The 57,671-nt window shown below is 43.5% G+C and carries 50 protein-coding genes and 1 other RNA gene (2 of these 51 cut by a window edge); 27 read left to right on the forward strand and 24 right to left on the reverse strand.

Annotation, left to right across the window (positions count from 1 at the left end):
• Both E7Z59_RS09960 and E7Z59_RS09965 read left to right on the forward strand, forming a co-directional pair.
• Window positions 1–222, forward strand: the final stretch of a protein-coding gene (locus E7Z59_RS09960) for an amidohydrolase (RefSeq protein WP_136336168.1). Its footprint begins 1,074 nt before the window's first position; 222 of the gene's 1,296 nt are visible here — the last part of the coding sequence; its start codon lies off the left edge, out of view; its stop codon occupies window positions 220–222.
• Window positions 223–372: 150 nt separating this feature from the next.
• On the forward strand, window positions 373–888 hold the full coding sequence (locus E7Z59_RS09965) for a DUF7935 family protein (RefSeq protein ID WP_136336169.1): 516 nt from the start codon (window positions 373–375) through the stop codon (window positions 886–888).
• Between the two features lie 5 nt (window positions 889–893).
• Here E7Z59_RS09965 and E7Z59_RS09970 read toward each other — a convergent pair whose 3' ends face one another.
• Genes E7Z59_RS09970 through E7Z59_RS09980 form a run of 3 tightly spaced genes read right to left on the reverse strand, consistent with a single transcriptional unit; the run spans window position 894 to window position 4,863 of the window.
• The gene (locus E7Z59_RS09970; RefSeq protein ID WP_136336170.1) at window positions 894–1,817 is read right to left on the reverse strand and encodes a patatin-like phospholipase family protein; all 924 of its coding nucleotides are present in this window, start codon (window positions 1,815–1,817) and stop codon (window positions 894–896) included.
• The gene (locus E7Z59_RS09975; RefSeq protein WP_136336171.1) at window positions 1,814–2,719 is read right to left on the reverse strand and encodes a patatin-like phospholipase family protein; all 906 of its coding nucleotides are present in this window, start codon (window positions 2,717–2,719) and stop codon (window positions 1,814–1,816) included. The genes E7Z59_RS09970 and E7Z59_RS09975 overlap by 4 nt, the downstream gene beginning before the upstream one ends.
• A gap of 11 nt (window positions 2,720–2,730) precedes the next feature.
• Window positions 2,731–4,863 carry a M1 family metallopeptidase gene (locus E7Z59_RS09980; RefSeq protein ID WP_136336172.1) on the reverse strand — a complete coding sequence of 711 codons (2,133 nt, stop codon included), beginning with the start codon at window positions 4,861–4,863 and terminating at the stop codon, window positions 2,731–2,733.
• A 115-nt stretch (window positions 4,864–4,978) separates the two neighbouring features.
• Between E7Z59_RS09980 and recG the strand changes: the two genes are divergently transcribed.
• The 4 genes from recG to E7Z59_RS10000 all read left to right on the forward strand — a co-directional run bounded on the left by recG (window position 4,979) and on the right by E7Z59_RS10000 (window position 10,848).
• The gene (gene recG, locus E7Z59_RS09985; protein ID WP_394346653.1) at window positions 4,979–7,084 is read left to right on the forward strand and encodes an ATP-dependent DNA helicase RecG; all 2,106 of its coding nucleotides are present in this window, start codon (window positions 4,979–4,981) and stop codon (window positions 7,082–7,084) included.
• A gap of 156 nt (window positions 7,085–7,240) precedes the next feature.
• A complete protein-coding gene (pheT, locus tag E7Z59_RS09990; protein ID WP_136336173.1) occupies window positions 7,241–9,667 on the forward strand; it encodes a phenylalanine--tRNA ligase subunit beta in 2,427 nt (808 codons plus the stop codon).
• A gap of 169 nt (window positions 9,668–9,836) precedes the next feature.
• Window positions 9,837–10,553: a hypothetical protein gene (locus E7Z59_RS09995; protein ID WP_136336174.1), complete on the forward strand. Its 717-nt coding sequence runs from the start codon at window positions 9,837–9,839 to the stop codon at window positions 10,551–10,553.
• Between the two features lie 46 nt (window positions 10,554–10,599).
• On the forward strand, window positions 10,600–10,848 hold the full coding sequence (locus tag E7Z59_RS10000) for a DUF2007 domain-containing protein (protein ID WP_136336175.1): 249 nt from the start codon (window positions 10,600–10,602) through the stop codon (window positions 10,846–10,848).
• An 84-nt stretch (window positions 10,849–10,932) separates the two neighbouring features.
• Here the strand turns inward: E7Z59_RS10000 and E7Z59_RS10005 are convergent, their stop codons facing one another.
• Window positions 10,933–12,558 (reverse strand): ABC-F family ATP-binding cassette domain-containing protein, encoded by a 1,626-nt coding sequence (locus E7Z59_RS10005; RefSeq protein ID WP_136336176.1) that lies wholly within the window; start codon window positions 12,556–12,558, stop codon window positions 10,933–10,935.
• 188 nt (window positions 12,559–12,746) lie between these two features.
• Between E7Z59_RS10005 and E7Z59_RS10010 the strand changes: the two genes are divergently transcribed.
• On the forward strand, window positions 12,747–14,165 hold the full coding sequence (locus E7Z59_RS10010) for a TlpA family protein disulfide reductase (protein ID WP_136336177.1): 1,419 nt from the start codon (window positions 12,747–12,749) through the stop codon (window positions 14,163–14,165).
• Window positions 14,166–14,250: 85 nt separating this feature from the next.
• On the opposite strand, the gene fsa is transcribed toward E7Z59_RS10010, so the two are convergent.
• The 3 genes from fsa to ffs form a co-directional block, all read right to left on the reverse strand.
• Window positions 14,251–14,904, reverse strand: coding sequence for a fructose-6-phosphate aldolase (gene fsa, locus E7Z59_RS10015; RefSeq protein ID WP_136336178.1), 654 nt, complete (start codon window positions 14,902–14,904; stop codon window positions 14,251–14,253).
• 81 nt (window positions 14,905–14,985) lie between these two features.
• Window positions 14,986–15,795, reverse strand: a complete 810-nt coding sequence (locus tag E7Z59_RS10020) for an SDR family oxidoreductase (RefSeq protein ID WP_136336179.1) — start codon at window positions 15,793–15,795, stop codon at window positions 14,986–14,988.
• A 48-nt stretch (window positions 15,796–15,843) separates the two neighbouring features.
• An RNA gene (gene ffs / locus E7Z59_RS10025) (signal recognition particle sRNA small type) lies at window positions 15,844–15,942 on the reverse strand.
• A gap of 90 nt (window positions 15,943–16,032) precedes the next feature.
• On the opposite strand from ffs, the gene E7Z59_RS10030 reads away from it, so the two are divergent.
• Genes E7Z59_RS10030 through E7Z59_RS10040 form a run of 3 tightly spaced genes read left to right on the forward strand, consistent with a single transcriptional unit; the run spans window position 16,033 to window position 19,055 of the window.
• The gene (locus E7Z59_RS10030) at window positions 16,033–17,079 is read left to right on the forward strand and encodes a glutaminyl-peptide cyclotransferase (protein WP_136336180.1); all 1,047 of its coding nucleotides are present in this window, start codon (window positions 16,033–16,035) and stop codon (window positions 17,077–17,079) included.
• A complete protein-coding gene (locus E7Z59_RS10035; protein ID WP_136336181.1) occupies window positions 17,079–17,468 on the forward strand; it encodes an acyl-CoA thioesterase in 390 nt (129 codons plus the stop codon). Before E7Z59_RS10030 ends, E7Z59_RS10035 begins: the two co-directional genes overlap by 1 nt.
• A gap of 48 nt (window positions 17,469–17,516) precedes the next feature.
• Window positions 17,517–19,055: a hypothetical protein gene (locus E7Z59_RS10040; protein WP_136336182.1), complete on the forward strand. Its 1,539-nt coding sequence runs from the start codon at window positions 17,517–17,519 to the stop codon at window positions 19,053–19,055.
• Here E7Z59_RS10040 and E7Z59_RS10045 read toward each other — a convergent pair.
• Both E7Z59_RS10045 and glyA read right to left on the reverse strand, forming a co-directional pair.
• Window positions 19,052–20,287, reverse strand: coding sequence for a glycosyltransferase (locus E7Z59_RS10045; protein WP_136336183.1), 1,236 nt, complete (start codon window positions 20,285–20,287; stop codon window positions 19,052–19,054). The two genes, E7Z59_RS10040 and E7Z59_RS10045, sit on opposite strands and share 4 nt — an antisense overlap.
• Window positions 20,288–20,357: 70 nt before the next feature.
• Window positions 20,358–21,632, reverse strand: coding sequence for a serine hydroxymethyltransferase (gene glyA, locus E7Z59_RS10050; RefSeq protein ID WP_136336184.1), 1,275 nt, complete (start codon window positions 21,630–21,632; stop codon window positions 20,358–20,360).
• Between the two features lie 111 nt (window positions 21,633–21,743).
• Between glyA and fahA the strand changes: the two genes are divergently transcribed.
• The 4 genes from fahA (at window position 21,744) to E7Z59_RS10070 (ending at window position 26,463) form a co-directional block, all read left to right on the forward strand.
• Window positions 21,744–23,036 (forward strand): fumarylacetoacetase, encoded by a 1,293-nt coding sequence (gene fahA / locus E7Z59_RS10055; RefSeq protein WP_136336185.1) that lies wholly within the window; start codon window positions 21,744–21,746, stop codon window positions 23,034–23,036.
• Between the two features lie 98 nt (window positions 23,037–23,134).
• Window positions 23,135–24,331 carry a hypothetical protein gene (locus E7Z59_RS10060; protein WP_136336186.1) on the forward strand — a complete coding sequence of 399 codons (1,197 nt, stop codon included), beginning with the start codon at window positions 23,135–23,137 and terminating at the stop codon, window positions 24,329–24,331.
• Window positions 24,332–24,422: 91 nt separating this feature from the next.
• Window positions 24,423–24,977, forward strand: a complete 555-nt coding sequence (locus E7Z59_RS10065) for a RidA family protein (RefSeq protein WP_136336187.1) — start codon at window positions 24,423–24,425, stop codon at window positions 24,975–24,977.
• A 187-nt stretch (window positions 24,978–25,164) separates the two neighbouring features.
• Window positions 25,165–26,463: an adenylate/guanylate cyclase domain-containing protein gene (locus tag E7Z59_RS10070; protein ID WP_168731283.1), complete on the forward strand. Its 1,299-nt coding sequence runs from the start codon at window positions 25,165–25,167 to the stop codon at window positions 26,461–26,463.
• 41 nt (window positions 26,464–26,504) lie between these two features.
• Here E7Z59_RS10070 and E7Z59_RS10075 read toward each other — a convergent pair whose 3' ends face one another.
• Window positions 26,505–27,014, reverse strand: coding sequence for a cupin domain-containing protein (locus E7Z59_RS10075; RefSeq protein WP_136336189.1), 510 nt, complete (start codon window positions 27,012–27,014; stop codon window positions 26,505–26,507).
• Between the two features lie 232 nt (window positions 27,015–27,246).
• Here E7Z59_RS10075 and E7Z59_RS10080 point away from each other — a divergent pair, with 232 nt between their 5' ends.
• The 4 genes from E7Z59_RS10080 (at window position 27,247) to E7Z59_RS10095 (ending at window position 30,533) form a co-directional block, all read left to right on the forward strand.
• Window positions 27,247–28,152 (forward strand): alpha/beta hydrolase, encoded by a 906-nt coding sequence (locus E7Z59_RS10080; protein WP_242015685.1) that lies wholly within the window; start codon window positions 27,247–27,249, stop codon window positions 28,150–28,152.
• Between the two features lie 202 nt (window positions 28,153–28,354).
• The gene (locus E7Z59_RS10085; protein ID WP_136336191.1) at window positions 28,355–28,627 is read left to right on the forward strand and encodes a hypothetical protein; all 273 of its coding nucleotides are present in this window, start codon (window positions 28,355–28,357) and stop codon (window positions 28,625–28,627) included.
• A 174-nt stretch (window positions 28,628–28,801) separates the two neighbouring features.
• Window positions 28,802–29,833 carry a hypothetical protein gene (locus E7Z59_RS10090; protein WP_136336192.1) on the forward strand — a complete coding sequence of 344 codons (1,032 nt, stop codon included), beginning with the start codon at window positions 28,802–28,804 and terminating at the stop codon, window positions 29,831–29,833.
• Window positions 29,834–29,891: 58 nt separating this feature from the next.
• Window positions 29,892–30,533: a class I SAM-dependent methyltransferase gene (locus E7Z59_RS10095; protein ID WP_136336193.1), complete on the forward strand. Its 642-nt coding sequence runs from the start codon at window positions 29,892–29,894 to the stop codon at window positions 30,531–30,533.
• On the opposite strand, the gene ytxJ is transcribed toward E7Z59_RS10095, so the two are convergent.
• Window positions 30,511–30,903 (reverse strand): bacillithiol system redox-active protein YtxJ, encoded by a 393-nt coding sequence (gene ytxJ, locus E7Z59_RS10100; protein ID WP_136336194.1) that lies wholly within the window; start codon window positions 30,901–30,903, stop codon window positions 30,511–30,513. The genes E7Z59_RS10095 and ytxJ overlap by 23 nt on opposite strands.
• A gap of 162 nt (window positions 30,904–31,065) precedes the next feature.
• On the opposite strand from ytxJ, the gene clpB reads away from it, so the two are divergent.
• The 3 genes from clpB (at window position 31,066) to deoC (ending at window position 35,148) form a co-directional block, all read left to right on the forward strand.
• On the forward strand, window positions 31,066–33,681 hold the full coding sequence (gene clpB, locus E7Z59_RS10105) for an ATP-dependent chaperone ClpB (protein ID WP_136336195.1): 2,616 nt from the start codon (window positions 31,066–31,068) through the stop codon (window positions 33,679–33,681).
• Between the two features lie 210 nt (window positions 33,682–33,891).
• Window positions 33,892–34,488: a TetR/AcrR family transcriptional regulator gene (locus E7Z59_RS15485; protein WP_136336196.1), complete on the forward strand. Its 597-nt coding sequence runs from the start codon at window positions 33,892–33,894 to the stop codon at window positions 34,486–34,488.
• A 3-nt stretch (window positions 34,489–34,491) separates the two neighbouring features.
• Window positions 34,492–35,148 (forward strand): deoxyribose-phosphate aldolase, encoded by a 657-nt coding sequence (deoC, locus tag E7Z59_RS10115; RefSeq protein ID WP_136336197.1) that lies wholly within the window; start codon window positions 34,492–34,494, stop codon window positions 35,146–35,148.
• Between the two features lies 1 nt (window position 35,149).
• Here the strand turns inward: deoC and E7Z59_RS10120 are convergent, their stop codons facing one another.
• From E7Z59_RS10120 to E7Z59_RS10145, 6 genes are all read right to left on the reverse strand, one after another.
• Window positions 35,150–36,460: an MFS transporter gene (locus E7Z59_RS10120; RefSeq protein WP_136336198.1), complete on the reverse strand. Its 1,311-nt coding sequence runs from the start codon at window positions 36,458–36,460 to the stop codon at window positions 35,150–35,152.
• 70 nt (window positions 36,461–36,530) lie between these two features.
• Window positions 36,531–37,343 (reverse strand): M48 family metallopeptidase, encoded by an 813-nt coding sequence (locus E7Z59_RS10125; RefSeq protein ID WP_136336199.1) that lies wholly within the window; start codon window positions 37,341–37,343, stop codon window positions 36,531–36,533.
• A 22-nt stretch (window positions 37,344–37,365) separates the two neighbouring features.
• Window positions 37,366–39,771: a glycoside hydrolase family 31 protein gene (locus E7Z59_RS10130; protein ID WP_136336200.1), complete on the reverse strand. Its 2,406-nt coding sequence runs from the start codon at window positions 39,769–39,771 to the stop codon at window positions 37,366–37,368.
• A gap of 56 nt (window positions 39,772–39,827) precedes the next feature.
• Entirely contained in the window at window positions 39,828–41,741 is a 1,914-nt protein-coding gene (gene glgB, locus E7Z59_RS10135; protein ID WP_136336201.1) for a 1,4-alpha-glucan branching protein GlgB, read from the reverse strand.
• A 23-nt stretch (window positions 41,742–41,764) separates the two neighbouring features.
• Window positions 41,765–43,399, reverse strand: coding sequence for a trehalose synthase (locus E7Z59_RS10140; RefSeq protein ID WP_136336202.1), 1,635 nt, complete (start codon window positions 43,397–43,399; stop codon window positions 41,765–41,767).
• 7 nt (window positions 43,400–43,406) lie between these two features.
• The gene (locus tag E7Z59_RS10145; RefSeq protein WP_136336203.1) at window positions 43,407–45,347 is read right to left on the reverse strand and encodes an alpha-1,4-glucan--maltose-1-phosphate maltosyltransferase; all 1,941 of its coding nucleotides are present in this window, start codon (window positions 45,345–45,347) and stop codon (window positions 43,407–43,409) included.
• A gap of 73 nt (window positions 45,348–45,420) precedes the next feature.
• On the opposite strand from E7Z59_RS10145, the gene E7Z59_RS10150 reads away from it, so the two are divergent.
• The 5 genes from E7Z59_RS10150 (at window position 45,421) to msrB (E7Z59_RS10170) (ending at window position 49,331) form a co-directional block, all read left to right on the forward strand.
• Complete coding sequence (locus E7Z59_RS10150) at window positions 45,421–46,293, forward strand: alpha/beta fold hydrolase (RefSeq protein WP_136336204.1); 873 nt, start codon at window positions 45,421–45,423, stop codon at window positions 46,291–46,293.
• Window positions 46,294–46,451: 158 nt separating this feature from the next.
• Entirely contained in the window at window positions 46,452–47,225 is a 774-nt protein-coding gene (locus E7Z59_RS10155; protein WP_136336205.1) for a hypothetical protein, read from the forward strand.
• 102 nt (window positions 47,226–47,327) lie between these two features.
• On the forward strand, window positions 47,328–47,855 hold the full coding sequence (locus E7Z59_RS10160; protein ID WP_136336206.1) for a hypothetical protein: 528 nt from the start codon (window positions 47,328–47,330) through the stop codon (window positions 47,853–47,855).
• 553 nt (window positions 47,856–48,408) lie between these two features.
• Entirely contained in the window at window positions 48,409–48,930 is a 522-nt protein-coding gene (msrB, locus tag E7Z59_RS10165; protein WP_136336207.1) for a peptide-methionine (R)-S-oxide reductase MsrB, read from the forward strand.
• Complete coding sequence (gene msrB / locus E7Z59_RS10170) at window positions 48,927–49,331, forward strand: peptide-methionine (R)-S-oxide reductase MsrB (RefSeq protein WP_136336208.1); 405 nt, start codon at window positions 48,927–48,929, stop codon at window positions 49,329–49,331. Before msrB (E7Z59_RS10165) ends, msrB (E7Z59_RS10170) begins: the two co-directional genes overlap by 4 nt.
• Window positions 49,332–49,753: 422 nt before the next feature.
• On the opposite strand, the gene dnaK is transcribed toward msrB (E7Z59_RS10170), so the two are convergent.
• Window positions 49,754–51,760 (reverse strand): molecular chaperone DnaK, encoded by a 2,007-nt coding sequence (dnaK, locus tag E7Z59_RS10175; protein WP_262708822.1) that lies wholly within the window; start codon window positions 51,758–51,760, stop codon window positions 49,754–49,756.
• A 333-nt stretch (window positions 51,761–52,093) separates the two neighbouring features.
• Complete coding sequence (locus E7Z59_RS10180; protein ID WP_136336210.1) at window positions 52,094–52,558, reverse strand: Lrp/AsnC family transcriptional regulator; 465 nt, start codon at window positions 52,556–52,558, stop codon at window positions 52,094–52,096.
• A gap of 160 nt (window positions 52,559–52,718) precedes the next feature.
• Here E7Z59_RS10180 and E7Z59_RS10185 point away from each other — a divergent pair, with 160 nt between their 5' ends.
• Window positions 52,719–53,936, forward strand: coding sequence for an aminotransferase class I/II-fold pyridoxal phosphate-dependent enzyme (locus E7Z59_RS10185; RefSeq protein WP_136336211.1), 1,218 nt, complete (start codon window positions 52,719–52,721; stop codon window positions 53,934–53,936).
• A 195-nt stretch (window positions 53,937–54,131) separates the two neighbouring features.
• Here E7Z59_RS10185 and E7Z59_RS10190 read toward each other — a convergent pair whose 3' ends face one another.
• From E7Z59_RS10190 to E7Z59_RS10210, 5 genes are all read right to left on the reverse strand, one after another.
• The gene (locus tag E7Z59_RS10190) at window positions 54,132–54,869 is read right to left on the reverse strand and encodes a Dph6-related ATP pyrophosphatase (RefSeq protein WP_136336212.1); all 738 of its coding nucleotides are present in this window, start codon (window positions 54,867–54,869) and stop codon (window positions 54,132–54,134) included.
• On the reverse strand, window positions 54,866–55,282 hold the full coding sequence (locus E7Z59_RS10195) for a type II 3-dehydroquinate dehydratase (protein WP_136336213.1): 417 nt from the start codon (window positions 55,280–55,282) through the stop codon (window positions 54,866–54,868). The genes E7Z59_RS10190 and E7Z59_RS10195 overlap by 4 nt, the downstream gene beginning before the upstream one ends.
• 66 nt (window positions 55,283–55,348) lie before the next feature.
• Window positions 55,349–55,981, reverse strand: a complete 633-nt coding sequence (locus tag E7Z59_RS10200) for an HD domain-containing protein (RefSeq protein WP_136336214.1) — start codon at window positions 55,979–55,981, stop codon at window positions 55,349–55,351.
• Window positions 55,951–56,535, reverse strand: a complete 585-nt coding sequence (locus E7Z59_RS10205) for a Pycsar system effector family protein (protein ID WP_242015673.1) — start codon at window positions 56,533–56,535, stop codon at window positions 55,951–55,953. Before E7Z59_RS10205 ends, E7Z59_RS10200 begins: the two co-directional genes overlap by 31 nt.
• A 32-nt stretch (window positions 56,536–56,567) precedes the next feature.
• Window positions 56,568–57,671, reverse strand: partial view of an adenylate/guanylate cyclase domain-containing protein gene (locus E7Z59_RS10210; protein WP_168731284.1) — the 3' portion only. 831 nt of this gene lie beyond the right edge of the window; only the last 1,104 of its 1,935 coding nucleotides appear in the window; its start codon lies beyond the right edge, outside the window — the gene reads right to left on this strand; it ends in the stop codon at window positions 56,568–56,570.

Here is a 57,671-nt window from a genome sequence, read left to right on the forward strand (position 1 = left end):
CTGGAGAAAGCCACCACAGGGGCCGAGGACTTTTCGTTTTTCGCAAAGGAAATACCCGGTTTTTACTTTGTTATCGGCGGAAAACCTTCCGGTACAGCTCCCGATGCCCATTTTCCGCATCATACACCTGATTTCTATGTGGATGACAGCGGGATGATCACAGGAGTCAAAGCATTTATCAGTATTGTACAAGACTATCTGGGAGCTGCCGGTCAAAGCTAAGGATGCTGTTATCTCCGATTATCTCAGCAAAAGAGGAATGACCAGGCTCTCTTTGATCAGGTCAGAAAATGGTTATTCCTCTTCTCAATGAAGTAAATCAGGGCATCCTAATCCCGAAATTTTTTATAAGTTTAAACGCTAAAAACAACCATGGACGAATCAAAGATCATTGAACTTTTATTTTACCTGTTACCTGCCATTATAACAGGATTAATAGCCTACTATTTTTTCAACCTCCACACCAAAAATGAAGATGGAAGAAGGCGTTTTTTACTGCACAGGGAAAACCAAAAAAATGCCCTCCCCTTACGATTGCAGGCCTATGAGCGAATGGCTTTGTTTTTAGAGCGCATCAACCCTTCTAAACTCTTGATACGAATTCCGCCCAAAACGGCAGATAAAGACAGTTATTTAGCAGCCCTTATCACGACCATAGAAAATGAGTTCGACCACAATATATCTCAACAGATCTATATCTCAGATGAATGTTGGAATGTGATCAAGGCCTCTAAGAATGCTACCATTCAAATGATCAGAAAAGTGGCTGTTGAATCTGATACCGCCAATTCATTACGGGAAAACGTTTTGAACGAGCTACTGGAAAAACAGGCTCCTTCAAACGCAGGGCTGTCGTTCATCAAAAAAGAGGTTGGCGAAATGTGGTAACATGTCTACCCCGCGAGATTGATCTTTTTGGCGTGGCTTCTTTCTAATAACCTGGAGCGCTCTGCGGCGTAATTTATACCCTGAGTCCACCAGTTCGACATTAGTTTTTTATTAAAATACAGGGAGTTTTCTGTAAGCCTGGTTGGGGTGAAATAGGTATTTAGCTTAACGTCTTTATTCATGGCTGCAAGCCTTCCTTCAACAATGTCATGCGATTCCAGCTGATCAAGCACAAAAGAATAGAGGTTTACCATTAATGAAAAAGGATTTTTACCCAGTACCTGAGATCGCTCGTTATCCTCAGTCTCCAGGATAATGGCATCAACCTCGGTAGCTCCCCTTCTGATAGCCTCCCTGATGGGAATTACACACCCCAGTCCGCCATCGGCATATTCATAACCGTTTTTCTTGGCCAACGACATAAAGGGCACATAATTACAACTCATCCAGATCCAGTCGCAAAAATCATCATAACCAAAGTCCATGATCGACTTGTATTCCACCCTGTTCATTGAGAGGTTAGACACGGTTACCACCACATCTTTACCGGAGGTTTTGATCTGCTCAAATTCACTTTCGGGAAGATAACGACGGATATTTTTCCGAAGATTTTTACTTTCACCGAACGTACGCTTCCCCTTGATCAATTGCCAGATCACGTTCAGGTGATTTATGGCTACATATTCCTGGTCTCCGCGCTTTTTAGTAACAAAGGGATTGTTACTGAATATAGACCGCTGGTTGACCGAGGTATACATTCTGTAGACCTTCTCCAGGTGATTCAGGGCGAGGTGGGGTATTAATAAACTTCCTGTAGAGGTCCCCAGGTACAGGTCGTATTTGCGTTGTTTTTCCTCGATGAGGTATTGAGCAACGCCTCCGGCAAAGGCTCCTTTACTGCCTCCACCGCTAATTACTAAGGCTTTCATATAATATCCAGTTGACTGGTTTGCTGGCCACGAAGACGGGCATATTCATAGCCACGCTCCCACCAGGATGCCATACGTTCTTGGTTAAAGATAAGAGAATTCGTAGTCAATACCGTTGGGGTATAATAGAAATTTATGATATCATTATGATGTCCTGCCACATATTTACCGATTCTTACATTTTGATTTTCAATGCGATCAAGCATAAAGGAAAACATATGCGTGAGCAGTTCAAACGGATTTCTGGAGGGCAGACGGTTTAATTGGGTAACCTCGGTTCGCAGAATAATAGCATCGATCTCAGTTGCGCCGCGTTTCACAGCCTCCTCTATAGGTACCATACAACCCATGCCCCCATCGGCATATTCACAGCCATTGCGCCTGGCCAGGGTCATAAAAGGGGTGTAGTTACAGGAAATCCATATCCAGTCAATAAAGGTATCGTAATCAAAATCCTTGATAGATTTATATTCTACCTGATTTAAAGAGAGGTTCGATACGGTTACAATGATATCTTGCGGTGAGTTCTTTAAGCTGGTAAATTCTTCGCGGGTAAATGAATTATGCAACAGGTTTTTGAGTTGATAACTTTCTCCGAAGGTATTACTGCCCCTGGCAAAATTTCGCAAAACATTCAGGTGATTAATCGCGATCTGTTCTACTCCGTGTTTTTTTCTGACCACAAAGGGACAAACACTGAAAATATCGTCATTGGTCACCGAGGTGTATACCTTCTTGATCTTATCAACCTTTTTCAGCGCCAAATGATTTACCAGGAGACTGCCTGTAGAGGTGCCGATAAACAGGTCGTATTCTTTTTTAAGATCTTCTATAAGATATTGAGCTACGCCTCCGGCAAAAGCCCCCTTACTCCCTCCTCCTGAAATTACCAGTGCTCTCATTTGCTGCGCTATTAATGGCTTTCAAGTTTGATACTATCCAGTTTACTTCTTAACCGATCGGCAAGGGCGGGATCTAGTTCAGGCATGATCGTACGCAACTGAATTCTTACCTCCGGCTTCAATACCAACCTGTCGAACATCGTTCTGCAAAAGCGTGAGAACTGCCAGGCCGGATGATCAAGTCCCTGCAACAGGTTTAAAAGTGATCTTTTGGTTACTCCTCCTATTTCAAACAACATTTCAAAGGCGTGCTGCCGGGTCTCGAATTGCCAGCCGGGTCCTGTATACGACTGAAGCTCCTCAAAAAACCGCAGGGAATCTTCTTCATACTCCGGAGCAAATAAGGCTAGTCCAAGCCAAAGAATCCGCAAAGAACGATCTTCGAACCCCTTTAAATCTTTGGTTCGTTCCAAATAGCCGTATCGCTCATCAGGAAACGCCAACCATAACTTCATGAGTGCCTCCTGTATGGTCACATAACTCCGGTCGTCCAGTAAATTTTCAAAAGACTTTTTCAATGAAGAAGGTATCGTATCAGCCGCCATGGCCACTCCTTGTCTTATGTACAGATCATCAGACCTTAGTGCTTCCAGCCAGAAAGAGTCTCTAAGTTTTTCAGGCCATGCTGAGGCGCGTTCTAACAGCATTTGCTTCAGAGGAAAGTACAGCGGCTCCTTTAAAAGATTCCTATACTCATTGTATACCACTACCGGTGAAGCATCATCTTCGTGAACCTCTATATACTTCCTGATAAACTTGTTTCTTTTAAGACTTCTTACCGCCTCCTCTTCCGGAAATTCAGGAGCTTCTAACCATTGGCTGCGAAACTCTTCAAGATCGGCATTGGTATGTTTGGAAAGCGTTTCAAGAAAGATCCCGGTATGTATATTTTTAAAACCATAGGTAGTAAGCATTTCCTTTACCCCCGAACGAAAGGCCTTAACCCCTACCTTTTCCTTGAGTGAATGCAGGGCCCAGGCTCCTTTTTCATAAAAGGTAAGACTCCCGGCATGAGGATCCAGCAAGGCTTCACCCTTACCGTCTTCAGAGAGCCTGATAAGCTGTATTGCAGAGTTGTAAAGCTTCCAATAATAGTAATCTTCTCCAAACAACTCTCTTTCCGCCAACAAGGCATAATAGGTGGCAAAACCCTCCTGCAACCAATGATGTTTACCACTTTCTTCTGTGACTAAGTTACCAAACCAATGATGAGCCAATTCATGGGCATTTACATTCACATAGTTCTTGTCAGAAAACCCAATGCTGTCAGTAATAAAACTATCAGAAAATAGGGTGAGGGTTACGTTCTCCATCCCGGCGTATAGAAAGTCTCTTACCGGTACCTGGCGGTATACCTTCCATGGATAGGGCACCCCGATCTCATTTTCCAAAAAATCAAAGATCTCTGCTGAGTGAACATAGGTAGTTTCTGCCCGGGCACTATCCGAAGGGTAATAATACATTTCCAGGGGCACTCCCGATTTAGAACGCTCCTCCATTTTCCTGTAGTTACCACCCACAAAAGCCAGCAGGTACGAGCTCACCGGTTTTTTCAGGGCATACTTCCACAACGTTTTATCTTCCAGCTCCTGCTTTCCTTGAAATTGTCCGCTTGCTAAGAGTTCATACCCCTTAGGAAACAAGATCTCCATGGTATATATCACTTTTTCATTCATATCATCAAAGGAGGGTACCCATGAAGAGGTATATTTACCCTGTCCTTGTGTCCAAACCTGTTTTCCCCCCTCCCCGGGAACTACCGGCGGGTCTTCTGAAAAGGAAGTAGTGGTAAAGCCGGGAAAATACACCGCCTTCTCAGGGCTTGCCTTGTACTGTATCACCAGGTCTTCATATAAACCCTCTTCAAAAGTGTGAATGATCATCAAATTATTTCCTTTTGCCTGATAGTTCAGAGGTTCACCCTTCCATGTTACTTCGCTTATCTGAAGTGCTCTGCTTGAAACCAAGATCGTATCCGTATGTTCGCTCACCTTAAAACGGTAAACCACCTTCCCCGCGATCAGTCCTTTTTCCGGGGTAATTTCTATATGTATATCGCCCTCAGTAAAATCGACCTTTCCGGTATGTTGTGCACCGGCAAGAAAGTGAAACAGCCCTAAAATAATGGTGATGTATCGCGTCATATGATCAGGATAACAAAGGTTAGGTATAACAATGTAACAAATATATTCTACTATGATATGTAAACCACGTTGGGCACAAGGAGTTTGATTTCCATGAAAGTTTTATATTCGTGATATGGTGAAAACAAACTTCCTGCAAACCCCCATTGATTACCTTAAAGGCGTTGGCCCCGGTCGGGCCGACCTTTTGCGGCAGGAATTGGGTATACACACCTATCAGGATCTTCTTAATCTTTTTCCAAACAGATACCTCGACCGAACCCGGTATTACAAGATCAGTGAACTGCAGCGCAGCACGGCTGAAGTACAGATCGTTGGTAAGGTTACCCACTTGAAAACAGTAGAACACAAAAATAAAAAGCGACTGGTTGCCACCTTCAGAGATGAGACCGGAGAGATGGAACTGGTGTGGTTCAGGGCTCATAAGTGGATCAGGGAAAGCCTGAAGATCAACCGTCCTTATGTGATCTTTGGCAAGACCAATTGGTTCAACGGGTTTTCTATGGCCCATCCTGAAATGGAATTACTGGAGGAGCATAAAAGAGGGCTTCAGGCAGGAATGCAGCCGGTGTACCCATCAACGGAAAAGCTCAGTAATAAAGGAATTACCAATCGGGTGGTTAACAAGCTTATGCAGCAATTGTTCCGAGAAACGGGGGGACGATTTTTCGAGACCCTTTCGGCTGAGCTTTTGGATGAACTTAAACTGATGCCTAAAAGCGAAGCCCTGATCAATATCCACTTTCCCAAGAATGCCGAAAAATTAGCCAAAGCACAATACCGTCTTAAGTTTGAAGAATTGTTTTACATACAACTTCAGCTTATCGCCAGGAATATGAGCAATAAGAAGAAGATCAAAGGTCATCCGTTTGAATCTGTCGGTAAATTCTTTACGGAATTCTACAATGATCATCTTCCTTTCAACCTTACAGGTGCCCAGAAAAGGGTGTTAAAAGAGATCAGAAATGATATGGGAAGTCCGGCTCAGATGAACAGGTTGCTGCAGGGAGATGTAGGTTCCGGAAAAACCATTGTAGCCTTGATGAGCATGCTTCTTGCTATAGACAACCAATACCAGGCCTGCCTGGTTGCTCCAACAGAGATCCTGGCCCAGCAGCACTATAATGGGTTAAAGGAATTACTGGCAAACATGGAGGTAAGCATCAGGCTATTAACCGGGTCTACCCCAAGGTCAGAGCGCAATGAGCTCCATCAGATGCTCGAAAATGGTGAATTAGATATTTTGGTAGGCACTCATGCCGTATTGGAAGACAAGGTTAAATTCAATAATCTCGGCCTGGCCATCATTGACGAACAACACCGTTTCGGGGTTGCCCAGCGCTCCAAGCTCTGGCATAAGAACACCCTGCCGCCTCATATTCTGGTTATGACTGCCACCCCTATACCAAGAACACTTGCAATGAGCTTATACGGCGATCTGGATATTTCTGTGATCGATGAATTGCCACCGGGAAGAAAACCTATCAGAACAGTCCATCGGTACGACAATAATCGACTTAAGGTATTTGCATTTATCAGAGACGAAATAAAAAAGGGACGCCAGGTTTATATGGTTTATCCACTTATTGAAGAAAGTGAAAAGCTGGATTACAAAGACCTGATGGATGGTTATGAAAGTATAGAACGGGAATTTCCAAAACCGGATTACCAGATCTCCATTGTTCACGGCAGGATGAAGGCAGAAGACAAAGACTATGAAATGGATCGGTTTGTAAGAGGCGAAACGCAGATCATGGTGGCTACAACGGTCATAGAGGTAGGCGTTAATGTACCCAATGCTTCGGTAATGGTCATTGAGAGCGCAGAGCGTTTCGGACTCTCTCAACTGCATCAGCTAAGGGGACGTGTAGGCCGTGGAGCCGAGCAAAGCTTCTGTATACTTATGACGGGGCATAAATTATCTAATGACAGTAAGACCCGTCTGGAAACCATGTGCGCAACCAACGATGGCTTTGAGATCGCCGAGGTCGACTTAAAGCTCCGTGGCCCCGGAGATCTTATGGGAACCCAGCAAAGCGGAGTTCTTAACCTAAAGATCGCCGACATCGTGAAAGATAATGACATTTTAAAAGCAGCACGATATTACGCCATTAAAACTCTGAAAGAAGACCCCGGGCTCAAAGAAGAAAAGAATGCCCGCATACGGCATACTTACCAACAAATGGCCAAACATAAAAATATCTGGAATTACATTTCCTAACCCAATAGCTACGGGTAAAACACTGATACATTGCCACTCAAAGGGTAAATCTGAAATTCTTTTCAACAGGCTGCTAAAACTCCGTATAAAGCCTTCTTTGAAAGTCGGAAATTATTGCTGTATTGTTATCTTTGCCGAGCATCTATAATCGAAAGCATGAAAATATCATACAACTGGTTAAAACAATTTATCAATACTGATCTTCCAAGCGATAAAGCAGGAGAATTGCTGACTGATCTCGGCCTGGAAGTTGAAGGGATAGAATCTTTTGAAACTGTTAAAGGTGGCCTAAAAGGCATCGTTGTAGGTCATGTTCTGGAATGTGAGCAACACCCTAATGCAGACCGTCTTAAGCTTACCAAGGTTGATCTTGGAAATGGAGAGCCTGTACAGATCGTATGTGGGGCACCTAACGTAGACAAAGGTCAAAAGGTTCCCGTAGCAACCGTTGGCACTACTCTTTATGATGCCTCCGGAGAGCCATGGCAGATCAAAAAAGGGAAAATTCGCGGCGAAGTCTCCATGGGAATGATCTGTGCTGAAGATGAGCTCGGGCTCGGTGAAAGTCATGATGGTATCATGGTACTCGATCAAGCTCTGGAGCCGGGAACCCCCTGTGCAGACATCTTTGAAATTGAAAACGACCAGGTTTTTGAGATAGGCCTAACCCCTAACAGGGCAGATGCCATGAGTCATTACGGGGTGGCCCGTGACCTGAGGGCAGGCCTCCTTCAACAAGGTACTCACATGGAACTAATTACCCCGTCGGTGAGCAGTTTTCATGTAGACAACAGAACCCTGCGCATAGATGTAGATGTTAAAGACAAAGAACTTTGTCCGCGTTATTGCGGGGTAACCATCTCCGGGGTAAAGGTCACTGAATCGCCCGATTGGTTAAAGAACAGATTACTTGCTATTGGTATTGCACCTAAGAACAATGTGGTTGATATTACCAATTATGTACTGCACGAGCTCGGGCAGCCCCTTCACGCTTTTGATGCCGTCAAAATAGAGGGAAATAAGATCGAAGTTAAAACCCTGAAGGCAGGAACTAAATTCGTAACCCTTGATGAGGTTGAAAGGGAATTAAGCGAAGATGATCTTATGATCTGCGACCAAAGCAAACCTTTATGCATCGCCGGAGTCTTCGGAGGGCTTCATTCAGGAGTTACAGAAAATACCACCCAGGTATTTCTTGAAAGTGCCTACTTTGATCCGGTTTCGGTGAGAAAAACAGCCAAACGCCATGGTTTAAATACCGATGCCTCCTTCAGGTTTGAAAGAGGTATCGACATCAATACCACAAAATATGCGTTGATGAGAGCTGCACTGATGATCAAAGATATTGCCGGAGGTCATATCTCCAGTGATGTTGAGGATATCTACCCGGTGAAATTCGAAGATTTCCAGGTATTCCTGACCTTTGAAAAGATCTACAGCCTTATCGGACAGGAGATCCCGACAGAGACCATTAAATCGATCCTTACCTCTCTTGAGATAAAGATCAACAATGTAACTGAAACGGGCATCGGACTTACCATTCCGTCATACCGTGTAGATGTTCAAAGAGAAGTAGATGTTATTGAGGAGATCCTCAGGGTATACGGCTACAACAATATTCATTCAACACAGAAGTTCAATGCCTCTGTTGCGCCAACTTCCAGGTTCGAAGACCACAAAGTAAGTGATGTTATCGGAAATTTACTGGCTTCACAAGGGTATTATGAGATTCTTGCTAATTCATTGACCACTCCAAAGTATACGGAGCTTACTGATACGCTGAATAAAGAACAGCAGGTTAAGATCATTAATCCTTTAAGTAATGAATTATCTGTTCTACGTCAAAGCATGCTTTTTAGCGGGCTGGAAGCACTGAGTTACAACATAAACAGGAAGAACGATAACCTCCAGCTTTTTGAGTTTGGAAAAACGTATTTCCGATTCAACGATAAGAGGGAAGAATTCAAGCATTTAACCCTTTTGGTTACAGGCGATCGCCATCCTGAAACATGGAATACCAAGTCGGGTCCCACAGACTTCTTTTATTTGAAAGGTACCGTTGAAGGTTTATTAGAACGCTTGGGCATTAACAATCTAAAAGTAAAGCCTGTAAACAGCGATATCTACAGCGAGGGTCTTACCTATTTTGCCGGAAAGATACCAGTGGTTTCTTTCGGATTGGTAGCGCGTAAAATAACAAAGGCCATGGATATAAAGCAGCCCGTTTTTTATGCAGATTTCAACTGGGACAATGTTCTGATGCTTATCAACAAGAAAGGTGTGCAATTCAGAGAAATACCCAAATTCCCTGAAGTAAGAAGAGATCTTGCCCTCTTGCTGGATGAAGCCACCACCTTTGGTGAATTACATCAGACGGCGATGCAGGCAGAGAAAAAGCTTTTAAAAGCAGTGAACCTTTTTGATGTCTACCAGGGTAACACCCTGCCGGAAGGCAAAAAGTCATATGCCCTGAGCTTCACCCTCGCCGATGACCAAAAAACATTGACCGACAAACAAATAGATAAGGTTATGAAAAAGCTTCAAAACTCTTTTGAAAAGCAGTTTGGAGCTACCTTAAGATAATTCCACTAACGGGCCTGTTTTTTTGACAGGCCCGTTTTTTTGTGTTAATTTTTTGAACTCTGTCTTCAATTTTAACAAATACTCCCTTCTATTCTGAGCTAACTCTCTTGTAACCAACATTCTATTTGCTTATTTTTGAAAAGCTGTGAAATTGGTAAAAAAGAAAGTGATGCTGAAAAAGACGAATGTAGAAGAAAAATTGCGGGCGTATCGTAACCGCATCAATGCCGAAAGAAACATCCTCCAACAGGTCCAGTTCATCCTTCAGAAAGAACAACAGAAAGAAGATCAGATAACCGCAGAGCTTACCGGGGGGCAAGATGATAGCTTCAATGACTTTGTAATTTCAAAGCTCGACATGGATAGGGTGTATCATCTTGACCAGATCAAAACCATTTGTATTGATTACCGTCTTCGATTTTTATCCACGCGTTATTTTAAGGGTAAAATTCCTGCCGAAGCACTGATAGAGATTAAAAGTCTGGAAAAGCAACACAACACCCAGTTGAAGGGGTTCAAGATCATTGCACCTTCGAAATTATTTAAATTGGAAAATGCTGATGATCCTTTGCTGATGGCCCCGATAGGTAACGGTTATTATTACCTGATACATAAATGGGGGAATGATCTTCATCCGATGAGAAGACTTTTGGTACTCCCTTTCAGAAACCTCATGAATCTGACCCTTACCATACTAATGGTGAGCTACCTGCTAACCATGCTCATGCCTATGGGCTTGTTTACGAACCAGGATGATTCAGCCAGTTTTTGGCTGCTATTCATGTTTATGTTCAAAATGATAGGCAGTATCGTTATTTTCTATGGATTTGCCCTTGGAAAAAATTTCAATACAGCTATCTGGAACAGTAAATACTTTAACGCCTGACAGCTGCTTGCTTCGGGCGTCATGAACACAAAACAACTGTTTGATCATGAGTGAAGCATCATACGAACATCTATTTACAGGAAGTGAGGTAAAGGTGATCCTGCTCAAAGAGCATTTAAAGAAATTTGATATTATACCCGTTACCAGAAATGAATCTGAGTCAGGTCGTGTGGCCGGCTTTGCACCTGCTGTGTTTAACCAGATCCAGGTGTTTGTTCACAAAGATGAGTTAGAGAAAAGCCGGGCAGTTCTGGAAAATCTACAGCACGAACTCGACAATTTACCGCAGGAGTAAGGGCAAAGATACCCTCAACCATAAAAAAGCCTTCTCTTAAGAATAAGAAAAGGCTTATTTATTATTTACACTAGAAAGAATCTCTTAAACTTCTACAGCATACATTTTGTCACGTTGCTCTCTGATCGATTTATCAGTCATATAATCGTCAAAGCTCAGGTAGCGATCTATAGCACCGTTAGGTGTAAGTTCAATGATGCGATTCGCCACGGTTTGTGCAAATTCGTGATCATGCGTGGTTAACATGACAGTGCCGGGATATTTTTTCAAGGAGTTGTTAAAGGCGGTGATGCTTTCCAGGTCAAGGTGGTTCGTTGGCTCATCAAGCATAAGCACGTTAGCCCTGATCATCATCATACGGCTTAGCATACAACGTACTTTTTCTCCTCCTGAGAGTACCCTGCAATTTTTTAAAGCCTCTTCTCCGCTGAACAACATTTTACCAAGAAAACCTCTGATATGAACCTCTTCACGTTCCTCCTCGGTTTTAGCCCATTGACGTAACCAATCAACCAAATTAAGATCGTTATCAAAGAATTCTGAATTATCTACCGGTAAGTACGCCTGGTTGGTGGTTACTCCCCATTGATAGGTACCGGCATCGGCTTTCATTCGGTCGTTTATGATCTCATAGAAAGCTGTTGTAGCCCTTGAGTCTCTTGATATAACAGCCACCTTGTCGCCTTTTGCAAGGTTGATATGCACATCTTTGAAAAGCAGCTCACCGTCTAAAGAAGCGGTAAGTCCTTCTACATTCAGTATTTGATCTCCTGCCTCGCGTTCTCTTTCAAAAATAATGGCAGGATATCTGCGGCTCGAAGGCTTGATATCATCTACTTTTAGCTTTTCCAGCATCTTCTTTCTGGAGGTTGCCTGCTTACTTTTGGCAACGTTAGCTGAAAATCGCTGAATAAATTCCTGGAGTTCTTTTGCCTTTTCCTCTGCTTTCTTATTCTGCTGTGCACGCTGTCTTGCAGCCAGCTGACTACTCTCATACCAGAAAGTATAGTTACCGCTAAACAGGTTGATCTTTCCGAAATCAATATCCGCGATATGGGTACACACGGCATCAAGGAAGTGACGGTCGTGAGAAACCACAATAACGGTATTTTCGTAATTAGCCAGGAAGTTTTCGAGCCAGTTTATAGTTTCAAAGTCAAGGTCGTTGGTAGGCTCATCCATGATCAGCACATCAGGATTACCAAACAGTGCCTGTGCCAAAAGCACTCTCACCTTAAGCTTATTATCCAGGTCTTTCATCTGGGTATAATGAAGCTCTTCAGCAATACCCAGGTTAGATAAAAGTGCAGCCGCATCGCTATCTGCATTCCACCCATTCATCTCTTCAAAGGCCACCTGTAACTCCCCGATCCGCTCTGCATTCTCATCAGAATAATCTGCATATAAGGCATCCATCTCCTGCTTGATCTCAAACAAGGGCTTATTTCCTCTCAATACAGTCTCCAACACAGGAAAGTCATCACAGGCATAGTGATCCTGTTCCAGCACAGACATGCGTTTTCCGGGCTCCAGATGAACGTGCCCCCCGGTAGCATCCTGCTTTCCGGAAAGGATCTTTAAAAATGTTGATTTCCCTGCTCCATTGGCACCGATGATCCCATAGCAGTTACCGTGGGCAAATTTCACGTTTACTTCATCAAAAAGAACGCGCTTACCAAATTGAACAGAAAGGTTTGATACTGATAACATTAAAACTCCTATTTTTAATTATGCCGCAAAAGTAAGAAATAAAGAACATATAATACCCTTTAGCGAAAGCCTAAAAAAGTCTTATTTAACTACACCTTAACACCCCAAAATAGGGAGCTTTCATAGATTTGTTATAATGAGGGAAAAAGAGGACATCTCCTTGATTATATGAACAGATTAACAGATGCATGAATAGACTATTACTGGGACTTATAGCTCTCATGACCTTGAGTTGCTCCGAAAAAGAAACATACACCTATTTCGGAGGAGAAATTGTAAATCCGAAAGAAGATAAAGTTTATCTTCTTTTTAAGGATGCCAAAATCGACTCTTCCTCTCTTGACGAAAACAATCGTTTTCATTTCAAGCTCAACGAGTTTACGGAAGGTGTTTACAGTTTCAGCCATGGGAATGAACTGCAATACATTATCTTAGAACAGGAAGACAGCCTGATGCTGCGACTAAACACCTTGGAATTTGACGAATCTCTGATGTTTACCGGCGAAGGCGCAATAAAGAATAATTTTCTTATTGACATGTGGCTGCTTCAGGAAGACGAACGCTACCTGATGCAGAAATTCTACAACGCAACCCCGGAGGTATTTGTTAGAAAGATGGACTCTATTCGTTCTATGAAAATTGAGGAGTACGAGCAAATGGTTGCAGAAACCAACTTATCTCCCTTAGCGAAACACGTCACCAAAGCCTCTATAGACCTTCCGCACTTTACACACAAGGAGCGCTATGCCAGCGAGCATAAGTACCGTTTAGGCCTTGAAGAAATGCCGGAGGTACCCGCCGGTTACTATGAACATCGTGAAAAGGTAGATAAAAATGACCAACAGCTGGCCGACCTCGGATTGTATTTAGAATATCTAAGCGTTTATCTTGATCAACTAACCAGAGACCGCTGCAATGTAAAATGCGGCCTGCCCGGCGGCAAACTTAAGGTTTATCATTACAGTACCCATCGCTTAAATCTCATTGACAGCATGGTCTCCCTTTCTCACCTTCGCTCATATTTTATGGAGAGAACCGCGATCAAGTACTTTCAATACGATCACAACGAAGAAAGCAATGAGAATTTTATAGCCTTTTATAAAGACTTGAATAACGGGGAAATCTCACCCGACCTTAAGCGTATGCATAATGCAGTTGCTGCGTTACGAAGTGGCAATGCCATACCTACGCTGGAGCTCTATGACCAAAAAGGTGAAAAACACAATATTGACTCTACCTGGTTCAACAAAAAAACCGTTTTTTATCTATGGACCTCCATGGAGAAAAGACATGCCAGAAAAACGCTGAGACATGTTAAGGAACTAAAGGAGTCTTATCCCGAATTCCAGTTTATCAGTATTAACCTGGACTCCAGTCATGACGAGTGGATAAATACCATGAAGGAACTCGAACTGGAAGGAGATCTGCATATGCGGGCCCCCGGAATGAGATACATCATTAAACATTTTGCCTATTTGAATCTCGACAGGATGGTAGTGGTTAATGAAGAAGGTAAGGTTATTGAAGGATTTGGAAATATTTACAACACCACCCCTCTTAAATATTCCAGGGTACATGAGAAACTGGCGAATATGAAAAAGATCTGACGTGTATGTTTACTGTCATTGACATAAAAATAAAAAAGCCTGCGTTGATCACGCAGGCTTTTTTTATACAGTCAGTATATTACTATTAGTTCCCTTTCTTGTGATCTTCAAGAAACTTGGCCAGACCGATATCGGTCAAGGGGTGATTTAACAAGCCGGTGATCGCTGAAAGCGGACCGGTCATTACGTCAGCACCAATCCTGGCACAGTCTAACACGTGCATCGTATGTCTTACAGAAGCAGCAAGAATTTCGGTTTCAAAACCATAATTATCATAAATGGTTCTGATATCCTGTATCAAGGAAAGTCCGTCTGTTGAAATATCATCGAGTCTTCCGATAAAAGGAGAAACATAGGTAGCTCCGGCCTTGGCAGCCAATAGAGCCTGTCCTGCTGAAAAAACAAGAGTACAGTTGGTTCTGATACCCTGATCAGAAAAATATTTGATAGCTTTTACACCATCCTTGATCATAGGCACCTTTACCACGATCTGTTCGTGAAGCTCTGCTAATTCCTCTCCCTCTTTAATAATACCTTCAAAATCGGTAGCAATAACCTCTGCAGAAACATCTCCTTCTACAAGGTTACATATATCTACGTAATGCTTCAGAATGTTATTCCTTCCGGTAATACCCTCTTTTGCCATAAGCGACGGATTAGTGGTTACCCCATCTAACACTCCAAGGGCTTCGGCCTCCTCTATCTGAGCCAGGTTTGCAGTATCTATAAAAAATTTCATATAAGAATTTTAAAACGATTTTATGTATCACTATAACACCTCTGCCGACCCGAAGGTCAAAAATTTAAAGGCTGGGCAAAGTTATAATTTATAATGGTTAAGCAGTAATTTATTAAACACTTTATCTGGCAGTAATTGCTTAAGCTTTACAGAAACCTTTTCCATAAAAGCCCCTGCCTTGTAATGCAGTTTTTTATTCTTACTTTCTATAATGCGCTGCACTTTCTTACCGATCAGAGCCGGATCTGAAGAATCCTGCATTTGCTCGTTGATCACATTCATCACACGGGCGTAGTTCTCTCCGTAATCAGAAGCTTCCAATATGGGAGCATGATACCTGCCACTGGCTATATTGGTGTTAAAATCACCGGGAGCCAGGTTGCATATTTCTATCCCCATTCTATACAACTCCATTTGCATACTTTCTGCCACCAAAGCCAATGCCCCTTTAGTAGCACAGTACACTCCCCGGTAAGGCAAGCCCATATAACCGGCAATAGATGTGATATTAATTATAAGACCTGAACGCTGTTTCCTCATATGAGGCAGAACGGCCTTCATAAGATTGATAGGACCGTAGAAGTTAGTATCAAAAGCCTTTCTGATCTCTGTGTCTGGTGTCTCTTCAACAGGACCTGTTATACCCACTCCGGCATTATTGACCAACACATCAATATGCCCTTCACGTTCTATAACTTCAGAAATACAACTAACGGCATTTTCCGGATCAGTAACGTCGAGTTTCAGTAAGTTGAATTTAAAGTCTGTCTTTTGAATTCTGTCAGGATTTCTGCTGGTACCATATACGATATAACCCTGAGAAGCGAGGTGTTCTCCTATTGCCTTTCCGATTCCAGAAGAACCGCCTGTAATTAGAACAACTTTAGACATTTTATGATCTGGGTAGCTATGATTTTTCAGCCCGGAAGATATAAAAAAAAACGGCAAGCTACCTACATCGCACCGCTGCGACCACATACCCTTGCTGCGTTCCCGCCCTGGGGGATTCTGCAGGAGCTGGTCGTGTAGGACTTGCCGGGTGCAAATATACAAACTCTTTAAGCTTGCGCAATAATTTTACCATGTAATTTTTATTAAATACCTTGCCTTCCAAAAGCGACAACCCCTATGTTTATACATAAAATTTTAACCTTCAGTATTTTATCTGTTCTGGCCATTGGCTGCGGAAATAATGAAAAAAAAACGGAAAAATATTTTTCTTTAAAAGCCGCCGCTAAAGACGCAAAGATCAATTATGGAGAGTCAGTATCTATAACCCTGGAGAACCGGAAGAATATAGAGTTCGACTCTGTTCAATATTTCCTTAACGACTCCAGGATCTACCCCGAGAATAATGCGGTGGTTATGACCCCGGAAAAACTGGGAGAGCAGGACCTTGAAGCAACGATTTTTGCCGGAGAAAAGGTCTTCAATGTTTCCACAAGTCTGCTGGTATTGGCTGCCGATGCCCCGAAGATCTATACCTATGAAATTCTTAACACCTACCCCCACGACATCAATGCGTTTACCCAAGGGCTGGAATTTCATGATGATACTCTTTATGAGGGTACAGGAAGAAAAGGAAAATCGGCATTAAGAAAGATAGATCTTGAATCCGGAAAGGTGCTTTCAGAGGTCGCTTTAAACGCTAACTACTTCGGCGAAGGGATCACCATCATGAATAACAAGGTGTATCAGCTCACCTGGCAATCTCGTACAGGCTTTGTTTATGACCTGAACACCTTTGAAAGAACCGCTACCTTTAAATACGGGAAAAGTAAAGAAGGATGGGGCCTTACCAATGACGGAACGCGAATTTATATGAGTGACGGCACAGACAAGATATGGATCCTTGACCCGGAGACCCTACAGGAAACCGATCATCTGGAGATCGTCACCAATACCTCTGTATTTAATAAAGCAAATGAACTGGAATATGTTAACGGCTCCATTTACGCCAACGTTTGGTTAAAAGACAGCGCTATGATCATTGATGCCAAAACGGGTGCCATTACAGGAGTTATTGATTTCAGAGGGCTTAAAAGCAAGGTAACGCAACACGATGACCTGGATGTGCTTAACGGGATCGCATACCACCCGGGGCGACAAACCTTTTTTGTGACCGGTAAAAACTGGGATAAGATATTTGAGGTTCAAATCAAAGAAAAGCAATAGTGCAAACCTATCAATACCAACTTCTTGTAAAATCTGACGATATTGATGCCCTCGAACACGTAAACAATGTGCGATATGTTCAATGGGTGCAGGATGCGGCAGAGGCACACTGGAACGAAGTAGCCACCCAGGCTCTTAAGGAAGGTTATATATGGATGGTCTTAAGACATGATATACAATATAAGGGGCAGGCTTTTGAAGGAGATGCACTATTGATCAACACTTATGTCACGAAGTCAGAAGGAGTTACCTCTACCCGGGTTGTAGAGATCAGCCGGGAAGATAATAACAAACTCCTGGTTAAAGCAACCACCCAATGGTGTTTACTTAACAAAGACACCAAGCGACCGACACGGTTGACACCGGAATTGATAGAATTATTTGATTAGCAGACGGTACTTTGGTTTTTTAACCTATTTTTAAAAAAACAATTCCCTATGTTCAAATACCGATGGGTATTTATTATCGTTCCATTCCTGATGTTCCTGGAAGGCTGCCGGGAAAACTTCGACTATCGCGATGCTTCAGGCGAATTGCTTTTTTCTAAAGACACTGTTTATCTTGATACCGTATTCAATTCGTTGAGCTCATCCACCTATAGTTTTAAGGTATACAACACCTCGAATGACGATATCCGAATTCCCTCTGTTTATCTGAAAGCCGGCGCCGACAGTGGCTTCCGTCTTAATGTAAACGGAAATTCAGGACAGGCCTTCTCTGATGTAGAGATCAGTGCGAACGACAGTATTTTTGTTTTTGTTGAAAGCACTTTCGATCTGGACACCCTTAGCTCTCCTTCTTTTCTTGCTACCGATGCCGTGGTTTTCGGTAACATTGATACGCAGCAGGAGGTTGCTCTGGTTACCCTGGTAAGAGATGCCATCTTCCTGTTTCCTCAACGCGAGAATGGTATCACCGAGTCGCTCCCTATAGGGGTTGATGAAAATGGAGAACCCGTAAGCATAGAAGGATTTGTGCTTCAGGACGATCAACTCACCTTTACCAACAACAGGCCTTATGTTATTTACGGGTATGCTGCAGTACCCGCCGGAAAAGTACTTGAAATCCAGGAAGGCTCCAGGGTATATTTTCACGAAGCCTCCGGCATCCTGGTACAACAAGGGGCGAGCCTGCATGTTCTGGGCAGTAAAAGCAATGATACTGAGGTAATGGAGAAGGAGGTTATTTTTGAAGGAGACCGCCTGGAACCTGAGTTTAGCGATATACCCGGACAATGGGGTACCATTTGGCTGGCAGCGGGAAGCACAAACAACCGGCTGGAACATTTAACAGTGAAAAATGCCGTCATAGGGCTTTTTGCTGAAGGAGACCCGCAATTGACCCCCCCTAAAACCACCATCGTTAATTCGCGATTTCTCAACAGTGCCAATATTAATATTCTGGCCCGAAACACTTCATTTTACGCCCGGAACACCATTGCCGGCAGTGCGGGCCAGGTTTCGGTTTTTCTCGCTGAAGGCGGCAATTACGAACTCTTACACTGTACTATAGCCAACTTTTGGAATCAAGGTCCTCGCAGCCTGCCGGCCCTTCTGATCAGTAATTATACAGAAACCTCCTTTGGCGAAAGATCTACCTCCCCCCTTACTAAGGCTCAATTCACAAATAATATCATTTCCGGAAATGCAGGGATTGAAATGCTCTTTGACCGGGATGAACAGGAAGCATTCAATATTCTTTTCAGAAACAGCATACTTCAATTTGACACTAATAACAGCGATCTACTGCAAAATCCTCTCTATGATTTTACCGACGGTAACATTTACGAAGAGATACTTCTTAATAGTGATCCTGAGTTCGTGCGCGATGCTCCTGACCCTTTTCAACTCTCGTCCTCATCACCTGCGATCAATATAGGTACTGCTGATTTTATTTCTGAAGCCCGGGAAGATATACTTGGTAACTTGAGAGACCAAACTCCTGATGCGGGAGCCTATGAATTCCAAGGAAACTAATTCTTATTCTTGGCCATGATGTACTTGCTGAGATATCGGGAAGCCATACATCGCTGGTCTAACAGCATCATTCCTGTGAAATTTTGAGCCCGGTGTGATAACAGATCCAATGCCAGGGCATTAATACGTCCCATTAATTTTATCTCGAATCCTTTCCTGTCAAACTTTCGGTCAATAATATCAAAACCTTTATGTACGGCCTGGTTCCATGCTGAAGCAGTTTGATAAAGCGTTGCAACCGCCTCGATGAATTCAAGTTCTGAGCGCGCAATTTCACCTGGCCAGTCAGCCTTTCCTGCAATTCCTTCAGCCCCTGTTGGTGTGGTTACAGATGGCAGCCCATTTTCCATGGCCCTGATCAATTTCCCTTTTAATCCCGCACCAAAGCGAAGAGGTGCAATTAACAACCGTGCTTTACGCATTACCGTATCTACATCTTCTGCCCTGCCGTGAAAGATCATTCCTTGTTTTTTAAGGGCATTGCTTTTCAGGTGATCTGGCATGTAGGCCCCGTAAACATGAAGCGTCACTTCCGGGAGTCGCTCACGGATCCTTGCCCAAAGCCCTGATCTCAATACCTCTACAGCATCCGCATTTGGGGCATGAAGAAAATTGCCAACTATAACCATGTCTTTTCGATCTTCAAAAGAAAGAAGCTTTGATCTCCGGTCTTTTAAACTGTCTTCAATAAAAAGAGGATGATACACCAAGATAGAAGCAGGTACTTCAAAATCATCTTCCAGGAGCTGTTTTTCATGCTCTGAAATGATCAACGACATATCTGACCTGTAAATAGCTGCAATCTCACGTTTGGTTAGCGACTGGTCTTTTAAAGTATTCAGATCGAAATCTTTATGTTGCTTCGCAAGGGTTTTTCGATAGGCTCTGAGAAAGTGAAGGTCTTCTGTATTCAAGATACGAATGGCCAGAGGACAATTTTCTGCCACCCTCCATGAGAATTGTTCCTCCATCATATAACGATCAAACATAACCACCTCAGGATCAATCCCGGCAATTAAGACATCAAAATCATCATCATTAACCCGTATATCATGACAATGCACCCCCATCCGCTTTAGGTCAAAGCCGTGTTCTCCCTGTTGGGCGGGGGAGCCAAAGTGAACCTCAAAATCCTGCTCTCTGAAAAATCGAATGAGCTGCAGCATTCGAATACCCGCAGCAGAAGCGGTGGGTTCAGGCCATACATAACCGATAATAAAGATCTTCCTCATAATTGTGTAAAAATAAAAAAGCCCCGGAACAACGATCCGGGGCTTCTCACTATGTTAAGGCATCAGTCTTTTAGTAATTAAACAAAGGTCGGTGCCCCATCAGAGCGCTCACCTCGTCTTTAATTGCCGACAGTTTGCCATCATTATCATGATTCATCAACGCCTCATTGATAAGCCCTGCAACAGTTTGCATATCCGCTTCCTTCAATCCACGGGTTGTAATGGCCGCTGTTCCGATCCTGATTCCGCTGGTTACAAACGGACTCTTATCGTCAAAAGGAACCATATTCTTATTTACAGTGATCTCTGCTTTTCCGAGCGTTTCTTCAGCCACCTTCCCACTAAGATCTTTATTTCTCAGATCGATAAGCATCATATGATTGTCAGTACCTCCTGAAATAATATGATAGTCCATATCTACAAATGCCTTCGCCATGGCTGCGGCATTCTTTTTAACCTGAACAATGTAATGAAGAAAATCGTCAGTAAGGGCCTCTCCGAACGCAATTGCTTTGGCTGCAATAATATGCTCCAGAGGTCCTCCCTGATTACCCGGGAACACGGCACTATCAAAGAGTGATGACATTTTTCTCAAGTCCCCGTTCTTAAGGGTAAGTCCGAATGGATTCTCAAAATCTTCGCCCATCATGATCAATCCTCCTCTCGGACCTCTTAATGTTTTATGAGTAGTAGTGGTTACCACATGGCAATGTGGTATTGGATCATTAAGAACACCTTTGGCAATAAGTCCTGAAGGGTGAGAGATATCGGCCAACAATAATGCCCCTGCCTGATCGGCAATCTCACGAAACCGTGCAAAATCGATATCGCGGCTATAGGCTGAAGCCCCGGCAATGATCATCTGGGGTTTTTCACGTTCAGCGATCTCAGCAATCTTGTCATAATTCAATAATCCTGTTTCTTTCTCAACACCATAAAATACGGGGTTGTAAAGTTTTCCGGAGAAGTTTACCGGAGATCCATGTGTGAGGTGCCCCCCGTGAGACAGGTCAAAACCAAGTATCTTATCTCCGGGTTTCAGGCATGCAGCAAAAACGGCAGTATTTGCCTGAGAACCACTGTGAGGCTGAACGTTTGCCCAGGTAGCTCCAAATAATTCTTTAGCCCTTTCAATGGCAATGGTTTCCACCTGGTCAACTACCTCGCATCCGCCATAGTAACGTTTTCCGGGATAACCCTCTGCGTATTTATTAGTAAGAACAGAACCGGCAGCTTCCATAACCTGATCACTTACGAAGTTCTCAGAAGCTATCAATTCCAGGCCATTTAACTGTCTATGTTTTTCTGCCTGGATCAGTTCAAATATTTGTTCGTCTCTTTGCATGGTACACTTTTTCGTTAAAGAATGGTCAAAAATAGTAATTACATTCGGTTAATAAGGAGAATTTAATACCTTTAAAATCTATTTTTTGAACATAAAATCAACAACGATACTATGCCAATTTTAGCGAATGATCCTTCCAGAAGATCCTGGATCGATGTAAGCAAAGACTCAGATTTTCCAATTCAGAACATCCCTTTTGGAGTTTTCCTGACACGTGATGATGTCATAACCATCGGTACACGTATAGGCAATAAGGCCATCGATCTCGGAGCGTTACATCAACTCGGATACTTTAAAGACATCCCTCTTACCGATGACATCTTCCTGCAGGATACGCTCAACGATTTTATATCGGATGGTAAAAAAACCTGGCGACTGGTCAGAAACCGCATAGCAGAAATATTCGACAAGGATAATCCGGATTTAAGAGACAACCAGGAACATCGCAAGATCGTTCTTTTTGATCTCAATGAAATTGAAATGCAGCTCCCTGTTCAGATAGGCGACTACACCGATTTCTACAGCAGTAAAGAACACGCCACCAATGTTGGTACCATGTTCCGTGATCCCAACAATGCACTATTGCCCAACTGGCTGCATATTCCTGTAGGATATCACGGAAGGAGTTCGTCAATCATTCCAAGTGGAATTCCTGTTCACAGACCTATGGGGCAAACCCTTCCGGCCGGAAAAGAAACTCCTGAATTCGGCCCTTCAAAACTTGTCGATTTCGAACTTGAAATGGCGTTCATAACCACTGATGCAAATCATTTGGGGGAACCCATTCCGATCGAAGAAGCCGAAGATTATATTTTCGGAATGGTACTCCTTAACGACTGGAGTGCGCGCGACATACAAAAGTGGGAATATGTGCCCCTCGGGCCCTTCCTGGCTAAAAACTTTGCCTCTTCCATTTCTCCATGGATCGTTACCCTTGATGCCCTGGAGCCATACCGAACTGCAGGACCAAAGCAAGAGCCCGATCCCCTGCCATACCTTCAATATGAAGGCAATAAAAGTTTCGACATCAATCTGGAGGTCGACCTGACCCCTGATGGTGGTAAACCACAAACCATCACCAAAAGTAATTTCAAATACATGTACTGGACCATGGCACAACAACTTGCTCACCATACGGTGAACGGTTGTAATGTAAACAGTGGTGACATGATGGGAAGCGGAACCATCTCAGGGCCTACCCCTGAAACCTATGGCTCCATGCTTGAACTTACCTGGAAAGGAGAAAAGCCTATCGCATTGAATGACGGTACCGAACGTAAGTTCATACAAGATGGTGATACCGTTACCCTAAGAGGCTATTGTGATAACGGGGTTACCCGTATCGGTTTCGGTAAAGTAAGCACCAAACTTCTCCCGACCTTTAACAAGGAGAAAAAGAAGTAATTACGTTTAAGAAATTACATATGAATTCACACCCCCTATTTAATACATAGGGGGTTTTTTATTACTTTAGCCCCATGAACATTTACCCACTGAAAGCTATGAAGAAAGCATTACTCCTTTTTTCCATACTACTTATTGCCGGATGCAGCAGTGTGAAAAAAACACAGGTGGCTCTGAACTCCGGGAATTACGATGGGGCTATTACCATAGCTCTTGACAAATTGCGTGATAATAAAACCAAAAGAGGCAATCAACCTTATGTTGTAATGCTTGAGCAAGCCTTTAAAAAGGCTACAGACCGCGACCTTCAGCAGATAAAATATCTGCGTGCCGGTGGTAATCCCGCAGACCTGGAAGAGATCTATGAGACGTACAGCAGGATAAATAACCGGCAAGACCGAATTCGACCCCTCCTGCCATTAAGACTGCAAGAGGAAGATCGTATGGCCAATTTTAATTTTAAAGATTACACCAATGTGTTGATCGATGCGAAAAATGAGCTCTCTTCATATCTCTATGATAATGCCAAAGGACTGCTTGAAAACGCACGCAGCAAAATGGATTTCAGAAAGGCATACGACGACCTGAGTTATTTAACAAATATCAACGCAGGATACAGAGATGCCGAGGTTCTGATGGACAAGGCGCATCAGTTGGGCACAGACTATGTAAAGGTATTTATGCACAATGAAAGTGATAAAGTAATACCTGCACGGCTTGAGGAAGAGCTGCTTAACTTTAACACCTATGGACTAAACGATCTTTGGACCATATACCACAACCAGCCATTAGAAGAGATCAACTATGATTATGAGATGGAACTGGCCATCAGGGATATCAATTTTACCCCCGATCAGGTGAGTGAGAAGGTAGTAATTCGAGAAAAGCAGGTTCAGGACGGATACGACTATGTTCTTGACGGGAACGGAAATGTCAAAAAGGACAGTCTGGGTAACGATATTAAAGTTGAAAAATTCATTACGGTGAGAACCAGATTTCAACAGTTCACACAGTTTAAAGCCGTTAATGTAACGGGGGAGGTAGCTTTCAAAGATCTTGGTAATCAGCAGATCATCAATTCATATCCGCTGGCCTCAGAATTCGTTTTCAGACATTTTTACGCCCAACATGACGGCGACAGAAGAGCCCTGGGAGCCACAGACCTGGAATTGTTACAAGCCAAGGTAGTTCCATTCCCAACCAATGAAGAAATGGTATACAATGCAGGAGAAGACATCAAGAACAGATTAAAGAATATCATTAAGGGACAACAATTCCACGACCGAACAAATTAGGCTGTCAACCCACTGCAGTCAACGTTTTAGAAAGGGTTCTCTGTAAATGTTTTCGTACATTTAGAGAAAACCCTTTAATTTTCTTAGAACTATGAAAATATTCGTTGCGCTCTTCAGTCTCTTTTTGATCACTTCCTGTGTGCAGATAAAACAAACCAAACCGCAAAGTACTCCTCTATACTCCTACGATGTAGAGCAGCGTATTGATTCCATGGGGATTACCCTTACCACTCCCCCGGCTCCTGTTGCAAATTATGTTAACGCTACACGGGCAGGAAACCTGGTGTTTTTAGCAGGTAAAGGCCCGAGAAAGGCCGACGGCACCTATATAACAGGAAAAGTACCCTCAGAAGTATCTACCGAAGAGGCTTATATGGCGGCGCGTTTATCGGGCATACAACTTTTGAATGCCCTGAAGGCAGAGATAGGAGACCTGAACAAGGTCGAGCAGATCGTGGAGGTGTTGGGCATGGTAAACGCCGATCCAAATTATACAGATCACCCTCAGGTTGTTAATGGATGCTCAGACCTGCTTGTTGAGATCTTTGGCGACAGAGGTAAGCATGCCAGGGCAGCCGTTGGCATGGGATCGCTCCCATCCAATATTTCTACCGAGATAAGAATGACGGTTTTAGTTAGTGAATAACTTGATTCTTATAGATTTCTTTTGCTAAACAAACTTATTACTTAAAGAAATACTAAGGGCTTATAACCTATCATTTAATCAGGTCTGCTTAAACAACTTGTTTAATTAATGCTTACATTTAATCATCAGTTTCGAATTGACTGGTTTTTAAGCAGTTAGAATGTCTTTCAAAATAACGTACGCAGGCTTGGACAAACAGGTTGAAGTTCAGGATGATCTTGATTCTATTCTTGATATCTCAACCCGGAATCAAATACCGCATTTACATGAATGCGGGGGGCATGGTCGATGCACTACTTGCAGGATACGGGTGTTGGATGGTATACAGAATTTATCGGCAAAGACACCTACCGAAAGAGAGGCTTCCTTCATAAGAAAATGGGATCCTTCCATCAGACTGGCCTGCCAGACCTATCCAAAAGGACCTGTGGTTTTACAGCGGCTTATATGGTCTATGGCAGAGGTAACAGCCCTGCAGAAAGAACTCGCTCCTGAAGGAAGAGCAGAAGAACGTCCTATTGCAGTACTTTTTTGTGACCTTCGCAACTTCACTCCTATGTCGTCTCAAAACATGAATTTTGACCTGGCCTATATGCTCAACAGGTTCTATACGGCTATGGGAGAACCTATACTCATGAATAACGGCATCATCTATCAATATGTGGGAGATGAGATCATCGGAGTATTCGGGACTACAGGAGGTACCCGTGAAAAGAACTGCACAGATGCCATACGCGCTGCCCTGGGTATGCAATACGCCCTTGAACACCTTAATAAGGTAGAACTGAAAGATCTCGACCTGGAGTTAAAATCTGGTATCGGTATTAATTTTGGCAAGGCCTATGTAGGCCATTTAGGACACCCCACCCACCGTCAGTTTTCGGTGATCGGAGACCCGGTTAATGTGGCCAGCCGTATTCAGGGAATGACCAAGACAACAAAAACAAAGATCCTGGTATCTCTTAATGTCATGAACAGTATCCGGGAAAACATCCTGGACACCGGACAGGAGTTTGAGCTGGAACTTGCGGGAAAAGAAGGTCTGGCCCAACTCACCGAGATCAAGGGCTTTAAAGAAATGGATTCTCAGTTGGAGCTTCAGTCTTCATTACATCTTATGCTCAATGACCAGGACGCTTTTGCTCATATATTTTATGAAAAAGTGTTCGAAAAAAGCCCGGAAACCCGTTTACTTTTCAAAAGAAATATGCAGGATCAGGGGCGATTACTTACCCATATGCTATCAGGTATTGTTTATACGCTCGCCCGACCTGATCATTTGATATCAGGTATTAAAGCACTGGGTAAGAATCATGTTCAATACGGTGTTACCGCAGCACATTACCCTATCGTAAGAGAAGCACTTTTAGAGACCATAGATACCGTTCTGGGAACTAACAAAACCCCCAACACCATGAATGCCTGGCAAACAAGCCTTGACTTTATCCTTGAAGAAATGCAACAGTGGAATAAGGTGAAAACCTGATTTACCCATTACAAAACAGCTGCCAGCTCAGATCGGGTTTATCATTTCTGTTCGAACCTATCTTTTGAGACCTCCTCTACGGCATTTTTAAGATCACCCTCGGCCAATGCCCGCACATCAATATTCACAGGAGGTTGCGGAGCATCATTTTCAGTACCGGGCGCCGGATTCCGGCCTTCATAGCAAATATCAACATGCCTTGAAGGGAATACTGCCGTTATTTGTGCGATCTCAGTGCCGATGTTTTTGAAACCGTGCAGCGCTAAACCCGGAATAAATATCACACTACCCTCCCTTGCCGTGTGCTCATTCTCTCCTATCCTGGCTTGTATCACTCCCTTATCCACCATCATTACTTCCTCCATCGTATGCCTGTGCAAGGGAATTTGATCTCCCGGTGCTATTCTTTCCCGAAAAACTACCATCTGCTCTACCCTCTTCCCATTTTCGCCGGGATCAACATTAAAAGAGATATAGGAGTCAGGGCGGTAATCATCAGGATCTCCCAGGGATCCCAATGACACAAAATTAAAGTTATTTATAACTGACATCGGCTTGATAATTAAAGGTTTACTATTTAAAGTTACTACCTTTATTCACAATAGCTACTTCAAAGAACCTCCTTGCGACTGCTTTTACTGCAAATCACCTCATAACGACCTCGTGAATGCCCCTTCAAATTTTTAAATTCGTGTAAACATTAGTAAAGTGATGCCAAACAACAACTACTTCCAACTTAAAAAACGTACAGCTTTATTTTTCACACTATTGCTAATCACTGCAATGTATATAACACCCGGGTTCGGTCAAACCCGATCTGAAACCTCATTTTTCGAGGTTTCTTACGGTACCCTTCATCATTACAAAGATTTTCCATCTCAGCATGTTCCTGAAAGAAATATAGATGTCTGGCTCCCCCCGGATTACGATCAGAATAAAGCCTACCCGGTCTTGTACATGCATGATGGGCAAATGCTTTTTGATGCCAAAAAATCCTGGAATGGACAGGAATGGGGTGTAGACGAGGTTATGGCACAACTAATCTCTAAAAATGAGATTGCCCCACTTATTGTAGTAGGGGTTTGGAACGGTGGTATCTACCGTCATTCTGAATATTTTCCTCAAAAACCCTTTGAATCATTACCACCGCATGTTCAGGATTCATTGGTAAACCGGGTAAGGCGTAATGCAGAAACTGATCTGTTTAGCCGGCAAGTGTATTCAGACAACTACCTGAAATTTTTGGTTGAAGAACTCAAACCTTTTATAGACACTACCTATAACACCTTGAAAGATGCCCCTTCAACCTATATCGCAGGTTCAAGTATGGGAGGCCTGATCTCTATGTACGCCATTTGTGAATACCCAGAGGTATTTGGAGGTGCAGCCTGTTTGTCAACGCATTGGCCCGGGGTTTTTACTTTAGAGAATAACCCTATACCCGATGCATTCCTCCAATATCTTTCTGAAAATATCCCCCCTGCCCTGGATCATCGGTTTTATTTTGATCATGGCACTCAAACCCTGGACTCCCTGTACGGAGGTATACAGACAAAGGCAGACACCATCTTTATAGCCAAGGGCTATACGAGCCGCAATTACAAAAGCCTGAAATTTGAAGGAGCAAACCATAGTGAGGCGGCCTGGAACGCAAGGTTTCAAATCCCTGTAAAATTTCTCCTGGAATAGGCTTTATTACTCATAGTGTTAATCGTTATCGATGCTTTTTATATTTTCATCAGACTGTTTCAGTGCAATGAAAAACCAAAAAAGTGGATAATATGTTAATAAAAAACTTACAGAATCTATAGGTAATTTATAGATATTCATACATTTATAGATATGAACCTATCAACATTCGCTGCCCCCGGTTTGTTCTCAATCTTAGACTATGCACTACACTGGTAACCAAAAAAAAGAGATCCTTTTAACGAAACCCGATCAAATCGGAGATCACCGATCTGATGATTTTACATCATCTGAATCCAGGGAAGTCGGAGCAAAGAAAACCTGTACAAATTTCTTTTTGACCGATCAGGAGCTTAAAAACATCAAAGAACGAATTCGCAGGAAACATCATTCTGCCACCCGAAAACTCCTCCTCGTATATGGTCTGATCCTGGTTGCTTTCATTGTCATTGTAAGGGCCCTTGGGTGGATTTAAGAGCAGTACAGTAAACCGTTAATCATTATCACATTACTCTATTACAACTGCAATAATGCAGAAGAGAATAGTTATGCAGTAGTTTAGAACGCGGAGCTTCAGTGCTCTAAATATGCTACCCGGAAATGTAACATTACACCTTTTTCAGTGACCAATGGTGTAAACCAAAACGTTATGACCAAAGCCATTTCTCTTTTCAAGGAAAAACGCCTGCTGTTTTTATTCATACCTCTTATCATACTCCTGAGTAGTTGGCATTTAGCCAATAACCCTGAAATAATTTCCAGGCCCGGCTTGGCCCTTGGCATTACGATAGACCTGGTGGTACTTCTCCCCATCTGCTGGTTGTTGATCATTGCAAGAACCCGAATACCGAATTTTTCTGTACTACCCGTTACGATCTTCTCGATTGTACTTTCTTCCTTTATCATACCTGAATCCTACCAAGAAACTCTTGACCTTATAAGGTATTACGTACTACCCCTGTTCGAATTGGGTTTAGCCGGATATGTTATCTATAAGACCATCAAAACGATCTCTAGCATCAGAAAGCAGACCGGAGAGCATCGCGATGCCTACGAGGTGATCAGAAATACCTGTTCGGGCTTTACGAGTTCAGAACGCTTTGCTGCCATTTTTGCTACCGAACTGGCCATGTTCTGGTACGCCTTAGGAAACTGGAAAGCCGGTATTGTCTCAAATACACGTTTTTCAGGATATAAGGAAAGTGGCATTGTTTCTATCATGGCCGGTATCTTGCTTATTTTGATCGTAGAAACCGTATGGCTGCACAAGTTCTTGTTGGGCATTCATACCACCTTGGCCTGGATCGTATTCGGATTAAGTGTTTATTCAGGAATTCAGCTTTTCGCACATCTGAAAGCCTTACGAAGCAGATTACATGAATTTGAACAGGATGCGCTGACCCTTCGATATGGAATTTTTTCGGAGGTTCGCATAGAGTATGATAAAATATCCCGCATTGAGTTTACCACAGGTACCCCCGGAGATACATCTGCCAGGAAACTGGCCCTTTTAGGTGAACTGGAGCCGCACAATATCGCTTTACACCTCAAGGAGCCGGTTACCATCAACCGGTTCTATGGATTAACTTCAGAGGCTAGTGCCATTTTCTTTCATTGCGATGAAAAAGCAAGATTTAAGGATCTTCTTCTTTCAAAATCACCCCAAATACTCAATGTATGATGCGGAAATGATTCAGGTCTTTTGTATTTTAATGATTCTAACCTGAGCATTGAATACCATGGAAAAGGAAACCCTAATAGAACATTGGGAAGCGGTTTATAAGAAGCAGGAGGATCACCAAAAAGCAAGCTGGTACCAGGAAGAGCCCGGAGTTGTTTTTGAATGGTTAAAAGCATTGCCTGAACGTTCGGGATTGTCTGTTATCGATATTGGAGCAGGCGACAGCTATTTTGTTGACCAGGCCCTGAAAGAAGGGTTTTACGACATAACGGCGCTTGACCTGTCGGCTCATGCGCTGGAAAAAGCGAAGAAGCGATTAGGAAAAAGGGCTTCTGAGGTTAGATGGATATGCTCAGATGTTACACAATTTAGCCCTTCCCGAACCTATCAGGTATGGCATGACAGGGCCACGTTTCATTTCTTACACTCAGAAGAAGCCCTTAAAGCCTATAAAAAAGTCTTGCAAACGGCATTAAAGCCCCGTGGGTATCTGGTGTTAGCCACCTTCTCTGAAGATGGACCTGACCGTTGCAGTGGGTTACCGGTTCGCCAATACGATGTAAAAACATTACAAAGTTATCTTGGTGCTAATTTTGAACTGATCGAGCATACTTTTTACGATCATCAAACACCCGGTGGGAAGATTCAAAATTTTATTTACACCCTTTTCAGAAGAGTTACAGCCCCAGAAACTCTTTAATGGTCGTAAGATCTATATCGCCATGAGAAGCATGGTACACAGCCTTTCCGTTCCTGATCAACATAACCTGGGGACTTTCATGTCTTACCCCAAAAGCTTCTGCCAGTTGTTCTGAAAGGTTCCTGTATTTTATAAGGTCGAGGAAATAACACCTGAGGGCGTCCTGCTCCAGGTCGTAATTGCGCTCGAGCCTGGAGAGCATCATACTGCTTATCCCGCAACGTGTACTATGCTTATAAACCATTACGGGCTGCTCGAACGAAACTTCTTTCAGCTCCTCCAGCATTAATTGATCAGTTAAGTGTTGCCACGAAAGTGACGAATTTTCAGGTTTATTAGTACCTCCTAATATTGAACCGAATAGCTTCATTTTATAAGGGTTTTCAGGTCATTAACTGCACTTGAACAAAACTCATCAGCGCCAAAATGTCTGCTTAAAAGCTTCATTAACAGCCATTTTGACCTGTATCATGAATTGGAATATTTATTGACCGTATACTTGCGATCAAGAACTATAATAGAAATAAAAAACATGAATTTAAATAATTTCACCATAAAATCGCAAGAGGCCATCCAACAGGCGCAACAGATCGCCCAGGGTTATGGTCATCAGCAAATTGAAAATGAACACATTTTCAAGGCCATTACTGAGGTCGATGAAAATGTACTTCCCTTCCTGCTTAAAAAGCTTAACGTTAAACTCAGCCTGATACAACAAATGGTTGACAGCACCTTACAGAGCTTTCCAAAAGTGGAAGGAGGAGAATTAATGTTGTCCCGATCTGCAGGAACCACACTCAATGAGGCCTCTAATTTGGCCAAAAAAATGAAGGATGACTTTGTAAGTGTAGAACATCTTATCTGGGCCATCTTTAAATCAAACAGTAAGATCGCTCAGATGTTAAAAGATCAGGGCATTACTGAAAAGGCATTGCAGGCTGCTATCGAAGAGCTCAGGAAAGGAGACCGGGTAACCTCTGCCAGTGCTGAAGACACCTATAATTCTCTAAATAAATACGCTAAAAACCTTAACCAGCTTGCCAACGACGGAAAGCTGGATCCCGTGATCGGACGTGATGAAGAGATTAGACGGGTTTTACAAATTCTATCCAGAAGAACCAAAAACAACCCCATGCTTGTTGGAGAGCCCGGTGTGGGTAAAACAGCCATTGCAGAAGGGCTCGCTCATCGAATCATTCAGGGCGATGTGCCGGAAAATTTAAAAGACAAGCAGATCTTTTCTCTTGACATGGGTGCCCTGATCGCAGGTGCTAAATACAAGGGGGAGTTTGAAGAGCGACTTAAGGCAGTCATTAAAGAGGTTACTACCTCCGACGGCAATATTGTGCTGTTTATTGATGAAATTCATACGCTGGTTGGTGCCGGAGGCGGACAGGGCGCTATGGATGCCGCTAACATTCTTAAACCGGCCCTTGCAAGAGGAGAACTAAGAGCTATTGGGGCTACCACCCTTGATGAATACCAGAAATACTTTGAGAAAGATAAAGCTCTGGAGCGACGATTTCAAAAAGTAATGGTTGACGAACCCGATACCGAAAGTGCCATTTCCATTTTACGGGGTATCAAAGAGAAATATGAAACCCACCACAAGGTGCGTATAAAAGATGAAGCCATCATCGCAGCGGTAGAACTTTCACAGCGGTACATTACCAATCGCTTCCTTCCCGACAAGGCCATTGATCTTATGGATGAAGCAGCTTCCAAGTTGAGAATGGAGATCAACTCCAAACCTGAAGAACTGGATGTACTGGATCGTAAGATCATGCAGTTGGAGATCGAAATAGAAGCCATTAAGCGCGAGGATGACGAGGTTAAATTAAAAGCCCTGAATGCCGACCTGGCCAATCTGAAAGATGAACGCCACGAAGTCTATGCAAAATGGTCAAGTGAAAAGGAAGTGGTAGACAAGGTTCAAACCACCAAAGAAGAGATCGAACATTTAAAACAGGAAGCCGAAAGAGCAGAACGGGATGGAGACTACGGTAAGGTAGCTGAGTTGAGGTACGGTAAGATCAAGGAAGCCCAGGAGAAACTGGATGAGCTGCAAAAGGAATTGCTGGAGCAGCAGCAAAGCGGCAACAGCCTGATCAAAGAAGAGGTTACCAATGAGGATATTGCCGAGGTAGTGGCCAAGTGGACCGGAATACCCGTAACCAAGATGCTGCAAAGCGAACGTGAAAAGCTCTTACTTCTTGAAGATGAGCTCCACAAAAGAGTGGTTGGGCAAGAGGAGGCTATACAAAGTGTTTCTGATGCGATCAGGAGAAGTCGTGCGGGATTACAGGATTCCAAAAAGCCCATTGGGTCTTTCCTTTTCCTGGGTACCACCGGGGTAGGAAAAACCGAATTAGCAAAGGCTCTGGCCGAATATTTATTCGATGATGATAATGCCATGACCCGCATCGATATGAGTGAATACCAGGAACGCCATGCAGTGAGCAGATTGGTCGGAGCACCTCCCGGATATGTTGGTTATGATGAAGGTGGACAGCTCACCGAAGCAGTAAGGAGAAAACCCTATTCGGTGGTATTACTCGATGAGATCGAAAAAGCGCACCCCGATACCTTCAATATTCTTTTACAGGTACTCGATGAAGGGCGACTTACTGATAATAAGGGCCGTTTGGCAGACTTCAGAAATACCATCATTATTATGACCAGTAATATGGGAAGCCATATTATTCAGGAAAAATTTGATAATACCAATGATATTTTCAGCGCGATGGAGGCCGCCAAAATAGAGGTCCTTGGGTTACTGAAGCAAAGTGTTCGTCCGGAGTTTCTTAACAGAATTGATGATATCATTATGTTCACTCCGCTTACAGAACAAAATATCAAAGACATTGTAGGTCTGCAACTTAAGCAGCTTACCAGGATGGTAAGCAAGCAGGGAATTACCCTCGATGCCACTCCCGAGGCGCTGGCGCACCTGGCAAAACGAGGCTATGACCCTCAATACGGGGCCAGACCTGTTAAGCGGGTCATTCAAAAAGAAGTCTTGAATCAATTATCTAAAGACATTCTTTCAGGAAAAGTTAGCACAGAAAGTATTATTCTGCTGGATGCCTTTAACGACGAGATCGTTTTTAGAAATCAGGACGACCTTGTAAATAAATCTGACTTATAGTGTAAGTGTTTGTGATACTATGCGACTATTTCTGTAATGATAGTTTGCTTAAAATGAAGGTAGATAATTCGTGACTGGATTATTTAGTTTTAAGTTGGTTGGTTAGTTAGGCCCTTCCGGATCACCGGAGGGGCCTTTTTTATAAAACTCCTCAAAGATCACGATTATACCGTTCAGTATTATTATCTTTCGGTAAGCAAACACCTGGGTATGATCACGAAAGCGGAACGAACCACACAATTCATAACCGAAACCATAGCCCCGATCTTTAACCGAAAAGGGTATGAAGCGACCAGTTTAAATGATATTACCGCGGCCACTGGACTTACCAAGGGAGCGGTTTACGGAAATTTTAAGAATAAGGAAAATCTTTATTTGCAGTGTTTTGACCATCTGGCGAAAACAATCACTTCCCGGCTTCAATACCGGGTTTCTTTAGCAGCATCCCCCATGGAAGGACTGTTTCACTTTACCACCTTTTATAAAGAATATTTAGACTTCACCTCCCCATTTGGCGGTTGCCCCATTATCAATTACGGATCAGACAGTAAACACCTCAACCCTGAAATGAATCTTAGAGTTCTGGAGGTCGCTGATCAGATCGAAAAAATACTTACCGATCTGATCGAGCAGGGAAAAGCTCAGGGTACCATCAGAAAAAACATTAACGGCCCTGTTTACGCCAAAAGATTTTTTTCCCTGATACAGGGTGCTGTTTTTATGTCTCAGGTCTCTGACGACGCCTCCTATCTTTCCGACGCCATGAATGTTATCATAGATACCATGAATCAACGGTTTAAAATCTAGAACATGAATACTATAAACGGTTATATTGATCACACCCTTTTAAATCCGACTGCCACCAAAGAAATGATCATTGCCTTATGCAGTGAGGCTAATTTGTACAAATTCAAATCGGTTTGTGTACATGGGTCCCATGTAGACACAGCCTACGAGCAGCTTCGTGACACCCCTGTTTTGGTATGCACAGTAGTTGGTTTCCCCCTGGGAGCTTCTTCCACTGCATCAAAGATAGCAGAAGCAGAACATGCTGTATCTGACGGGGCCTCAGAAATTGACATGGTGGTGAACCAGGGATGGATCAAGGAAAAAGATTATCACCGGGTCTTACAGGAGGTACACTTTGTAAAAAAAGCCATTGCCGGAGCCGAACTGAAGGTGATCATTGAAACCAGTAATCTTAGTGAATCGGAGATCGAAGCAACTTCCAGGGCGGTAGTAGACGGAGGAGCTGATTTTGTAAAAACTTCCACCGGGTTTGGCCAACGGGGCGCATCTTTAGACGATATACGAATCATCAGGAACGCCATTGGAAACTCTGCTTTTATCAAGGCTTCGGGCGGCATCAAGAACTATGAACAAGCCCGGGCCTTTATTGATGCCGGAGCCCATAGAATTGGCACCTCCAGCGGGGTTCAGATCGTCAATGAATTTGGTCGGCAATAAGCTAATCACCGTCATTTTTAAGAGGTACCCGAAGCAGCAAAAACACCCCAATAACGAACAATACTCCTAAAAATATCACTGAATTTCGCACGCTTTCACTGTACTGAGCTATCAGAGCATAAAGGGTCAACCCTATAAAGAGCCCTACTTTTTCTGCCACATCATAAAAGCTGAAATAAGAGGTAGTGTCTTGGGTTTTAGGAAGGAATTTAGAGTAGGTTGAACGGGAAAGCGCTTGTATACCTCCCATTACCAAACCAACCACAGATGCTGCAAAATAGAACTGAACTGGTTTCTTAACGGTGTAAGCATATACGCAGATACCCACCCAAATGATATTGATAACTATTAGGGCGGGAATATTTCCGTATTTAAAGGAGGCTCTTGAAGTAAGCCATGCACCAAGGATAGCCACCAACTGTATCAGTAATACAGACACAATGAGCCCCACGGTACGTTCATCGGCACTACTCCACTCCAATTCTTCTTCGGCAAAGTAGGAGGCTACCAGCATCACGGTTTGCACTGCCATACTGTACACAAAAAACGCCCCCAGGTATCTTTTGAGTCTTTTATCATTTCCCAGGTTGATCCATACTGATCGTAATTCTCTGTAGCCGTTCAAAAGTAATCTTCGGTGCACCTTACCGCTGTTATCATTTCCTGCAGGAAGATGATAAAAGCTGTATTGGGCAAATCCGGCCCACCAGATACCTACCATGACAAATGACAGCCTTGTTGGCAAGGCTTCACTTGTGAACCCGAACCACTCAAACTTCATAATCATCAACAAGTTGAGCAACAACAACAAAACACTGCCCAGGTAGCCCAAAGAGTATCCTTTAGCACTTATACTGTCCTGCTGTTCGGGTCGGGCGATGTCAGGAAGGTAGGAGTTATAGAACACAATACTCCCCCAAAACCCAATAAGCCCCAACAAATAGGCCAATAACCCCCAATAAATATTTTCAAGAGAAAACCAATACAGCCCGATACAGGAAAGTGACCCCAGGTAACAGAAAAACTTAAGAAAGACCTTCTTATTTCCAACATAATCGGCAATTCCCGAAAGAATAGGACTAATGAGCGACACGATCAAAAAAGCGGCAGCTGTTACATAGACAATAAGCGGCGCCCTTGCTATCATGACCCCAAAGACTTCGATTTTTTCTACCCCCGAAGCCCTGAAGAGAGCCCCGTAATAAAGGGGGAAAATGGCGGAAGCAATGGTTAAACTATATACAGAATTAGCCCAATCATAAAAGGCCCAGGCATTTAAAAGTTTCTTACTTCCTTTAGCGAGTTGATTCATAAGGTTGGTTCATAAAAAAGCCGTTCCTGGAGAGAACGGCTTCCAATATATACATTTTACTTCTGACGGTCTAGTTTTGAAATTCTGTAACCCCGAATGACGCAGCCTCTGCCCTTGCGTTAGGCGCATTGGCCCTTAGGTTTTGAATACGTGTTGAACTGCTGGGGTGGGTACTCAGAATCTCCGGTGGCCCTCCGTTACCTGACTCGGCCATACGTTCCCACAAATTAGCAGCCGCCATCGGATCATAACCGGCAATGGCCATTAATCGCTGCCCGATCAGGTCGGCCTCATTTTCATGGCTTCTGCTAAAAGGCAGCATGACCCCAACTGTAGACCCTACCCCATAGGCGGCATTGAAAATTAAATTCTTATCCCGATCACTCATGGTGGCCAAGTTTCCGGCAACAAGAACTCCTTTTTGTATCGTACTGGCACTCATACGCTGGGCCCCATGATCTACAAGGGCATGCGCCACTTCGTGCCCCATTACTGCTGCAATTCCCGCCTCAGTTTCGCATACGGGCAAAATTCCGGTGTAAAAAACGATCTTTCCTCCGGGCATACACCAGGCATTTAACTGCTCACTCTTAACCAGGTTATATTCCCATCGATAATCATTTAGGTACCCCTGGTATCCGTTGGCATTAAACCATTGTTCGGCAGCAATTTTAATTCGCTGTCCTACCCGCTTGATCATTTCGGACTCTTCTGTGTTTCGAATCACTTCATTTTCGGCGAGAAAGGCATCATATTGCTGAAAGGCAGAGGGAAACAGTGCACTGTTATCCTGGAAATTTAACGTCTTTTTTCCTGTAAACGGATTGGTCTTGCACGATACTACGAGGCCAATAAAAACAAGAATTGTTACTAATTTTTTCATCGTCTTTTATCGTTTAATTCCTTTACTGCTGTTCTCCAATAATATGGATCTCAGTAAAGTTTTTAGGTATTATCATGGTTTTATCACCATTCATTTTGACATCCTTTAACGGGATTTGAGCATTATCAAGATAAATAGATTTTACATTGAACGGCAAACCGTGAAGTACCAATTTAAGTTTTTTGTAAGGTGTTTCGTATTTCCCCTCCTTAAATTGCTGAATGATCAATTGGTTCTCCCGGCCGGTAAGCCTGAACTTTCTTAAACTATACCTACCTTTTTTGTAATCATAGCCATCTCCGGCATCCTCATATACCTTAGATATTTCTGTGCCTTCGGCGTAATACACATGAAGCGTCAGCTCTTTGAGTTCTTTCTCTCCCACGTATTGCTGTACCGGATAATTAGGCACAATTGCACCTTCTTTTACAAAGACAGGTACCTGGTCAATATCGGCTTCCACCCAGGTTTCTTTCCCGCCGCTCAGCAAATCATTGGTCCAAAAATTATACCACTTACCGCGGGGTAAGTACATTCTTCTGCCTTTGGCGTTAGGTTCGAGGATGGGACACACTAAAATGTGGTTTCCAAAAATAAATTCATCATTTCTATAATGCGTATGCTGATCTTCCTGATCGTAATACATCAATGATTTCAACATAGGCACCCCATCGGTCATATACTCCCAGAACATGGTGTAGAGATAAGGCAAGAGCTTGTAGCGAAGCTCGATGAATTTACGGGTAATATCAGTCACCTCGATATCGAACGACCAGGGCTCCTGATCGCCGTGATCACCACTGGAGTGCACCCTGCAGAAGGGATGAAAGATACCCAGCTGTATCCATCTTAAAAAGAGTTCTCCCGAAGGTTGTTCTGCGAATCCTCCGATATCAGATCCTGTAAATGACATCCCGCTCATACACATGCGCTGTACCTGGATATTAGCGATCCACAGATGTTCCCAGGTGGCTACATTATCTCCGGTCCAGGAAGAGGTAAAACGCTGGGCTCCTGAGTAGGCTGCCCGTGTGATCACGAAAGGCCGCTTTGGAAAGGTGTATTTACGCATCCCTTCATAAGTAGCCCTGGCCATTTGCATCCCGTAGATATTGTGCGCCTTGCGATGGCTACATGGGTGGCCATCGTAATTATGGCGAACATCATCCGGGAAGGTCTTTCCGGGCACTTCCATAACTGCAGGCTCGTTCATATCATTCCAGATACCCCTTACCCCGATCTCGGCAATAAGCTCTTTATATAGTCCGGCCCACCAATCCCGAACTTCCGGGTTGGTAAAGTCAGGAAAATTACATTCTCCCGGCCAAACCTTTCCTTTCATATACGGCCCATCGGCACGCTTGCAGAAATAGTCATTCTCAACAGCCTGTTGATATACCCAGTAATCCTTGTCGATCTTAATACCCGGGTCTATAATGGCAATAGTTTTAAATCCGTCCTCAAGCAGTTCATCAACCATACGCTTCGGATCCGGAAAATATTCCTTATTCCAGGTAAAGCATCGAAACTGGTCCATATAATCAATATCGAGATAGATCCCATCGCAGGGTATCTTGAGATCCCTGAATTTTTTGGTGACTTCCTTTACCCTGCTTTCAGGATAATAACTCCATTTACACTGATGAAAGCCGAGGGTCCACAAGGGTGGCAATTCCGGTTTTCCTGTCAGGTCGGTATACCCTTGAACAACTTCAGAAACCTTAGGTCCATAGATAAAATAATAATTCATCTCTCCTCCATCGGCCCAGAAGGAAGTAACATTTCGGCGCTCATGGCAAAAATCGAAATGTGTTCTAAAAGTATTGTCAAAAAAGATCCCGTAGGCGGTTTTATGGTGAAGTCCTACGTAAAACGGTACAGCCTTATACAGGGGATTATGGTCTTTTCCGAAAGCGTATTGGTCGGTATTCCAATTTTCAATGCGCTTCCCTCTCAGGTTTAGTTGAGAAGGCTTATCGCCCATGGCGTAATAGCTTTCTGATTCCTGAGCATCCTTGCTCATTTTCACAATATTCCCTCCGTACAGATAGCTCTCTTCCCAGTGAAAACCCAATTCATCTTCATTGATCACCCTGCCTTTGGTGTCGGCAATACTGACCCTTAGATCCTTCTTGTTAATGGTTACCACCAGTTTGGCAGTTTTCAGAATATAGGCGGTTTCCTCCTCCTTTACCTCAAGGTGATTAAAACCATAGGTAGCGTTCTTGTCTATAGCATAAGAGAAGTCGGGCTCAAAACCTTCTTCTGTAGCATACCTGAACCTAAGAACGCTGTCTCGTAAAATGGTTATGGTAAGGGTAACGTTATTTTCAGTATAAAAAGAGACCTTGTCTACTTCTTTCTTGTAAGCTGTTATATTGGAGGGATATAAATTCCCTTTATATTCAAGTTCAGTGTTGGTTATCATTTCTTCATTTTTGGCCTCCTAAAATAAATCATTTCCCGATAAATATGCCCCTCTTATTATGAAATATGAAATGCCACCATAGCCAAAGGAGGCAGGGTTATTTCTGCTGAAAAGTCCCTGCCATTCCATGAAATATCTGACACGCTGATACTCTTAGGGTTACTAACGCCGCTGCCACCATATTTCTTATAATCACTGTTAAATACCTGTTCCAGTTTTTTACCAAACGGAAGTCCTATTCTGTAATTTTCCCGTACCACAGGAGTCATATTACACACGACCACCAGATTCTCTTTGGGTTTGTTGCCTTTTCGCATGTATACCAGCACCGAGTTTTCAGCATCCCCATAATTGATCCATTCAAACCCTTCAGAAGAAAACTGTTTCTCATAGAGTGCAGGCTCATTTTTATATAATCTGTTAAGATCGGTAACCAGTTTCTGAATACCCTGATGGTAGCCATACTGCAATAAATGCCAGTGAAGGCTGTTTTGAAAATCCCATTCTTCTCCCTGGCCGAACTCTCCTCCCATAAAGATCAGGTTACCTCCGGGGTGGGTAAACATATAGCCGAAGAGCAGTCTCAGGTTGGCAAAACGCTGCCATTCATCACCCGGCATTCTACCCAGTAAAGAATGCTTGCCGTACACTACCTCATCATGACTAAAAGGCAGCATAAAGTTCTCAGTAAAGGCATAGGTCATGCTGAAGGTGATATCGTTTTGATGATGACGGCGATATACCGGTTCTTTCTTAAAGTATTCCAGGGTATCATGCATCCATCCCATCATCCATTTCATGCCAAACCCTAAACCGCCGAGGTATACCGGTTCGGTAACCTTAGGAAAAGAAGTAGATTCTTCAGCAATGGTCTGAACACCTTCAAAACTTCCGTAAACTGCCTCATTGAGATCTTTCATAAAGCCTATAGCCTCAAGATTCTCTCTTCCTCCAAACTCGTTAGGTTCCCACTCGCCGTCTTCTCTTGAGTAATCGAGGTAGAGCATCGATGCCACGGCATCAACCCTAAGCCCGTCAGCGTGAAACTTATCCAACCAGAAAAAGGCATTACTGATCAGGAATGACCGCACTTCATTACGTCCGTAATTAAAGATGAGGCTTTTCCAGTCGGGGTGATAGCCCTTGCGTCTGTCGGGGTGTTCATACAGGTGCGACCCGTCAAAAAAGCCTAAACCGTGTGCGTCTTCCGGAAAATGCGAAGGCACCCAATCAAGGATCACCCCTATATTTTCCTGATGCAGTCTGTCAATAAGCTTCATCAGGTCTTCCGGTTTCCCAAATCTGGATGTTGGAGCAAAATACCCGGTTAACTGATATCCCCATGAAGGGTCATAGGGGTATTCCATGACCGGCATGAACTCTACGTGGGTAAATTGCATCTTTTTAACATAGGCAACCAATTCTTCTGCCAACTCCAGATAGGTCAGCGGCCGATTACCCTCGTCGGTGTTTCGCATCCAGGATCCGAGATGCACCTCGTATACCGAATAAGGTTTATCAAGCGCATTGTGTTGTTTCCGGGTTTTCATCCAGGTCTTATCCGACCAGTCGTACCGGTGTTCCCAGATAATGGAAGCGGTTTGCGGAGGGTGCTCGCAATAAAAAGCATAGGGATCTGCTTTTTCGGTCTTTATATCGTTGTGGTGAGAATGTATTTTAAACTTATAGCGATCTCCTTGCGTAATACCGGGAATAAAACCTTCCCAGATACCGGAACCATCCCAACGCACCTCGAGCGGATGATCGCCCTCCAACCAGTAATTGAAATCTCCAATAACCGATACCGCTTTGGCACTGGGGGCCCATACTGCAAAATAGCATCCTTTTTGTCCGTCCTTCTCCAGAATATGGGCTCCTAATTTTTCATAAAGCCGGTAGTGTTTCCCGGACTTAAAGAGATCGATATCAAAATCTGTAAACAGACTGTGCGATTGCACCTGGTTGTTCATAGTGTTCTTTTTTGAGTGTTTATTTAGTGCTTTTCATTTAAAATGCTCATGATTCCCTCCAGCGGAATCACTGCCCAAAGAGGTCTTGAATTCATTTCATACCCAAGTTCATAAACCGCCTTTTCCAGCAGGCAGTACTTAAGTACATAGGTTCGTTCACCCAGATAACCGATGCTGAGATTTTTAGAACGCACATAGTCTATATAAGTGTCTGAGAACACGGCAACCATATAGCGATACAAGAGTTCTCCGGCTTTAAAGAGTTCTTCCTTGTTGTACGGGTAATCTGCCTCATGACCAAAGATAGTGGCGTATATGGCATAATGAAATGACCGGAACATACCCGCTACATCTTTTAAAGGGGGTTGTTTAACTTTTCGGTCCCGTATAGTGCTCTCAGGCTCGCCTTCGAAATCGAGGATATAAAAGTCGTCATTCTGCACCAGTACCTGCCCCAGGTGATAATCGCCATGTATTCGTATGCGTTCGCCTTTTAACCTGGTCCAGTCAAAATCGACAAATCTCTTTCTGATCTCGTTCTTTCTTTCCAAAAACTCCTTGGCCAGCTCCAGGGCACGCCCGGTGAGCTTGTGCAGGTTGTTTTCAACCATATTCAGGCGATTCTGAAACTGATGCAGCATCCTGTTCTTCAGCCAAACTTCATAGTCTCCATTATAATGGGTTGGGGTAAAGCCCATGTCTTCAAATTCAGCTCCCAGATGCACATGCATCTCTGCAGTACGCAACCCCAGCTTACGCAGCTTCTGAAAAATATTCAAACCGGCCCAGTCTATGATCTCCGGCGGTACTTCCCTGATACCCAGTCGGGTGAATATGTCGGCGGAGGGTAGCCTGTCTACATTGATCTTTTTGTATTCCAGGTTAGAGAACACCTTGTGTAATTCATCAAGCATATAGCCCCAGGCATCACCCTGATTCTCTACCAAAGACTGCATTAAGGCAATGGTGATATTAATGTTCTCCATATCCTTCACGCTCATACTACCTATATAGGCCGGAATATTTTTAAACTCCCGTTTTTCCGAAAGAAACCGGCTTAATTCATAATCGGGGTTCTTGGTAGCATAGATACGCCTGAAGAATTTGATCACGTATTTCTCATTAATGATGATGGAGGTATTACTTTGCTCCATGCCCATAAAACGCGATGATTCATAAGGCTCAGATTCCAGTTTTTCACTTCGATGGTACTGCACCTTTGTCGTATCGTGCGGTAAGGCACTCTGAATACGCTGAAACACCACCCTTCTGAAGGCTTCCAGATTTACGGCATCTACAATATACCCTTTTTTACCTTGAAGAGAGATCTCAAGAATTCTCCCCTTTTCGGCATAAGCCTCATCAGTAACAAAGGCTATCGGGAGAAAGTAATGTTGAAAAAAGGCTTCATAAAAGTTTACTTCAAGAATAAGTCCATAATAGATCTCTCCACTTTGCTGTATTCTGAAACTTTCAGCCAGTTCAATGTACTTCAGTTTACTGCTCTTCCCGCCGTACCAGCGCTGACCAATTATATATTTCTCTAAAACATCTGATAAGAAGATCTTCCAGAAATCTTCATAGCCAAGAAGTTCTTCCCAGGCTACTTTAAAATCATAAGGTGATTTAATAATCTTACTCTCTGATGTTTTACTCATGGCACTGTTATTTTATGATTTGGAATAAATGAAAAGGCAATGCAGGATGCAATTCCACATAATTCCATTCGCGATCCCAGACATAGCTGCTTCCTGTGATCAGCTCATGCATTTGTATCTGGCTTCCTTCTGTTATTCCCAGTTCATGCAAAGGCAACCTTACCCACCCTTGTTTTGTATAATAAGCATCCAGGCTGGCTACCATAAGGACTTCATTCGTCCGGTCGTCATTAAATTTATACCAGGCCATGATCTGGTCATTATCGGTGTCGCAAAATTGAAGGTTATTAGTTTGTTGTAAGGCCGCATGCCGGTGTCTCGCCGCATTGATCTTGGTGATAATATGGGTGAGCTTATTTTCAATCTCCCAGTTCCAATGGCGTACCTCGTATTTTTCTGAATTATAATATTCTTCTTTACCCGGCATAGGGTCAGAGACCATTTGCTCATATACCGGCCCATAGAGCCCGGTATTTGAACTTAGGGTCGCTGCCAGGAAATATCGTTGCAGAAACATGGCTTCATTAGCTCCCTGTAATGAATAAGGATTAATATCAGGTGTGTTAGGCCAGAAATTCGGTCTGAAAAACTCCGCCTGATCGGTAGAAGTTAGTTCTTTGAGATAACCCATCAATTCTTCCTTGCTGTTTCGCCAGGTAAAATAGGTATAACTTTGAGTAAAGCCCTGTCGTGCCAATTCGTGCATTACCTTAGGTCTTGTAAAGGCTTCTGAAAGGAATAAGACCTCAGGATATTTCTTTTTAACTTCAGCAATGAGCCACCCCCAGAATTTAAATGGTTTGGTATGCGGATTATCAACCCTGAATATCCTGATATCAAACTCTTCGATCCAGTACATGGCGATACTCAAAAGCTCTTTCCAGAGATTTTTCCAGTCTTTGGTTTCAAAATATATAGGTAAAATATCCTGGTATTTCTTGGGTGGATTTTCTGCATACTGCACAGTGCCGTCCGGCCGCCATTTAAACCATTCCGGATGTTCTTTTACATAGGGATGATCGGGCGCACATTGCAGGGCAAAATCCATCGCGATCTCAATGCCCTGTTGCTTGGCCTTTTGAACAAGTGACTTGAAATCTGCTTCTGTACCCAGCTCCGGATGTATCGATTTATGTCCACCTTGGGCTGAACCGATACCCCAGGGAGAACCTACATCTCCGGGTTCTGCAGTCGTTGAGTTGTTCTTACCCTTACGGTTCACTTCTCCTATGGGATGGATGGGCGGAAAATAAAGCACATCAAACCCCATGGCTGCTATCCTGGGAAGCAGGCGCTCACAATCTTTAAAAGTACCATGCCTTCCGGGCTCGGGAGAAGATGATCTTGGAAAAAACTCATACCAGGTAGAAAACAACGCCTTTTTACGGTCTACGTAGACCCGAAGCTCATCAGAACGTGATGCGAGGAATTTGGCAGGATACGCTATAAAAAGCTCTTTTAGTTTATCAGAAACCGCTTCCCTGATCGCTTCATCATAATGGGACTCTTCTGAAAAGAAGGTTTTTAACTGCTCGAGGTAGTTGCGCTCATCCTTTTTACATCTTTCAGAGACCTCTTCGAGATAGGTAACCCCTTCCAGCAATTCACTTTTAACATGTTGCCCGTCTTCTATTTTTCGCTTGATCCCATGCTGCCAGTTCAAGGCATAATCAACCCACCCCTCAACCGTGTAATGATAAAGGCCTTCCTTTTCTACGGTAAAGCTTCCGGTCCAATAATCATTGCCCTCGTGATTCATTCGGGCAGACTTCCAGGTTCTCTCTTTCTGATGTTTGTACTGTATAGCACAGGCCACCACATCATGGCCATCGGCAAAGACGTCTGCCCCTACCAACACCTGCTGCCCCGGAATTCTTTTAATATAAAAATCCCCTTGCATCAGCTGGGGATTTACATTTTCTATAATAATACGTGTTTGATCCTGCATCACTCTTTGTTAATGTCTTATAAAAATATAAAAATCATCCTGAATTAAGTAAATTCACACCAAAATTGCAGTCATGCCCGACCAAATGAAAGATCGCCAACCACAGGAAATCCAAGTACCTGCGTTCATAGCTGTTCCGGCTAAATTATTACAATGGATCTCTCCGGCTCTTGCCGCAAGATTTGCGGCAAAGATCTTCGGTAAACCCTTCAAACATAAAATGCCGAAAAGGGAATTTGAAATGGATCAGGAGAGTGAACAAAATCGACTCATCGTCCCTAAGATCGGAAAAGAGGTTATGGTGTATCAATATGGTAAATCTGACCGTAAGGTGTTGTTGGTTCACGGGTGGAGCGGTCGTGGTACTCAGCTCTGCAAGATCGCAGATGCCCTTCTTAAGCAAGGGTATGCCACCGTGAGTTTTGATGCCCCGGCTCATGGTAAGGCTAAAGGCAAATACACCCATATGCTGGAATTCGTAGAGGCGGTTTTATTCCTGGAGCGTGAGTACGGGCCCTTTGAAGTTGCCGTTGGACATTCTCTGGGTGGTATGAGTATTCTGAATAGTATTAAAAGAGGGGCGGTATTCCAGAAAGCGGTATTGATAGGCAGTGGGAATATGGTTTCTGAGATCATGAAAGATTTTATTCAAAAACTGGGACTAAAACCCATTACAGGCATACAGATGAAACGCTATTTTGACGAAGTTTCAGGAATAGACACCGACACCCTCTCGGCAGAAAAGGTAGCTCCTGAGATTGACATCCCTGTTTTGGTGATTCATGATGAAGACGACCTCGATGTACCGGTGCACGCAGGCCACCGCATACATGAACATTTACCAAATAGTCAACTTATGATTACCGAAGGTCTCGGGCATCGAAAGGTATTAGGCGACAAAAAAGTAATTGAAGCCATCATAGATTTTATGCCCATAACAATCTAGCTATTTGTATTACAGCACCTTACATAGATGGTGTTATAAAATATCGTATCTTTAATAACTTTAACAAATTGTTTGTTAGGTTTTCCTTACTCTTTGCTCACTTCTTATCTGCAGCACTACCTGCCTTTCTATGTGATCTAACCAAAAAATCACCCATAATGAAACACATTTTAGCAGTATTGGCGTTAGCTGTCGGATTATGCAGTTACGCCCAGGAAGAGGCCCCCACCGTAGTATTTGACCAGATCATGTTAACCCCCCAACCTGAAAAAGTTGTCGATTTTCACAAGGCCGTTGCCGAACACAACAAACAGTTCCATGCTGAAGCCCCCATGCAGGTAGCCGTTTATCAGGTCATGACCGGCCCTAATACCGGGAAATACATTTGGAATCTTGGGCCTTGCACCTGGGAACAAATGGATGGGCGACCAATGGATGCCGCTCATGACAATCATTGGGACAACAACGTTACCCCTACCATTACTACCGAATCGAGCGCCACCTACTGGAAATACCACCCGGAATACTCCAGCATGAACAGCGATTTCTCCCTCAATATGCTTGGGATTACTTTTTGGGACCTCAAGCGAGGGATGGGGAATTTTGAAAAGGTAACCGGCATCATCGAGAAATTTGTCAAACTCTACCGGGAGACCTGGCCTGAAGACCAGTTTGCTATCTATTCTAACCTTATGGGCTCAACAGGTGAAGGCCGCGATATGGCCATTGTCGGATTTTTGGATAATTATGGAGATCTGGCTATTGAACATCCTGATCTTCCCGAAAAATACAACGCCATGTATGGAGAAGGCAGCTTTGAAACCGATATGAATTTATGGCTGGAAATAGTGCAGGCAGAATCAAATGAAATGTGGCGGTTTATGCCTGATTTGAGCTCGCGCCCGGCAGCAGTTGAAATAACAAAGAATTAATAAAAGATACAGCTCTTTACAAAAGCCCGTTACGACGGGCTTTATTCGTTTTTAATTTTTTGGCCTGATAATTGATATTTAACCACCAAAACCAAGAATATTATGAAAAAATTACTCTCTATCCTTTCAGTTACCTGTCTGCTGCTAATCTCATGTGAAGGCGATCCGGGGCCTCCGGGACCTCCCGGTCAGGATGGTCTTGATGGTTTGGACGGACTTATCGGAACTGTATTTGAATACGATGTTACATTTACCAATCTCAACGACGATGTTCCTTTCGAAACCTATGAGTTTCCAGCCAGCGTAGAGGTCTTTAACACCGATGTTGTGTTAGCCTATCTTCTGGTTGATGTGGTTGACGGTACCGATGTTTGGGAACCACTGCCCAGAACCCTCTATTTTAACGACGGCATTCTGAGTTACAGTTTTAATCACACCCTATATGATATCCAGTTTTTCCTGGACGGTACGGTAGATTTCCCCTCGCTGCTTCCGGAATTTACAGATAACCTCATTATGAGGGTCGCCATCTTACCGGCAGAATCTGCCGAGGCGATCGATGTAAATGATATGGAACAGGTAATGAGTATATCAAAATTTAATTTGACAGAACCTGTAATACTTGACTAGAGCTTATATGCTCTTGATGCAAAAGCCATAAATACTGTTACTCACGGTGTTTATGGCTTTTTTTTGGTTATAGCGTTATACGATTATGGGGTTATGGGGTTATGGGGTTATGGGGTTAAGTCATTGTAAGGAAGGGCTATGCCCCGACATGGCAATCTGTTAGAGTTATGAGGTTTGAAATCACTAAGAGGTTTCAATTATAGGTTATGAAATGTGGATTACAGACGGGATTCTCCACCAGAATAGAAACTCCATTTTAATGACATCTCGCAAAGAACTGAATCACCCCTTCCGTCCACGCATTTGGCGTGGCTCGCTCGCGCCTGCTGGCTCCTTCGATGAAAATAGCCACTGGCTATTTTCTAAACACTCGGCCCTCCCTCGAAAAGGGGAAGGAGAACGTACTTTTTATGAGCAGTTTAAATTGTAAAATCCTAAACAGTACATCGACCACCGAGAACCAAGAACCGAGAACCGAGAACCGTTAACTGAAAAAATAATAAGTTCTTAACACCTTAAACGACCAATTCCATATAATTTTAAAGAAAAAACCATGAAAAATATATTATTAGCCATCATTCCGGCGCTATTATTTTCCTGTAATACCACCGCCCAAAACAAGAACAAGGAAAAGGAAACAGCTCACACCTCAGAAAGCTATGAGGTCACCATGAGTGATGCTGAGTGGAGAGAAAAGCTTACCGATATGGAATACCAGGTACTTCGCAAAGCAGCCACCGAAAGGAGGTTTAGCAGTGATCTTCTGGAAAAAAAGGAAGAAGGCGTATATGTATGTGCCGGTTGCGGACATCCGCTTTTTAAGAGTGAACACAAATACGATTCCGGCAGCGGGTGGCCCAGTTTTGACCGTGAAATTGAAGGCAATGTAGCCTTTGACACCGATTATAAGATCGGGGTGGCCCGTACCGAAGAGCACTGCGCCCGTTGCGGCGGACATTTAGGACACGTTTTCAATGACGGTCCGCAGGAAACCACGGGAGAAAGACACTGTATCAATGGTGTAGCCCTGGATTTTATCCCTATAGAAGAATTTAAACGAGTTACAAAACAATGAGTAAGTACAAGGTAGACAAACCGGAGGAAGTCTGGCGACAGGAGCTTGACGCAGACAGTTATCGCATCCTGCGTCAAAAAGGCACGGAGATGCCTCATACAGGTAAATATAACCTCCACTTTGAGAATGGTAATTATCATTGCAAAGGGTGCAATGCCCTGTTGTTCGAATCTGACATGAAATTTGAGAGCGGATGCGGATGGCCCAGTTTTGATCAGGCTGTTGAAGGCAGTATAGAATATATCAGAGATACCAGTCACGGCATGATACGCACCGAGATCCTATGTGCTTCCTGCGGCGGACACCTGGGGCATGTATTTAACGACGGCCCTACCGAAACCGGGGTGCGCTATTGTGTGAATTCTGCCAGTTTGGATTTTGAAGAGGGCTCTGAGAATTAAATGTTAAGGGCTAAGGAGCTAAGGGGCTAAGGAGCTAAGGGGCTAAGGAGCTAAGGGGCTAAGGAGCTAAGGGGCTAAGAGCTAAGAGCTAAGAGCTAAGAGTTAAGAGTTAAGAGTTAAGAGTTAAGAGTTATTTAAAACTGTTTAACTGTTTAACTGCATAACCGCATAACTGCATAACCAAACCAACAGATTGCCACGCCACGTCTTTTGCCCGCGCGCCGGCTGGCTCCATCGCTAAAATGGTTCATCTGCCATCGCACCACCTGGCCCCTCACTATGAAAGGTTCACCGAACCTTTCACAAGTGTTCGGTCCTCTTAACGCTCGGCCCCGCAATGACGTACCTGAATCACGGCATAACCGCATAACGAAAAAAGCCACTCCGTTTGGAGTGGCTTTTTTTATATAATCTCAGAAATATTACTTCACTTCTTCGAAGTCAACATCCTGAACGTCTTCACCTTCCTGGCCTGAAGAACCGGTTGCATCTCCGGCTGCATCAGCTCCGGCGGCTCCGCCATTCTGCTGTGCTTCGGCCTGAGCCTTGTACATCTCTTCAGAAGCATGTTTCCATGCCTCGTTGATCTTGTCAAGAGCGGGCTGAATTGTATCAACGTCTTTGGCTTCGTAAGCTTTCTTCAGCTCTTCCAGGGCATCCTGGATCGGCTTTTTCTTATCATCGCTCAGTTTATCACCAAATTCATTCAACTGCTTCTCGGTCTGGAAGATCATAGAATCGGCCTCGTTGAGCTTATCTACTTTCTCCTTCGCCTTTTTGTCAGCTTCAGCATTGGCTTCAGCTTCACGCTTCATTTTCTCGATCTCTTCTTCGGTAAGACCTGAAGAAGCCTCGATACGGATGTTCTGCTCTTTGTTGGTACCCTTGTCTTTGGCACTTACATTAATAATACCATTGGCATCAATATCAAAGGTTACCTCAATTTGCGGTACACCTCTTGGTGCCGGTGGAATTCCGTCAAGGTGGAATCTACCGATGGTTTTGTTATCTGCCGCCATTGGGCGCTCTCCCTGAAGTACGTGGATCTCTACGGACGGCTGGTTATCGGCAGCGGTCGAGAAAACCTGCGACTTCTTGGTTGGGATGGTCGTATTAGACTCGATAAGCTTGGTCATAACTCCTCCCATAGTTTCGATACCTAATGAAAGTGGTGTAACGTCAAGCAGCAATACGTCTTTTACATCTCCGGTTAGCACACCCCCCTGGATAGCAGCACCGACAGCCACCACCTCATCAGGGTTTACTCCTTTAGACGGTTTCTTCCCGAAGAAACTTTCTACTGCATTCTGAACAGCAGGAATACGCGTTGACCCCCCTACCAGGATGATCTCGTCTATATCACTCTTGCTCAGGCCTGCATTTTTAAGGGCCGATTCGCATGGCTTGATCGTACGCGCTACCAGATCTGCGATCAATTGCTCGAACTTCGATCTGGTCAGGGTACGTACAAGGTGTTTTGGACCACTTGCAGTAGCCGTTACATACGGCAGGTTGATCTCTGTTTGTGAAGAAGACGAAAGCTCGATCTTGGCTTTTTCTGCAGCTTCTTTAAGACGTTGAAGTGCCATTGGATCTTTTCTCAGGTCCATATCTTCTTCTGCCTTGAATTCATCAGCAAGCCAGTTGATGATTTTTTCATCTACATCATCACCACCAAGGTGGGTATCACCATCTGTTGAAAGTACTTCAAATACCCCATCTCCTAATTCCAGGATAGAAACGTCATGGGTACCTCCACCGAAGTCAAAAACAACGATCTTCTGATCTGAATGCTTTTTGTCAAGTCCGTAAGCCAGGGCTGCCGCCGTAGGCTCGTTTATAATACGCTGTACCTTTAAACCGGCAATTTCTCCGGCTTCTTTGGTAGCCTGACGCTGAGAGTCGTTAAAGTATGCAGGTACGGTAATTACCGCTTCTGACACATCCTGCCCCAGGTACTCCTCTGCAGTTTTTTTCATTTTCTGAAGGATCATGGCTGAAAGCTCCTGAGGAGTATACATGCGTCCTTCAATATCTACACGCGGGGTGTCGTTATCTCCTTTTACTACTTTGTAAGGAACACGTTCAGCCTCTTTCTGAGATTCTGAATACTTGTTCCCCATAAATCTTTTGATAGAGTAAATGGTTTTATGAGGATTGGTCACCGCCTGACGTTTTGCTGGATCACCAACCTTGATCTCTCCTCCTTCTACAAAAGCAATAACAGAAGGCGTAGTACGCTTACCTTCAGCATTAGGGATCACCACCGGTTCGTTACCTTCCATTACAGAAACGCAGGAGTTGGTAGTACCTAAATCTATTCCAATAATCTTACTCATGTTAATATGTTTATGGTGTTCAAATTTTAATTCTTGCACCCTGCATAGGTCAATGACTGTGCCATGCCAAAAAATATGACAAGCTGTCATTTATTCAATTTAAAGTATGACGTAATGTTGGTTTTGAGTTACAGGATACCGGGTACGGAATGCGGGTTAAGGGTTAAGGGTTAAGGGTTAAGGGTTAAGGGTTAAGGGTTAAGGGTTAAGGGTTAAGGGTTAAGGGAAATTGGCGAATAGGCAAATAGGCGAATAAGAAATTTTGCTTCTTTTTAAACTGCCGGCTCCAGGCTCACCACCGACCAATGGCCACCGCCTTAACTATCTGCCGACGTACCGGATTTCGTCTGTCTACCTGATTACCTGCTTACCTGATTACCTGCTTACCTGATTACCTGCTTACCTGCTTACCTGCTTACCTGCTTACCCGCCTACCTCGATCACCGAAGAATTCTTTACCTCTCCGATCATGAAAATACTATGGGTATTCCCGATATGTTTCAGGTTGGTAAGTTTGGTGAGCATAAAATTCCGGTAATCTTCCATATCAGCCACATGAATCTTTAGTATGTAATCGTAGTCGCCACTTACGTGATAACACTCCTGCACCTCAGATAAGGTAACCACTTCCTTTTCAAATTGACTGACATTCTCTTTGGTGTGTTGGGTAAGGCGGATATGACAAAACACCACAAAGGCTTTATTGACTTTTTGGCGGTCTACCATGACCGTGTATTGCCGTATCACCCCCTCTCGTTCCAGTTTACGCACGCGTTCGTAAACCGCTGTATTAGACAAACCCATTTGCAAAGCCAGCTCTTTGGTGGTTTGTTTGGCATCTTTTTGCAGGGAAATCAACAACTTCCTGTCAATAGCATCCAACTCCATAGTGAAAATATTTCGGTGTATTTATCAAAAATACATTTTTATCAGATGATTCTTCGAATTAAACACCTTATCATAGTTTTATTTTCCGATACTGACGCACATCATTGACAATTCATCAGAATATTCATTATTTGCTGGTAAATTCATAAACATTACCACCATGAAATTTGATCCCGCAAGTAAAATACAGGACCTTCAATATTTTGGAGAGTTCGGAGGCGTGAACCCCTCCATATCAGACTCCTCTACATACACCTTTCTCTCTGCCAAGACCATGTTTGACACCTTTGAGGGCAATACAGAGGGCTGCTATCTGTATTCACGCCACTCTTCTCCCTCCAACCTTTATTTGGGTGAAGCCCTGGCTGCTATGGAAGCAACAGAAACAGCCAATGTTACGGCCAGTGGAATGGGAGCCATTACCGCAGTGATCCTTCAGTTATGCGGGGCCGGAGATCATATCGTATCAGGAAGAACGGTTTACGGAGGCACCTATGCTTTTATGAAGAACTTCCTGCCAAAACTCAAGGTAACCACAAGTTTTATAGACATCACCAAACCTGAGGTGGTTGAAGCTGCCATTACGCCGCACACCAAAATGATCTATTGCGAGGCCGTAAGCAATCCGTTGCTGGAGGTTGCCGACCTGGAAGCGCTATCGGCCATAGCTCGTAAACATAATATACCCTTGGTGGTCGACAATACCTTTACCCCCATGAATATCACTCCTAAGAATCACGGGGCTGATATAGTAATTCATAGTCTTACCAAGTTTATTAACGGAAGTTCTGATACTGTAGGAGGTGTTGTTTGCGGCACCAAGGATTTCTGTCTTAGCCTGAAAGATGTCAATGACGGAGCTGCCATGTTACTCGGAAGCACGATGGACAGCCTCAGAGCTGCCTCTGTACTGAAAAACATGAGAACCCTTCATATCCGGATGAAAAAACACAGTGAGAATGCTCTCTATCTGGCACAAAAGTTTGAGGCAGACGGACTCAAAGTAGTCTATCCGGGTCTCCCCTCACATCCCGGTCATGAAACCATGAAAAGAATGATCAATGCTGATTACGGGTTCGGAGGTATGATGACCCTTGACGCAGGAAGCCTTGAAAAAGCCAATGCCCTGATGGAAATGATGCAGGAAAGAAACCTCGGCTACCTCGCTGTAAGCCTTGGCTTCTATAAAACCCTCTTTTCTGCTCCCGGTAGTTCAACCTCCTCTGAGATTCCTGAAGAAGAACAGAAAGCCATGGGACTTTCTGATGGCCTGATCCGGTTCTCTATCGGACTGGATGAAGATATTGAGCGTACCTATCAATCAATGAAGACTTGTATGAAAGAACTCGGCATCTTATCAGAAGCCGTTACAGCATAAACCATTTACACCACCATTTAGTTACTGATCAACCATTAATTAGCGAAGGTCCCTCCGAAATTGAAGTCGGGGGGATTTTTTTATAGACTCGAGGTTGAGGTTTCAGTTCGAGGAACGAGTTTCAGGGACGAGTATAATTTATTACATACTGCTTACTGCTTCTACTTACTGCAAACTGTAAACTGTAAACTAAAACTAGTCCGGAATCAGGTCACAGAACCAAAAAGCGGTATCCCAGGAGGTATTGGCTGGTTTTGAGGGGTGGTCATTTTTTGAACCGGAAGCATGACTAAAGTCTTTCAATACCTTTTCACCGACACTAAATGATACCGGGTCTTTAAAATTCGGACCATCATAAACGAAGGTGTGAAATTCACCGTTCTCACCGCTGGGATCAACACCTGAGGGAAGGTCATTCACAAAGGCTTCATCGATGATACGCCCAACGAAATCCTTTCCCAAAAGCCTGTCATTAACACTAATGGTAATAGCTTTAAATCCCAACGCAATAAATTCCAGGATCAGTTCTTTGGAATCTCTTCCCCAGAGTGGAAAAACGGCTTGTATACCTTGAGATCTTAATTGGTCTTCCCTGTATTTCTTCAGGTCTTCAAGAAAGATATCTCCAAAAGCCGCATGGGTATACCCTTCTTGCTTTAGCAGGGTCACGTGCTGTTTCATGATACTCCCGTATTGTTCCATAGAAACTACTCCGGGCAGATTAATAGTATGCAAGGGTATACTGAGTTGTTTTACCTGCTCAAAAAGTAATTGTTTGGGCAACCCATGCATGCTAACCCTTTCCAGCTCATCATTTAGGGTGGTCACCAGGGTATCTACGCTGAATGTTTCATCCTTCAGCATATGGTAGAGCGCCAGGCAGCTGTCTTTTCCTGAGCTCCAGTTCATATATGTTTTGTATGGTGTATTCATTGTAAAAAGCTTTGAATAGCGAGGTCGTAGCTTAGGAGACCAAAGCCAAGGATAACTCCCCTGGCATGGGCAGAAATATACGACTGATGCCTGAAAGACTCTCTTCCGAAGGTATTGGAAATATGCACCTCAACAACCGGGGTGGTAATTCCTTTAACGGCATCGCCGATTCCAATAGAGGTATGCGTGTAGGCTCCTGCATTAAGTATGATCCCGTCGTGATCAAAACCTGCCTCGTGCAGTTTATTAATAAGCTCGCCCTCTACATTGTTTTGATAATAGGTCAAATCTGCCTGAGGAAATTTATTTTGCAGTTCCTCAAAATAAGACTCAAAAGTAACAGTGCCATATACCTCGGGTTCTCGTTTTCCTAACAAATTAAGGTTAGGTCCGTTGATGATCAGTATTTTCATAAGGTTTTAATTTCGGGGATCTCCCGGAGACCCCGGGTAGTCGTATAAGTTTAAGGGAGCATGGTATTAGTCGTTAATACCCTGTTTAACGATATTTCTCAACTCTTCAATTCGTTCTTCTTTCCTGGGCTGCCTGTGGGTTTTGGCAAACTCGGTATGGTATGTATGATTTTGCAGGAAGGTTATCTGGATTTTGTTCCATTGAAGCTTATCCTCTATTTTACCAAAGGCCTTCAGCTCATCAAACAAACTATTGCTTATAGGCCAGAAATCGTCCCTGCCCAGGTAATCAAGGTCGGCGTCACAGATAATTTTGTCAAGATAGCTCTTCGGACTTTGAGGGATGCGCGTTGCGGCAATAAGTCCTTCCACGACCTTAATATCCTCTTCAGCGAACTCCAGTTCTTCCATATGCTTTCTTGCGATCACAGCACTATGCTTCTCGTGGTCTTCATTAGAAACGGTAAATCCTATATCGTGAAAAAGGGTACCGATCTTCAGCAAACAGGCTTCCCGTTCGTCAAGATCTTCCCTGGTAATATACTCTTCAACCACCTTGAGTACATCCAAAGTATGATCAACGCCGTGATAATACAATTTATCTGACAGCTGAGTATCAAGGATCTCGATCGCTCTTTTTCTTAATTTGAAATATCCCTTCATAGGGTCTACAATAGTTCTTTTAGCTGGGCCAGCCATAAAATCATTATTAAAACCACAAAGATGAAACTGATTCCCATATACTTCATGGCTTTCTTTACACTGCGAAACTTGGTCTCAACGATCTTACTCTCAATAAAGATCTGCTGTCCGAGCTGTTCAAACAGTTTTTTCCGGTCGGCAACGGTGTCCATTAATTGCTTACTGTATTCATGCACGTCGCCAAAAGCATTCACAGCATCTTTAAAGAAAAAAACATTCTTATCGAATTTGAGTTCCATTTTCGGAATAAAGCATTGCAGCGCATGGAAAACAGAGACAAACACGATAAGCAGCCACATTATAACTAAGATAATAAAGATTCGGCTATTGTGAAAAGTTTCTGACAAATGTTCCATTCGGTCAAAGAACACTCCCACCACCAGTGAATGAAAAGAAAAAATGATCCCGGCCTTTAACTCAGAGGCCCGAATAAGCCTTTCCAGGCGCTCCATCTGCTCCCAGTAATTCTCCGGCTCCACCTCACGAAGGGCCTCAAGATTGCGGCGCTCCCTTTTATCCTTTTCCTCTTTATTTACAGTATTTTCTTCCAATGTAGTAGTAATGTTCTTATAAATATAAGAAATTATCCGGCTTTCGTTTCTTCAAGTACCTCTGTGACAAAGGATTTATCTTTTATGCTGTTCACAAAATACATCTTGAGCATCCCTTTGTTCTTCACCTCGATCTCTCCTCTATAGGTACATTTAAATTGTTCTCTGACCAGGTCATAGGTGGTTTCTGAAATATTGATCCGGCCCGAATGAGACCCTGATTCCATTCTGCTGGCCACGTTCACCGTGTCTCCCCAGATGTCATATGCAAATTTTTTGGTGCCTACCACTCCGGCTACTACCGGCCCTGTGTGTATTCCGATCCTGATCTCAAAACCCGGTATGCCATCATTGGGGTCGTTTCTAACCTGATCAACGAAGTCAATAATATCTAATGCCGCCAACAACATTTTCTGAGCGTGATTTTCTGAGGGAAAGGGCAATCCTGCGGCACACATGTAGGCATCGCCAATGGTCTTTATCTTTTCCAACCCGTACTTTTCAATTATCGTATCGAACTTTGAAAAGAAGTAATCAACGTTCCTTACCAATTCTTCCGGACCCATGGTTTCTGAGCTTTTGGTAAACCCTACGAAGTCTGTAAACATAACCGTTACAGAATCAAAATGTTTGGCCTTTACACTCCCCTTTTCTTTTAACTCCTGGGCTGTTTCTTCAGGAAGTATATTCAGTAACAGGTTTTCAGAACGTTCTTTCTCTTTATTAATGAGGCTATTAGCCTTTTTGATAAACTTATAACGGTTAAACATCCCCAAAACCAGAAGCAAAAGCAAACCCGCTACCGCAATGGTAGCTATGGTGACACTCTTTTGGCGTTTTTGCTGCAGATCGGCGATCTCTGACCGTTGTTCAAGCATCTGTATCTGGTCTTCTTTCTTATCCAGGTCAAAGTTTAACTGGGCATAACGCACCTTATCATTAACTTCTATATTCAAAATAGAATCCTTCAATTCAAGATAATATTCATGATGACGAAGGGCATCCGAATATTGCCCTATGTTTCTGTAGGTATTGTAAAGCTCCAGGTGCACCTGTTCAAGTTCGTACAAATATCCACCGCTTGCAGCCAGATCCAGGGCTTCTTCAAACACATTTACAGCCTGTTGAGGACTGCG

The sequence above is a fragment of the Robertkochia marina genome (assembly GCF_004799345.1).
Taxonomy (GTDB): domain Bacteria; phylum Bacteroidota; class Bacteroidia; order Flavobacteriales; family Flavobacteriaceae; genus Robertkochia; species Robertkochia marina.

Bases quoted from the DNA above. Each gene is read 5' to 3' on its own strand.
- E7Z59_RS09965 (WP_136336169.1), top strand. From the start codon at position 373: ATGGACGAATCAAAGATCATTGAACTTTTATTTTACCTGTTACCTGCC.
- E7Z59_RS09970 (WP_136336170.1), bottom strand. From the start codon at position 1,817: ATGAAAGCCTTAGTAATTAGCGGTGGAGGCAGTAAAGGAGCCTTTGCC.
- E7Z59_RS09975 (WP_136336171.1), bottom strand. From the start codon at position 2,719: ATGAGAGCACTGGTAATTTCAGGAGGAGGGAGTAAGGGGGCTTTTGCC.
- E7Z59_RS09980 (WP_136336172.1), bottom strand. From the start codon at position 4,863: ATGACGCGATACATCACCATTATTTTAGGGCTGTTTCACTTTCTTGCC.
- recG (WP_394346653.1), top strand. From the start codon at position 4,979: ATGGTGAAAACAAACTTCCTGCAAACCCCCATTGATTACCTTAAAGGC.
- pheT (WP_136336173.1), top strand. From the start codon at position 7,241: ATGAAAATATCATACAACTGGTTAAAACAATTTATCAATACTGATCTT.
- E7Z59_RS09995 (WP_136336174.1), top strand. From the start codon at position 9,837: ATGCTGAAAAAGACGAATGTAGAAGAAAAATTGCGGGCGTATCGTAAC.
- E7Z59_RS10000 (WP_136336175.1), top strand. From the start codon at position 10,600: ATGAGTGAAGCATCATACGAACATCTATTTACAGGAAGTGAGGTAAAG.
- E7Z59_RS10005 (WP_136336176.1), bottom strand. From the start codon at position 12,558: ATGTTATCAGTATCAAACCTTTCTGTTCAATTTGGTAAGCGCGTTCTT.
- E7Z59_RS10010 (WP_136336177.1), top strand. From the start codon at position 12,747: ATGAATAGACTATTACTGGGACTTATAGCTCTCATGACCTTGAGTTGC.
- fsa (WP_136336178.1), bottom strand. From the start codon at position 14,904: ATGAAATTTTTTATAGATACTGCAAACCTGGCTCAGATAGAGGAGGCC.
- E7Z59_RS10020 (WP_136336179.1), bottom strand. From the start codon at position 15,795: ATGTCTAAAGTTGTTCTAATTACAGGCGGTTCTTCTGGAATCGGAAAG.
- E7Z59_RS10030 (WP_136336180.1), top strand. From the start codon at position 16,033: ATGTTTATACATAAAATTTTAACCTTCAGTATTTTATCTGTTCTGGCC.
- E7Z59_RS10040 (WP_136336182.1), top strand. From the start codon at position 17,517: ATGTTCAAATACCGATGGGTATTTATTATCGTTCCATTCCTGATGTTC.
- E7Z59_RS10045 (WP_136336183.1), bottom strand. From the start codon at position 20,287: ATGAGGAAGATCTTTATTATCGGTTATGTATGGCCTGAACCCACCGCT.
- glyA (WP_136336184.1), bottom strand. From the start codon at position 21,632: ATGCAAAGAGACGAACAAATATTTGAACTGATCCAGGCAGAAAAACAT.
- fahA (WP_136336185.1), top strand. From the start codon at position 21,744: ATGCCAATTTTAGCGAATGATCCTTCCAGAAGATCCTGGATCGATGTA.
- E7Z59_RS10060 (WP_136336186.1), top strand. From the start codon at position 23,135: ATGAAGAAAGCATTACTCCTTTTTTCCATACTACTTATTGCCGGATGC.
- E7Z59_RS10065 (WP_136336187.1), top strand. From the start codon at position 24,423: ATGAAAATATTCGTTGCGCTCTTCAGTCTCTTTTTGATCACTTCCTGT.
- E7Z59_RS10075 (WP_136336189.1), bottom strand. From the start codon at position 27,014: ATGTCAGTTATAAATAACTTTAATTTTGTGTCATTGGGATCCCTGGGA.
- E7Z59_RS10080 (WP_242015685.1), top strand. From the start codon at position 27,247: ATGTATATAACACCCGGGTTCGGTCAAACCCGATCTGAAACCTCATTT.
- E7Z59_RS10085 (WP_136336191.1), top strand. From the start codon at position 28,355: ATGCACTACACTGGTAACCAAAAAAAAGAGATCCTTTTAACGAAACCC.
- E7Z59_RS10090 (WP_136336192.1), top strand. From the start codon at position 28,802: ATGACCAAAGCCATTTCTCTTTTCAAGGAAAAACGCCTGCTGTTTTTA.
- E7Z59_RS10095 (WP_136336193.1), top strand. From the start codon at position 29,892: ATGGAAAAGGAAACCCTAATAGAACATTGGGAAGCGGTTTATAAGAAG.
- ytxJ (WP_136336194.1), bottom strand. From the start codon at position 30,903: ATGAAGCTATTCGGTTCAATATTAGGAGGTACTAATAAACCTGAAAAT.
- clpB (WP_136336195.1), top strand. From the start codon at position 31,066: ATGAATTTAAATAATTTCACCATAAAATCGCAAGAGGCCATCCAACAG.
- E7Z59_RS15485 (WP_136336196.1), top strand. From the start codon at position 33,892: ATGATCACGAAAGCGGAACGAACCACACAATTCATAACCGAAACCATA.
- deoC (WP_136336197.1), top strand. From the start codon at position 34,492: ATGAATACTATAAACGGTTATATTGATCACACCCTTTTAAATCCGACT.
- E7Z59_RS10120 (WP_136336198.1), bottom strand. From the start codon at position 36,460: ATGAATCAACTCGCTAAAGGAAGTAAGAAACTTTTAAATGCCTGGGCC.
- E7Z59_RS10125 (WP_136336199.1), bottom strand. From the start codon at position 37,343: ATGAAAAAATTAGTAACAATTCTTGTTTTTATTGGCCTCGTAGTATCG.
- E7Z59_RS10130 (WP_136336200.1), bottom strand. From the start codon at position 39,771: ATGATAACCAACACTGAACTTGAATATAAAGGGAATTTATATCCCTCC.
- glgB (WP_136336201.1), bottom strand. From the start codon at position 41,741: ATGAACAACCAGGTGCAATCGCACAGTCTGTTTACAGATTTTGATATC.
- E7Z59_RS10140 (WP_136336202.1), bottom strand. From the start codon at position 43,399: ATGAGTAAAACATCAGAGAGTAAGATTATTAAATCACCTTATGATTTT.
- E7Z59_RS10145 (WP_136336203.1), bottom strand. From the start codon at position 45,347: ATGCAGGATCAAACACGTATTATTATAGAAAATGTAAATCCCCAGCTG.
- E7Z59_RS10150 (WP_136336204.1), top strand. From the start codon at position 45,421: ATGCCCGACCAAATGAAAGATCGCCAACCACAGGAAATCCAAGTACCT.
- E7Z59_RS10155 (WP_136336205.1), top strand. From the start codon at position 46,452: ATGAAACACATTTTAGCAGTATTGGCGTTAGCTGTCGGATTATGCAGT.
- E7Z59_RS10160 (WP_136336206.1), top strand. From the start codon at position 47,328: ATGAAAAAATTACTCTCTATCCTTTCAGTTACCTGTCTGCTGCTAATC.
- msrB (WP_136336207.1), top strand. From the start codon at position 48,409: ATGAAAAATATATTATTAGCCATCATTCCGGCGCTATTATTTTCCTGT.
- msrB (WP_136336208.1), top strand. From the start codon at position 48,927: ATGAGTAAGTACAAGGTAGACAAACCGGAGGAAGTCTGGCGACAGGAG.
- dnaK (WP_262708822.1), bottom strand. From the start codon at position 51,760: ATGACAGCTTGTCATATTTTTTGGCATGGCACAGTCATTGACCTATGC.
- E7Z59_RS10180 (WP_136336210.1), bottom strand. From the start codon at position 52,558: ATGGAGTTGGATGCTATTGACAGGAAGTTGTTGATTTCCCTGCAAAAA.
- E7Z59_RS10185 (WP_136336211.1), top strand. From the start codon at position 52,719: ATGAAATTTGATCCCGCAAGTAAAATACAGGACCTTCAATATTTTGGA.
- E7Z59_RS10190 (WP_136336212.1), bottom strand. From the start codon at position 54,869: ATGAATACACCATACAAAACATATATGAACTGGAGCTCAGGAAAAGAC.
- E7Z59_RS10195 (WP_136336213.1), bottom strand. From the start codon at position 55,282: ATGAAAATACTGATCATCAACGGACCTAACCTTAATTTGTTAGGAAAA.
- E7Z59_RS10200 (WP_136336214.1), bottom strand. From the start codon at position 55,981: ATGGCTGGCCCAGCTAAAAGAACTATTGTAGACCCTATGAAGGGATAT.